This window comes from [Mycobacterium] manitobense (assembly GCF_025821665.1).
Classification (GTDB): Bacteria; Actinomycetota; Actinomycetes; order Mycobacteriales; family Mycobacteriaceae; genus Mycobacterium; species Mycobacterium arseniciresistens.
This window is the reverse complement of record NZ_JACKSJ010000079.1, coordinates 1-51,139: the sequence shown is the minus strand read 5'-3', so window position 1 is coordinate 51,139 and position 51,139 is coordinate 1. Positions and strand designations below refer to the sequence as shown.

Genomic DNA, 51,139 nt, shown 5'->3' with positions numbered 1-51,139 from the left:
CGAACCGCCCCATCTCGACACCCCCCAGACACCGCCCGCCCCCGGCCCCGCCGCGGGCGCCGAGCAGTTCACCCCGGTGGCCGCACCGCTGCCCGGGCCGCAGGGATGAGCCGCGACGCGAGCCGGCGCCGTCCCGCCCGGCCTGCCGCCAAACCCCGTAAGAAAGGTGCGGCCCCGTCGGCCGAACACTCGGCACGGGCCCGCCGTACACGGGAGACCTCGGTCGAAACAGGCTTGCGCAGTTCGTCCTTCACGTTCCGGCACCGTGGCGGCATGGCGGTGATCTTCGTACTGCTGCTCGTCGCGGGCGGACAGCTGTTCAGCCTGCAGGTGCCGCGGGCCGAGGGGCTGCGCGCGGAGGCCGCCGGCCAGCTCAAGGTGACCGATGTGGAGAAGGCGGTGCGCGGCAGCATCGTCGACCGCAACAGCGACAAGCTGGCCTTCACCATCGAGGCCCGGGCGCTGACATTTCAGCCGGTCAAGGTGCGCAAGGAACTCGAAGAGGCGTTCACGAAGAACGAGGCCGCGACCGTGGAGGCGCCGGACCCCCAACGCCGGCTGCGTGACATCGCCACCGAGGTCGCCGCCCGGCTCGGCAACAAGCCCGACATGAAGACGGTGCTCAAGAAGCTGCGCAGCAACGAGTCGTTCGTGTATCTGGCCCGCGCGGTCGACCCGTCCGTCGCCGATGCGATCACCACGAAATTCCCCGAGGTCGGCACGGAGCGCCAGGATCTGCGTCAGTATCCCGGCGGGTCGCTGGCGGCCAACATCGTCGGCGGCATCGACTGGGACGGCCACGGTCTGCTCGGACTCGAGGACTCACTGGACGCGGTGCTGGCAGGCACCGACGGCTCGATCACCTACGACCGCGGCTCCGACGGCGTGGTGATCCCCGGCAGCTACCGCAACCGGCACGACTCGGTCGACGGCTCGACGGTGATGCTCACCATCGACGACGACATCCAGTTCCACGTCCAGCAGCAGGTGCAGCAGGCCAAGGACGCCTCCGGCGCGAAGAACGTCTCCGCCGTGGTGCTGAACGCGAAAACCGGTGAGGTGCTCGCGATGTCGAACGACAACACGTTCGACCCGTCGCAGGACATCGGCCGCCAGGAGCACAAGCAGAACGGCAACCTTTCGGTCTCCTCGCCGTTCGAGCCCGGATCGGTGAACAAGATCGTGACCGCCGCGTCGGCGATCGAGTACGGGCTGACGAATCCCGACGAGGTCCTCCAGGTGCCGGGGTCCATCGACATGGGCGGTGTCACGGTGGGTGACGCGTGGAAGCACGGGGTGATGCCCTATACGACCACCGGCGTCTTCGGGAAGTCGTCGAACGTCGGGACGCTGATGCTGGCCCAGCGCGTCGGGCCGGAACGCTTCGCCGACATGCTGCGCCGGTTCGGGCTCGGCCAGCGCAGCGGCGTCGGCCTGCCCGGCGAGAGTGCGGGCCTGGTGCCGCCGATCGATCAGTGGTCGGGCAGCTCGTTCGCCAACCTGCCTATCGGCCAAGGCCTTTCGATGACCCTGCTGCAGATGACGGGCATGTACCAGACCATCGCCAACGACGGCGTCCGGATCCCGCCCCGCATCATCAAGGGCACCGTCGCAGCCGACGGCAGCCGCACGGACGAACCGCGCCCGGAGGGCATCAAGGTCGTCTCACCGGAGACGGCGCGCACCGTGCGGAACATGTTCCGCGCCGTCGTCCAGCGCGACCCGATGGGCACCCAGCAGGGCACCGGTCCCGCGGCCGCGGTGGAGGGTTATCAGATCGCGGGCAAGACCGGCACCGCCCAGCAGATCAACCCCGCGTGCGGCTGCTACTACAGCGACGTCTACTGGATCACCTTCGCCGGGATGGCGCCCGTCGACGACCCGCGCTACGTCGTCGGCGTGATGATGGACGCCCCGCACCGCGCAGCCGACGGCACGCCGGGATCGTCGGCCGCCCCGCTGTTCCACAACATCGCATCGTGGCTGCTGCAGCGCGACAACGTGCCCCTCTCGCCGGACCCCGGACCGCCGCTCACGCTGCAGGCGAGCTGACCTGTAGAAGCGCCGCCGGTGCCGGGATCGGTACTGTGTCATCGCCATGAACCTGCGTCCCAGCCATCCCGCCGGATACCCGCTCGGGCCGCTGGCCGAGCGGGTCACGGCGGTGCCGCGTGCGGACGGACCGGCGGCCGTGCCGGACATCCTGATCACCGGGGTCACCCTGCGCGGGCAGGACGCCCGCCCGGGTGACCTGTTCGCTGCGCTGCCCGGTTCCTCGTCGCACGGCGCCCGCTACGCCGGTGCTGCCGTCGGCGCCGGTGCGGCCGCAGTGCTCACCGATGCGGCAGGCGCCGACCTGATCGACACCGGAATCGATGTCCCGGTCCTGGTCCATCCCGACCCGCGCGCGGTGCTCGGCGACGTGGCGGCCACCGTGTACGGCAGGCCGTCGGAGCGCCTGCGGGTGATCGGGGTGACCGGCACCTCGGGCAAGACCACCACCACCTATCTGGTCGAGGCGGGCCTGCGCGCGGCGGAGCGGGTGGCGGGGCTGATCGGGACGGTCGGTGTGCGCATCGACGGCCTCGACCAGCCGAGCGCACTCACCACACCCGAGGCGCCCGATCTGCAGGCGCTGCTGGCGGTGATGGTGGAGCGCGGGGTCGACACGGTGGTGATGGAGGTGTCCAGCCACGCGCTCAGCCTGGGCCGGGTCGACGGGGTTCGGTTCGCCGTCGGCGGATTCACCAACCTGTCGCGCGACCATCTCGACTTCCATCCGACGATGGCCGACTACTTCGCCGCGAAGGCGCGGTTGTTCGACCCGGAGTCGGCGGCCTGTGCGGACCTGTCGGTGATCTGCGTCGACGACGACGCGGGCCGCGACATGGCGAGACTGGCCACCGCACCGGTGACGGTCAGCGCCATCGGCCGCGATGCCGACTGGCGGGCCGAGCAGATCCGCGCCGTCGGTCACGTCGCCCAGGAATTCGTCGCTGAGGACCCGGCGGGTGTGCACCACGGCCTGCGGATCGGGTTGCCCGGCCGCTACAACGTGACCAACTGCCTGCTGGCCACCGCGCTGCTGGAGGCCGTGGATGTGTCGCCCGAGCAGGCCGCGCCGGGTCTGCGCACCGCGGCGGTGCCCGGCCGGCTCGAACCGGTGGACCGCGGGCAGGACTTCCTCGCGCTGGTCGACTACGCGCACAAGCCCGGCGCGTTGCGCGCGGTGCTGGAGACACTGCGCCAGCACGCCGGCGGCGCACGGGTGGCCGTCGTCTTCGGCGCGGGTGGGAACCGTGACCCGGGCAAGCGGGCGCCGATGGGCCGGACGGCCGCCGAACTCGCCGATCTGGTCGTGGTCACCGACGACAACCCGCGCGACGAGGACCCGGCCGCGATCCGGGCGGCCATCGTCGCGGGCGCGCGCGAGGCCGGGACCGCGGCCGAGATCCTCGAGGTGGGGGACCGGCGCGGCGCCATCGACTGCGCGGTGGCATGGGCGCGGCCCGGCGACGTCGTGCTGATCGCGGGGAAGGGTCACGAAGCCGGCCAGACCAGCCAGGGCCGCACCCGGCCCTTCGACGACCGTCACGAACTGGCCGAGTCGCTGGCCGCATCGGGGCGGGGCGCATGATCGCGCTCAGCCTCGCCGAGATCGCCGGCATCGTCGGCGGCGAACTGGCCGACGTCACCCCCGAGGCCGCCGCGGCGACCCGGGTGACGGGCACCGTCGAGTTCGACTCGCGCGCCGTCACCCGGGGTGGGCTCTTCCTGGCGCTGCCGGGCGCCCGCGCGGACGGGCACGAATTCGCCGCGGCCGCTGTCGCCGCCGGTGCGGTCGCGGTATTGGCCGCGCGGCCGGTCGGGGTGCCCGCGATCGTCGTACCGCCCGCCGAGGGCGCCGATGCCGGTGCCGGGGTGCTCGAACACGACGTCGACGGCGCGGGCGCTGCGGTGCTGGCCGCGCTGGCCAGGCTCGCCGCGGCGGTGGCCGAACGACTGACCGCGGGTGGGCTGACCGTCGTCGGGATCACCGGCTCGTCGGGCAAGACCTCGACCAAGGATCTGGTGGCCGCGGTGCTGGCGCCGCTGGGCGAGGTGGTCGCCCCGCCCGGTTCGTTCAACAACGAGCTCGGCCATCCGTGGACGGTGCTGCGCGCCGACGGGTCGACCGACTTCCTGGTCCTGGAGATGTCGGCCCGCCATCCCGGCAACATCGCCGCTCTCGCCGCGATCGCCCGGCCGTCGATCGCGGTGGTGCTCAACGTCGGCACCGCCCACCTCGGCGAGTTCGGCTCGCGCGAGGCCATCGCCGCGACGAAAGGTGAACTGCCGGAATCGGTTCCGCCGTCCGGAGTGGTGATCCTCAATGTCGACGACGGTGCCGTCGCCGCGATGGCCGACCGGACCCGCGCGCGGGTGGTGCGGGTGTCGCAGGAGGCGGGCGCCTCGGCGGACGTCTGGGCCGACGGGATCGGTCTCGACGCGCTGGCGCGGCCGCAATTCACGCTGCACTCCGCCGCCGGTGAGGTCGACGTCGCGCTCGCGGTGCACGGCGAGCACCAGGTGTCGAACGCGCTGTGCGCGGCGGCGGTGGCCCTGGAATGCGGCGCCCGCCCCGAGCAGGTGGCCGCCGCGCTGGCCGGTGCCGGTCCGGCGTCGCGGCACCGCATGGAGGTGACCACCCGTGCCGACGGGGTGACCGTCGTCAACGACGCCTACAACGCCAATCCCGACTCCATGCAGGCGGGTCTCAAGGCGCTGGCCTGGATGGCCCGCGGCGAGGGGGAACGGCGGCGCAGCTGGGCGGTGCTCGGCGAGATGGCCGAGCTCGGGGAGGATGCGATAACCGAGCATGACCGCATCGGCCGGCTGGCCGTGCGCTTAGATGTGTCACGACTCATCGTCGTCGGAACCGGGAGGTCGCCGAGCGCCATGCATCACGGGGCGGTCATGGAGGGATCGTGGGGGTCGGAGGCCGCCCTGGTCGCCGACGCCGACGCGGCGCTGGCCGTGCTGCGCGCCGAATTGGCGCCCGGTGACGTGGTGCTGGTGAAGGCGTCGAACTCGGCCGGCCTCGGTGCGCTGGCGGACGCGCTGGCGGCAGACACCGGAATCGGTGATCGATGAGACAGATCCTCATCGCCGTCGGCATCGCGCTGACGGTGTCGATCCTGCTGACCCCCGCGCTGATCCGGCTATTCACCCAGCGCGGCCTCGGCCACGAGATCCGCGAGGACGGCCCGGCCAGCCACCGCAAGAAGCGCGGCACCCCCTCGATGGGCGGGGTGGCGATCCTGGCCGGCATCTGGGCGGGTTATCTGGGCACCCACCTCGTCGGCGTGGCGCTCGGCGGGGAGGGCCCCTCGGCGTCCGGTCTGCTGGTCCTCGGGCTGGCCACCGCCCTGGGCGTGGTCGGCTTCCTCGACGACCTCATCAAGCTCCGGCGCGCCCGCAACCTCGGCCTGAACAAGACCGCCAAGACGGTGGGCCAGCTGCTGGCGGCGGTGCTGTTCGGCGTGCTGGCGCTGCAGTTCCGCAACGCCGACGGGCTGACCCCGGGCGGCGCGGAGCTGTCGTACGTCCGCGAGATCGCCACCGTGACCCTGGCGCCCGCGGTCTTCGTGCTGTTCTGCGTGGTGATCGTCAGCGCGTGGTCGAACGCGGTCAACTTCACCGACGGCCTGGACGGCCTGGCGGCCGGCGCCATGGCGATGGTCACCGCGGCCTACGTGATCATCACCTTCTGGCAGTACCGCAACGCGTGCGCGACCAGTCCCGGTCTCGGCTGCTACAACGTCCGCGACCCGCTCGACCTGGCGCTGATCGCGGCGGCGACGGCGGGCGCCTGCATCGGCTTCCTGTGGTGGAACGCCGCGCCCGCCAAGATCTTCATGGGTGACACCGGCTCACTGGCGCTCGGCGGCGTCATCGCGGGCCTGTCGGTCACCAGCCGCACCGAGATCCTCGCGGTGGTGCTCGGTGCGCTGTTCGTCGCCGAGGTGACGTCGGTGGTCGTGCAGATCCTGGCGTTCCGCACGACCGGCAGGCGGGTGTTCCGGATGGCCCCGTTCCACCACCACTTCGAACTGGTCGGCTGGGCCGAGACGACGGTGATCATCCGGTTCTGGCTGTTGACGGCGATCGCCTGCGGCCTCGGTGTCGCGCTCTTCTACAGCGAGTGGCTCGCCGCCATCGGGGCGTGACGTGTCGCCGATAGCCCCCGGGGCGGCGGTTCTGGTCACCGGAGCCGGGATCACCGGGCGCGCGGTGCTGGCCGCGCTGGCGCCGCTTGGAGTGACGGCGACGCTGTGCGACGACAACGCGTCGGCGCTGGCCCCCTACGCCGGCGCGGGCACCCCGGTGACCGACCCGGCCTCGGCGGTGGCGCGCATCGCCGATTACGACCTGGTCGTGACGAGTCCCGGGTTTCCGCCCACCGCGCCGGTGATGGCCGCGGCGGCCGCCGCGGGTGTGCCGGTCTGGGGTGACGTGGAGCTGGCGTGGCGGCTCGACCAGTCGGGGCGTTACGGCCCGCCGCGACGCTGGCTGGCGGTGACGGGCACCAACGGCAAGACCACCACCACCTCCATGCTGCACGCCATGCTGGTGGCGGCCGGCCTGCGCAGCGCGTTGTGCGGCAACATCGGCGAGCCGGTGCTCGACGTGCTCGGACAGCCGTCCGACGTCCTGGCCGTCGAGCTGTCCAGCTTCCAGCTGCACTGGGCGCCGTCGCTGCGCCCCGAGGCCGGTGTCGTGCTCAACGTCGCCGAGGACCACCTGGACTGGCACGGGTCGCTGGCCGCATACGCCCGCGACAAGGCCAGGGTGCTCGACGGCCGGGTGGCCGTCGTCGGCCTGGACGACCCGGTGGCCGCCGGCCTGCTGGACGGCGCGACCGCGCCGGTGCGGGCCGGCTTCCGGCTCGGCGTGCCCGGCGAGGGCGAACTCGGGGTGCGCGACGGCATGCTGGTCGACAACGCGTTCGGCCGTGAGGTCGAGCTGGCGCGCACGGCCGACATCCCGGTGGCGGGGCCGGTCGGTGTCCTGGACGCGCTGGCCGCGGCGGCGCTGGCTCGGGCCGTCGGCGTGGACCCCGCCGCGGTGGCCGCTGCGCTGCGGGACTTCACGGTGGGCAGGCACCGGGCGGAGGTGGTGGCGGTGCGCGACGGCGTCACCTACGTCGACGACTCCAAGGCCACCAACCCCCATGCCGCCCGGGCGTCGATTGCGGCGTACCCGCGGGTGGTGTGGATCGCCGGCGGCCTGCTCAAGGGCGCATCGGTGCAGGAGCTCGTCCGTGAGGTGGCCGGACAGCTGGCCGGAGCGGTGCTGATCGGGCGTGACCGCGCGGTCGTCGCCGAGGCGTTATCGCGACACGCCCCGGATGTCCCCGTCGTCGAGCTTGTGACGAGGGAGGATTCTGGGGTGCATGGGACAACTGAGTCTGCTGTTAAGCATGTGACTCGTGTGGTCGAAGTGGCCGACCGGGCGATTTCCGAGGCGGTGATGGCCGCGGCGGTCGAGGCGGCGGGTGAGCTGGCACGGCCGGGCGACACCGTTTTGCTGGCGCCCGCGGGAGCCTCCTTCGATCAGTTCACCGGCTACGGCCACCGCGGTGACGCGTTCGCCGCCGCCGTGCGCGCCGGCACCCGGTAGCGGGCCGTGGGCAACCTGCTGGCCCGTCTGCGCTCGCGGGGCGCCGGGGCGGAGACGGCCGGTGCGGCGGTGACGCACGGACCACGGACCCGGTTCGGCGCCTGGCTCGGCCGGCCGATGACGTCGTTCCACCTGATCATCGCCGTCGCTGCGCTGCTCACCACGCTCGGTCTGACGATGGTGCTCTCGGCGTCGGGGGTGTACTCATACGACTCCGCCGGATCGCCCTGGTCGGTGTTCGCCAAGCAGGTGCTCTGGACCGCCGTCGGCCTCCTGGCGTTCTACGTCGCGCTGCGGATGCCGGTCGCCATGATGCGCCGGCTGGCGTTTCCCGCCTTCGCGCTGACGATCGTCCTGCTGATCCTGGTGCTCATCCCCGGTATCGGCAAGGTGGCCAACGGGTCTCGAGGCTGGTTCGTGGTGGCGGGCTTCTCCATGCAGCCGTCGGAGCTGGCCAAGATCGCCTTCGCCATCTGGGGCGCGCACCTGCTGGCTGCCCGCCGCCTGGAGCGGGCCTCACTGCGCGAGATGCTCATCCCGCTGGTGCCCGCGGCGGTGATCGCGCTCGCGCTGATCGTCGCGCAGCCCGACCTCGGGCAGACAGTGTCGCTGGGCATCATCCTGCTCGCGCTGCTCTGGTACGCGGGCCTGCCGCTGCGGGTGTTCCTCAGCTCGCTGCTCGCGGTCATGGTGTCGGCCGCGATCCTGGCGATGGCCGAGGGCTACCGATCGGCGCGGGTGCAGTCGTGGCTGGACCCCGCCGCGGATGCCCAGGGCTCCGGGTACCAGGCCCGCCAGGCGCGGTTCGCGCTGGCCAACGGCGGGGTGTTCGGCGACGGCCTCGGGCAGGGCAGCGCCAAGTGGAACTACCTGCCCAACGCCCACAACGACTTCATCTTCGCGATCATCGGCGAGGAGCTGGGCTTCATCGGCGCCGCGGGCACGCTGGGGTTGTTCGGCCTGTTCGCCTATACCGGGATGCGCATCGCGCGCCGCTCGGCCGACCCGTTCCTGCGGCTGCTCACCGCCACCGCCACCACCTGGGTGCTCGGCCAGGTGTTCATCAACGTCGGCTACGTGGTGGGGCTGCTGCCCGTCACCGGTCTGCAGCTGCCGCTCATCTCCGCCGGCGGGACCTCAACGGCGACAACGTTGTTGATGATGGGCGTGATGACCAATGCCGCGCGTCACGAGCCCGAGGCGGTGGCCGCACTACGGGCGGGCCGCGACGACCGGGTGAACCGCCTGCTGCGGCTGCCGCTGCCCGAACCGTATGTCCCCACGCGGCTGGAGGCGGTCCGCGACCGGTTGCGGACGCGGCCGGGCCGGCCGGCCAAGCCGGCGCCACGGGCCCCGGCACGCGATCGCAGGCGCAAACCCCCCGCCGATGACGGCCGGGCGCGGCGCGCAGGGCATCATGTAGGCGATCAACGGTCCGGCGGACAGTCCCGCCGGGAGACCAGGTCCGGTAAGCAGAACGCCGACCGCGCGAAGCGGACCGGCGAGGGCCGGACCGCACAACGCCAACAGGGCCGGCGGGCCCGCACACTGGAAGGTCAGCGTTACGGGTGAGCGGCAGTGGGATGTCCGTTCCGGCGGGGCAGGGAAGTAGCCACCGGCCGGTCTCGGTCGTCCTCGCCGGCGGCGGCACCGCCGGACACATCGAACCGGCGATGGCCGTGGCCGACGCGTTGACCGCACTGGACCCCACGATCCGCATCACCGCACTCGGCACCGCACGCGGCCTGGAAACGCGGCTGATCCCCGACCGCGGCTACGACCTCGAACTGATCACCCCGGCGCCGCTGCCACGCAAGCTCTCTGCAGACCTCGCCCGGCTGCCGCTGCGGGTCCGCCGGGCGGTGCGCGAGACCCGGGCGGTGCTCGACGGCGTGCATGCCGACGTCGTGGTCGGCTTCGGCGGCTACGTCGCGTTGCCTGCGTACCTCGCCGCGCGCGGCGGCGTGCGGCGCCGCACGGTGCCGGTCGTGGTGCACGAGGCCAACGCCAGCGCCGGGTGGGCGAACAAGGTGGGCGCCCGCTCGGCCCGCCGGGTGCTGGCCGCGGTGCCCGATCCCGGTCTCGGTGACGTCGAGGTCGTCGGCGTCCCGGTGCGTGCGGCGATCACGTCGCTGAACCGGGCCGCGCTGCGCGCCGAGGCACGCGCATACTTCGGCTTCGGCGAGCACGACCCGGTGCTGCTGGTCTTCGGCGGGTCCCAGGGCGCGCAGTCGCTCAACCGTGCGGTGTCCGGAGCCGCCGAAGCCCTTGCCGCGGCCGGTGTCTCGGTGCTGCACGCCTACGGCCGCAAGAACACCCTCGACGTCCGCGAGCCGACGGGTGGCGGCGCCCGGTATGTCGCAGTGCCGTACCTGGATCGGATGGACCTGGCCTACGCCGCTGCCGACCTGGCCATCTGCCGCTCCGGCGCGATGACCGTCGCGGAGGTCACCGCGGTCGGACTGCCCGCTGTCTACGTGCCGCTGCCGATCGGCAACGGCGAGCAGCGGCTCAACGCACTCCCGGTGGTCGGCGCGGGCGGCGGCCTGCTCGTCGACGACGCCGATCTGACACCGGCATTCGTGGCCGACACGGTCGCCGGCCTGCTCACCGACACCGGGCGGCTGCAGACGATGACCGCGGGCGCGGCGCTGGCGGGACACCGCGACGCCGCCACGCAGGTCGCCAGGGTGGCGCTCGAGGTGGCCGGCCGGTGAGCGGCGCGCCGCTGCCCGAGGAACTGCGCCGGGTGCACATGGTGGGCATCGGCGGCGCTGGGATGTCCGGGATCGCCCGCATCCTGCTCGACCGGGGCGGCCTGGTCTCGGGCTCCGACGCCAAGGAGTCGAGGGCGGTGGCCGCGCTTCGCGCCCGCGGCGCCTCGATCCGGATCGGACACGACGAGTCCTCGCTCGACCTGTTGCCGGGCGGGCCGACCGCCGTGGTCACCACGCACGCGGCGATCCCCAAGACGAACCCGGAACTCGTCGCGGCGCACCGGCGCGGGATCCCGGTGATCCTGCGGCCGGTGGTGCTGGCCAAGCTGATGGACGGGCACACCACGCTGATGGTGACCGGGACAGCCGGTAAGACCACCACCACGTCGATGCTCATCGTGGCCCTGCAGCACTGCGGGTTCGACCCGTCCTTCGCCGTCGGCGGCGACCTCGGCGAGGCGGGGACGAACGCGCATCACGGCAGCGGCGCCTACTTCGTCGCCGAAGCCGACGAGAGCGACGGATCGCTGGTGCAGTACCAGCCCGACATCGCCGTGGTGACCAACATCGAGGCCGACCACCTCGACTTCTTCGGCAGCGAAGAGGCCTACGTCGCGGTGTTCGACGCCTTCATGCAGCGGCTCAAGCCAGGGGGCGCGGTGGTGGTCTGCGTCGACGACGCCGGCGCCGCTGCCTTCGCCGAAAGGACTGCCGCGCAAGGCATCCGGGTGCTGCGCTACGGGAGCGGCGACCAGCCCGGCCTGGCCGGTGCGCTGCTGGACTGGTACCAGCAGGGCACCAGTGCGGTGGCCACCGTGCAGCTGGCGGGGGAGCGCAGCCCGCGCACGATGCGGCTGGCGGTGCCCGGCAGGCACATGGCGCTCAACGCGCTGGCCGCGTTGTTGGCGGCGATGCAGGCCGGGGCCGCGGCGGACGTCGTGCTTGAGGGCCTGGCCGAGTTCGAGGGCGTCCGGCGCCGCTTCGAGTTGGTCGGAACGGCCTCTGGGACCAGGGTCTTCGACGACTACGCCCATCACCCGACGAAGGTCGCGGCCGCTCTGACGGCGGCGCGCGGGCTGGCGGAGGAGTCGAACGGCCGCGTCGTCGTGGTCTTCCAGCCGCACCTGTATTCGCGCACCGAGGCCTTCGCGCAAGAGTTCGGCCGTGCTCTCGACGCCGCCGACGTGGTGTTCGTGCTCGACGTCTACGGCGCCCGCGAGCAGCCGCTGCCCGGCGTCAGCGGGGCGACGGTGGCCGAGCACGTGAGCGTGCCGGTGACCTATCTCCCGGACTTCTCGGCGGTGGCCGAGCGGGTGGCCGACACCGCCCGGCAGGGTGACGTGGTGCTCACGATGGGTGCCGGCGACGTGACCATGCTCGCACCGGAAATTCTGACTGCGCTGCGGGCGAAGGCCAATCGCATCGCCCCGCCGCCGCGAACGGAGCGGTGATGACCGAGCCGACGCAGGGCGACGGCCCGCCCGCCGAACCACCGGAGGTGCCGCAGGATCGGGCCGCCGACGCGCCCGACGACGCGAACCTCCCGCCCGCCGCGGAGGAGGACTTCGAGGGTCCGCGCCGGCGGGCCCGCCGCGAGCGCGAGGAGCGCCGCGCCGCGCAGGAACGGGCCACGGCCATCGAACAGGCCAGGCGCGAGGCCAGGCGCAAGGCCCTCGGGGCGCCCGTCGACACGCCGAAAACCCTTGGCCGGGGCACGGTTCGGGGCCTGAAGGTGCTGCTGTGGTCCGCACTGATCTCGGTGCTGGCGGTGTCACTGGGCCTGCTGCTGTACTTCACGCCGGTCATGTCGGCGCGCAGCATCGTGATCACCGGCATCGGAGCGGTGACGCAGGAGGAGGTGCTCGCCGCGGCCGCGGTGCCCGCGGGGACGCCGCTGCTGCAGGTCGACACCGACGCGGTGGCCGAGCGCGTCGCGACCATCCGCCGGGTGGCCGCCGCCCGGGTGCAGCGCGAGTACCCGTCCACGCTGCGGATCACGGTGGTGGAGCGGGTGCCGGTGGTGGTCAAGGACCTTCCGGACGGTCCGCATCTCTTCGACCGCGACGGCGTCGACTTCGCGACCGCGCCGCCGCCCCCGACGCTGCCCTACCTCGACGCCGAGAATCCCGGTCCCAGCGATCCGGCGACGCAGGCCGCGCTGGAAGTGATGACCGCGCTGCCGCCGGAGGTGGCCGGCCAGGTCGGGCGGATCGCGGCGCCGTCGGTCGCGGCGATCACTCTGACGCTGACCGACGGCCGGGTAGTGGTGTGGGGCACCAACGACCGCACCGAGGAGAAGGCGCTCAAACTGGCCGCCCTGCTCACTCAACCGGGCCAGACCTACGACGTCTCCAGTCCCGATTTGCCGACGGTCAAGTAACGCCCGCCGCAACGCCGCCGCACGGGGTCGATTGAAATTCGTCAGATGCGCACCGGCGCGCCTGCATGGTCAATGCCGGGGCCGGCCATACCGTTCTGTTTGCACGGCGCTACTTGACATAACTCTAAGCCTCACGTTGAGGTTGAGAGTTTGCCAAACCGGAGTCGGACCAGTCGTACAGGAAGGCGAACGATGACCCCCCCGCATAACTACCTCGCCGTCATCAAGGTCGTCGGCATCGGCGGCGGCGGCGTCAACGCCGTCAACCGGATGATCGAACAGGGCCTCAAGGGCGTCGAGTTCATCGCGATCAACACCGATGCGCAGGCGCTGCTGATGAGCGACGCCGACGTCAAGCTCGACGTCGGCCGCGACTCCACCCGAGGGCTGGGTGCGGGCGCCGACCCCGAGGTCGGCCGAAAAGCCGCCGAGGACGCCAAGGACGACATCGAGGAGCTGATCCGCGGCGCGGACATGGTCTTCGTCACCGCAGGAGAGGGCGGTGGCACCGGAACCGGTGGCGCACCCGTGGTGGCCAGCATCGCGCGCAAGATGGGCGCGTTGACGGTCGGCGTGGTGACGCGGCCGTTCTCCTTCGAGGGCAAGCGCCGCAGCAACCAGGCCGAGACGGGCATCGCCTCACTGCGCGAGAGCTGCGACACCCTGATCGTGATCCCGAACGACCGGCTGCTGCAGATGGGCGACGCCGCGGTGTCGCTGATGGACGCGTTCCGCAGTGCCGACGAGGTGCTGCTCAACGGCGTTCAGGGCATCACCGACCTGATCACCACGCCGGGCCTGATCAACGTCGACTTCGCCGACGTCAAGGGCGTGATGAGTGGTGCGGGCACCGCACTGATGGGCATCGGTTCGGCACGCGGCGACGGCCGTGCGCTCAAGGCCGCCGAGATCGCGATCAACTCACCGCTGCTCGAGGCGTCGATGGAGGGTGCGCAGGGCGTGCTGCTGTCGGTCGCCGGCGGCAGTGACCTCGGCCTGTTCGAGATCAACGAGGCCGCATCGCTGGTGCAGGATTCCGCGCATCCCGAGGCCAACATCATCTTCGGCACGGTGATCGACGACTCGCTCGGTGACGAGGTGCGGGTGACGGTGATCGCGGCGGGCTTCGACGCCGCCGGACCGAGCCGCAAGCCCGTGGTGGGCGCGGGTCAGGCGATCGCGCCGGGACGGGCGGGCAAGGTGACCTCACCGCTGTTCGATCCGGCCGATCCCGCGAGCGTGCCGCTGCACACCAACGGTGCGACGGTCAGAATCGGCGGCGACGACGGCGGCATCGCCGACGACGATGTCGACGTGCCGCCCTTCATGCGCCACTGAGCCGTTCACGTCCCGTGCCGTCCGGCGATACTGGTTCCGTGACCGTCCGGGTTCGGCGGGTGACCACCACCCGCGCCGGCGGCGTCTCGGCGCCGCCCTTCGACACCTTCAATCTCGGCGACCACGTCGGCGACGATCCCGGCGCCGTGGCGGCCAACCGCAGACGGCTCGCGTCGGCGACCGGCCTCGGCGCCGACCGGGTGGTGTGGATGAACCAGGTGCACGGCGACCGGGTGGTGGTCGTGGACGATCCGGCGCAGGCCGCAGCGGGTCCGATCGGAAATACCGACGCGCTGGTGACCGGAGTCCCGAGATTGGCTCTGGCCGTGGTCACCGCCGATTGCGTTCCGGCATTAATGGCCGACGCGCGCGCGGGTGTGGTCGCCGCCGTGCACGCCGGACGGGTCGGCGCCGCGAAGGGTGTCGTGCTGCGCACCGTCGAGGCGATGCGTGAACTCGGCGCCCGCATCGGGGACATCTCGGTGTTCCTCGGCCCGGCCGTCAGCGGAGCCAATTACGAGGTGCCCGCCGAGATGGCCGACGAGGTGGAGGCCCTGCTGCCGGGCAGTCGCACCACCACCGCCCGCGGCACCGTCGGCCTGGATCTGCGGGCCGGAATCGCAAGGCAGTTAACGGGTTTGGGTGTCACCGCCATCGACGTGGATCCGCGCTGCACGGTGGCGGACAAGAATCTCTTCAGTCACCGCCGTGGCGCCCCGACCGGCAGGCTGGCGTCGCTGGTGTGGATGGAGTGAGCGCCGTGACCACCGCAAGGGAGAGCGAATTGCAGGCGTCGCTCGCCGCGGTGCGCGCGCGGCTGGAGCGGGCCGCGGCGGACGCCGGGCGCAATGCCGGCGAAATCGAATTACTTCCGGTCACAAAATTCTTCCCGGCATCCGATGTATTGCTTTTGCATCGAATGGGCTGCACCGAATTCGGTGAATCCCGCGAACAGGAAGCGTCGGGAAAAGCGGCCGAAGTCGCCGCCGAATTGGGCGGGCAAGCCGTTCGCTGGCACATGGTCGGCCGCATCCAGCGCAACAAGGTGCGGGGGATCGCCGACTGGGCTCACAGCGCGCACTCCGTCGACGACCTCCGGGTGGCCGCCGGGCTGGACCGGGCCGTGGGCCGGGCGCTGGACGACGGCCGCCGCGCCGAACCGCTGCAGGTCTTCCTCCAGATCAGTCTCGACGGCGATGCCGGCCGCTCCGGTGTCGACGTGCGCAGGCCGGACCTCGTCGACGAACTGGCCGACGCCATCGACGCCGCGGCGGGCCTGCGGCTGGTCGGCCTGATGGGCATTCCGCCGCTCGACGCGGACCCCGCCGCGGCGTTCGCGAGGCTCGCGGCCGAGCGCGAGCGGATCCAGCAGCGGTATCCGCAGCGCATCGGGTTGTCCGCGGGGATGTCCGGCGACCTCGAAGTGGCGGTGCGACACGGTTCCACGTGTGTGCGTGTCGGAACCGGCCTTCTGGGACAACGACCGCTAACGTCACCATGAGTAGTCACACCAGTCACATCTTCATCACAGACACCAAGCTCCGGAGTCATCAGAAGGGTCGCGCGATGAGCACACTGCACAAGGTCAAGGCCTACTTCGGTATGGCGCCCATGGATGACTACGACGACGAGTACTACGAGGACGACGACCGCGGCGCGGCGCGTGCCTACGGTCCCCGCCGCCCACGTGACGAGCGATTCGACGAAGAGGGATACGGCCGCGGTTATGACGACCGGCCGCCCGCCCGCGAGTACGACGAGCCCCCCGGCTACCGCGCCGGCTACGACGAGCCGCGCTTCGAGCCGCGACTGCGCGGTCCGCGCGAGTTCGACCGGGCCGCCCCGAGGCTGGGTGCGCTGCGCGGGTCGACCCGCGGCGCGCTCGCGATGGACCCGCGCCGGATGGCCGAGTTGTTCGACGCGGGCAGCCCGCTGGCGAAGATCACCACGCTGCGGCCGAAGGACTACAGCGAGGCCCGCACCATCGGCGAGCGGTTCCGCGACGGCACGCCGGTGATCATGGACCTGGTGTCGATGGACAACGCCGATGCCAAGCGGCTGGTCGACTTCGCGGCCGGGCTCGCGTTCGCGCTGCGCGGCTCGTTCGACAAGGTCGCCACCAAGGTGTTCCTGCTGTCGCCGGCCGACATCGATGTCAGCGCCGAGGAACGCAGGCGCATCGCCGAGGTCGGCTTTCACGCCTATCAGTAGGTCGGCTCGTCGGTGGGTCCGCCGATCGGTAGGCCCTGCCTCCGACGGGTAGGCTGGCGTCGCGCCCGAGGCCGCTGACTGGCCGCGGGCGCTGACTCCTGTATCGAATGTCACACATCTGCCCGTAGTGAGGACGGCTGTCGTTGTCGCTCTTCTTCGAAATTCTCGGTTTCGCGCTGTTCGTCTTCTGGCTTCTGTTGATCGCCCGGGTCGTGGTCGAGTTCATTCGATCCTTCTCGCGCGACTGGCACCCCAAGGGCGTGACGGTGGTGATCCTCGAGGTGATCATGACGCTCACCGATCCGCCGGTGCGGCTGCTGCGACGCCTCATTCCCCAGCTCACGATAGGTGCGGTGCGCTTCGACCTGTCGATCATGGTGCTGCTGCTGGTGGCGTTCATCGGCATGCAGCTGGCGTTCGGCGCCGCGGCCTGACGCGGGCTCTCAGCGGGTCCTGGGCGGGGTGCCCGGACCGTTGGCGCGGTGTTTGCCGAGGTCTCCGAATTGCGTTGCAACATTGAAATTCGTTCTTAAAATTCGGCCTCGACTGCAACCGCCGGGTCTGGTGTGACAGGATGGACGCCAGTTGCGAACAGGTCAGGCTTTACACTTTGAGATCGGTTGACGGTCCAGACTCCAAGGGGGCAGACAATGCCGCTCACACCAGCCGACGTTCATAATGTCGCGTTCAGCAAGCCACCCATCGGCAAGCGCGGCTACAACGAGGACGAGGTCGATGCATTCCTCGATCTGGTTGAGAACGAGCTGACGCGACTCATCGAGGAGAACGCGGATCTGCGCCAGCGGGTCGCCGAACTCGATTCAGAACTCGCTTCCGCCCGCTCCGGCAACGGCGCGCAGTCGACGCAGTCGACTCAGGCGATCCCGCTCTACGAGCCGGAGCCCGAGCCGGCGCCTGCGCCGCCCCCGCAGCCCGTGTACGAGGCGCCGCCGGTCGTGCAGCAGGCCGCGCCCAACGAGGACCAGGCCATGAAGGCGGCCAAGGTGCTGAGCCTGGCGCAGGACACCGCCGACCGACTGACCAGCACGGCCAAGGCCGAGTCCGACAAGCTGCTGTCGGATGCGCGCGCCCAGGCCGATGCGATGGTCAGCGAGGCCCGCATCACCGCGGAGAACACCGTCACCGAGGCGCGCCAGCGCGCCGACGCGATGCTGGCCGACGCACAGACACGCTCCGAGACCCAGCTGCGGCAGGCTCAGGAGAAGGCCGACGCCCTGCAGGCCGACGCCGAGCGCAAGCACTCCGAGATCATGGGCACCATCAACCAGCAGCGCACGGTGCTCGAGGGGCGGCTGGAACAGCTGCGCACCTTCGAGCGCGAGTACCGGACCAGGCTGAAGACGTACCTGGAGTCACAGCTCGAAGAGCTCGGCCAGCGCGGATCGGCGGCGCCCGTCGACTCCAGCGCCAACAACGACGGCGGCGGCTTCAACCAGTTCAACCGGGGTAACAACTGATCCGCGATAGGTGATCGATGCTCATCATTGCGCTCGTCCTGGCCGTCGTCGGCCTCGCCGCACTGGTGACCGCGGTGGTCACCAGCAATGAGCTGATCGCCTGGGTCTGCATCGCCGCCAGTGTCATCGGGGTGGTGCTGCTCATCGTGGACGCCCTGCGTGAGCGCTCGCGGCGCGACGGTGGCGGCGGGGGATCCGACGACGAGCAGGAGACTGCCGACTTCGACGCCGAGTATCCCGACGAGACCGTGCCTGCCGACGACGTCTCCACGGATGTGCACGCGGACCGCGATCGCGAGACCGATCTGGACGCGGACACCACCGCGGTGCCGATCGACCAACGTGACGACGAGGTCGCCCGCGAGGATCGCCGCTAGACCGTCGGCGTGCCGAGCAGTTCTCGCACCTCGTCGTCGGTGACCTGATGGAAGTCGGCGAACACCTGGCCGACCGCCTCGAATCCCGGCGGCATCGCCGCGCACACCACGTCGTCGGCCTCCTGGCCGATGTTGCGACAGGCCGACGCGGGTCCGACGGGCACGGCCACCACGATCCGTGCCGGCCCGACACTGCGCACCGCCCGCACCGCGGCCAGCATGCTCGCCCCGGTCGCGATGCCGTCGTCGACGAGGATCACGGTCCTGCCCGCCACTTCCACCGGTGGCCGGCCACCGCGGTAGGCATGTTCGCGGCGAGCCAGTTCCGCCGTCTCCCGTTCGACCGCGGCCTGCAGATCCGCCTCACTGATGCCGAGGCTGCGCACCAGCCGGTCGTTCACGACGATGCCACCGCCGGTGGCGATGGCGCCCATCGCCAACTCCTCCCAGCGGGGCACGCCGAGCTTGCGGACGAGGAAGACGTCGAGCGGCGCCCGCAGCGCCGCTGCCACCTCCCAGCCGACCGGGACGCCGCCGCGCGCGAGACCGAGGACCAGCAGACCGCTCGTGTCGCGGTAACCCGAGAGTTCACGGGCCAGCACGCGCCCGGCCTCCGACCGGTCCCGGAAGGTGCGCCTGTCATCGCGGTGGGCGGCCCTGACACCCATCCCGACGGGGTACCCGTAACGCAAGCCGCCCACCGCGGCTATCCGTGACGCCCTCGGCTACGAATGAGGTTCGGGTCCCGACGCAAGGAGAAGCATGGGCATCGAGTTCGAGAGTGTCGTCGACCATCCGCTGGACGAGGTGTTCGCCTGGCACGGCAGGCCGGGCGCGATGTCCCGGCTGGTACCGCCCTTCGCACCGATGACGGTGGTCGCGGAGACCGACTCGCTGGCCGACGGTCGTGCGGTGCTGGGTCTGCCCGGCGGACTGCGATGGGTGGCACAGCACCAGGCCGACGAGTACGACCCACCGCACCGGTTCGTCGACGTGCTCTCCTCCGACGGTGCGGCGTCGTGGCCGCCGCGGGCGATCGGCTGGTGGCGGCACACGCACGACTTCGCCGCGGAGTCGCCGGAGTCGACGCGCGTGCACGACCGGGTGGACACGACGGTGCCCGGTCGGGCGTTGCGTTCGATGTTCGTCTACCGGCACCGGCAGCTCGCCGACGACCTGGCCGCGCACCGCGACGCCGTGGCGGCGGGCACCGGCGCACTCGTCGTGGCCGTCACCGGCGCATCCGGACTGGTCGGGGCGGCGCTGACCGCGCTGCTGACCTCCGGCGGGCACCGGGTCATCCGGCTCGTGCGCCGCGATCCACGCAGCTCCGACGAACGGCGCTGGGATCCCGAACGCCCGGCCCCCGGACTGCTGAGCGGCGTCGACGCTGTCGTGCACCTGGCCGGTGAGTCCATCGCCGGGCGCTTCACCGCCGCGCACCGGGCGGCGGTGCGCGGCAGCCGGATCGGGCCGACCCGCAGGCTCGCCGAGGCGGCGGGTACCGACGGTGGGCCGCGGGTGTTCGTCAGCGCATCGGCGATCGGCTACTACGGCTTCGACCGGGGCGACGAGGTGCTGACAGAGCAGGCCGCACAGGGCAGCGGCTTCCTGGCCGACGTGGTCGCCGAGTGGGAGGCCGCGACCGCGCCGGCCGCCGACGCGGGGCTGCGGGTGGTCGCCGTGCGGACCGGCATCGTGCAGGCCGCGGCGGGTGGCACGCTGCGGCTTATGCGGCCGCTGTTCGCCGCGGGCCTCGGTGGCCGGCTCGGCAGCGGGCAGCAGTGGCTGTCATGGATCGGCCTGGACGATCTGCTCGACGTCTACTACCGCGCGCTGTGGGACGGCCGGCTCGCCGGCCCGGTCAACGCGGTGGCGCCGGAGCCGGTGCGCAACGTCGACTACACCCGGGCGCTGGCGAAGGTGCTGCACCGGCCGGCGGTGCTGCCGGTGCCGTCACTGGGCCCGCGTGTGCTGCTGGGCGCGCAGGGTGCGCGCGAGCTGGCCGAGGCCGATCAGCGGGTGGCGCCGACCGTGCTGCAGTCTGTGGGGCACAGGTTCCGTCAGCCGCTCGTGGCCGACGCGCTGGCCCATCAGCTCGGACACGGCTGACGCGCCACCCGGTCCAGGAAGCCCCGCACCAGCAGCCTGATCCGGCGCGCGGCGTCGTCGCGCATCTCGGCTGTGCGGGCGAGCAGTTCGTCGTGTCGCAGGCCCGCACCCACGACTTCTCCGTCGCGGTCGTCGGCCAGCCAGCCGGCGAGCAGGCCGGCGTCCAGCTCGGGGTGGAACTGCAACGCCAGTGTGCGGCCGAGGACGAACGCCTGCGACGCCTGCGCGGTGCGGGCGAGTTCGGTGGCGCCCGGAGGCAGCGTCCACCGGTCGAAGTGCCACTGGAACCAGGGCCCGGGCGGCACCACCCCGGTGTCGTCGGTCTCGATCTGGTACCAGCCGATCTCGGGTGCCGTCGACCGGGCGACGGCACCGCCGAAGGTCTGCGCCAGCAGTTGACCGCCGAAGCACACGCCGAGCAGCGCCACCCCGGCGGCCGCGGCGTCACGCATCATCTGCATCTCGGCGTCCACCCAGGTGCGGCGCAGCGCCTCGTCGTAGACCGGCCAGCGCGCGCCGAGCGGCACGACGACGTCGTAGCCGGTCGGATCGGGGAAGGTCACGTCGACCGCCGGGGTGTCCACCCGGTCGGCGGGCACCACCTCGAACGTGTCGATGTCGAAGCCGCTGTCGGCGAACGCCTCGCCGAGGAGGCCCTCGGTCGCCAGATGCTCGTTGTAGAGGAACAACACCTTCGACGCCACGGCAGTCATTATCTCGGCGGCGGCATGGGCGGCGCATCCTCGGGGGCCAGTTCGGCGCCGATCCGGCGGAACAGCGCCTCGGCCTCGTTGGCGTAGTCGCCCTGGTCGTCGAACGCCTCCGGCGCGTAGGTCACCGCGACGGCTACGGCCAGCTTGCGTTCCGGAAGGTAGGCCTCCACCGCCGACGAGCCGGACAGCAACGGGTTCTGCAGCAACCACTCTCCGGAGATCACCACGCCGAGGCCGTAGGTGTAGCCGATGCCCTCTGCGGTGCGGGCGAGGTCGCCGATGGTGGAGGTCTGCACGGCTCCGTGGGTGATGGTCCACGACGGGTTCCAGAACGTCGACTCCTCGTAGAACGGGGTGCCGGCGGGCACACCGAGTGCGGCCCGGCGCTCGGAGCTGAACGCGTGCAGCACCGGGTCGGGGATCTCCGCCGTCAGCGAAGCGGTGGTGCCGGTGAGGCCGAGTGGCTGTAACACATTGTCGGCCAACAGTTCCGGCATACCCCTGCCGGTCGCCTTCTCCAGCGCCATGCCGAGCAGCACGTAGTTGGTGTGGGCGTAGTTCCAGTTGGTGCCCGGTTCGTAGAGCAGCGGCTCGTCGACGGCGTAGCGCAGCAGTTCGTCGGTGGTCCAGGCGCGGAACGGGTTGTCGTAGGCGGCCGCGGTGAAGGCGTCGTTGCCGATGACGTAGTCGCGGTAGCCCGACGTCATCTGGGCGAGCTGGCCGAGTGTGACCGCCTCGGCGTGCGGGACCGCGGGCAACCATGTCGACAGCCTGTCCTCGAGCCGCACCGTGCCGCGGTCGACGAGGATGAGCAACAGTGTGGCGACGTAGGAGATGGCCACGGCGCCGTTGCGGAAGTGCATCTGAGCAGTGGCAGGCACGCCGGTCATGGACTCGCCGAAGGCGTCGGTGACGATCTCTCTGCCGTCCTCGGTCACCCGCACCAGCACCGCCTTGAGGTGGGCCGAGGCGATGGCGTCACGCACGATGGTCCGGATCGCCGCCGCCCTGGAATCCTCTGCGGGCTGCGGAGTCTGGTCGGGCTCGGGTGCGCAGCCCGCGAGCACGGTCAGCGCACACAGGACGGCGAGCGTGCGACGGGCGTGGGTCATGACTGATCCTGGCAGAGTCGGCGAGCCCGGGCGGCGTACTTTGGCGGGCAAGTGGGCATTCCCCCGAGGTGAACGACCTCTCCGAGTGGTTCCTGACGACCGCCGAGCGGAACAACCCCCACTCGGATCTGCCCGCCTGGTGCGCGGGCAGCCTGGTGGAGCCGCTCGTCCACGGCGCGACCTACTTCGACCACCTCGTCACCGAGGTGGAGGCGCTCGGCGAGGGCGACCACGTGTTCTTCACCGACTGGCGCGGTGATCCCGACCAGCTGCTGCGTGACGGCGGTCCGACCATCCGCGAGCTGTTCTGTCACGCCGCCGAGCGCGGCGTCGTCGTCAAGGGGCTGGTGTGGCGGTCGCATATGGACTGGATGCAGTACAGCGAGGAGGAGAACCAGCACCTCGGCGAGGCGATCGAGGCGGCAGGCGGGGAGGTGCTGCTCGACCAGCGGGTGCGCATCGGCGGGTCGCACCACCAGAAGCTGGTGGTCATCCGGCATCCCGGCGAGCCCGAGCGCGACGTCGCCTTCGCCGGCGGCATCGACCTGTGCCATTCCCGCCGCGACGACCGGTCGCACCACGGCGACCCGCAGGCGGTGCAGATGGCGGCCCAGTACGGCGAGCACCCGCCATGGCACGACGTGCAACTGCGGTTGCAGGGCCCCGTGGTGGGCGCGCTGGACGCCACGTTCCGGGAGCGGTGGCACGACCCGGCGCCGCTGGACACCCTGTCACCGGTGGCGTGGGTGATGGACAAGCTGCGCGGCGCCGATCTGAAGCCCGACCCGCTGCCCGAACAGCCGCCGGACCCGCCGCCGTGCGGTCCGCACGCCGTCCAGGTGCTCCGCACGTACCCCGACGCGCACTTCGCTTTCGACTTCGCACCGCGCGGTGAGTTCACCGTGGCCCGCGGCTACACCAAGGCGATCGCGAAGGCCCGTCGCCTGATCTACCTCGAGGACCAGTACCTGTGGTCGCGACAAGTCGCCGACCTGTTCGCCGCCGCCCTGAGTGCCAATCCCGATCTACACCTCATCGCCGTCGTGCCGAGGCACCCCGACGTCGACGGCAAGCTGGCGCTGCCGCCCAACCAGATCGGCCGCCGCGAGGCGATCGATGCGTGCAAGGCCGCCAGCCCAGACCGGGTGCATGTCTTCGACATCGAGAACCACCAGGGCACACCGGTGTACGTGCACGCCAAGGTGTGCGTCATCGACGACGTGTGGGCCTGCGTGGGCAGCGACAACTTCAACCGCCGGTCGTGGACGCACGACAGCGAACTGTCGTGCGCCGTGCTCGACGACACCCGCGACGAGCGGGAGCCCACCGACCCGGCGGGCAGCGGTGACGGCGCCCGCGTGTTCGCCAGGGAACTGCGGCTGGAGCTGATGCGCGAACACCTCGACCGCGACGGTGACGACCGACTCATCGACCCCGCCGACGCCGTACGCGAATTCGTCGCGGCTGCAGAGGCTCTCGACGCGTGGTACGACGGTGGGCAGCGCGGTCCGCGGCCACCGGGCCGGGTGCGCAGCCACCGCGCCGAGAAGCTCGGCCGGCTGACCCGGCTGTGGGCCGGTCCGGCGTACCGGATGTTCTACGACCCCGACGGCCGGTCCTACCGCGCCCGCTTGAAGGGGCGGTACTGAGTCAAGCGCCTTCGGTGTCCGCGTCGGCGAGTCCGGCGAGCACCGCCGGCAGCGGCCCCTCGTGCAGGACCCCGAGTCGTTGGGTCGCGCGGGTCAGCGCGACGTAGAGTTCGGCAGCGCCGCGCGGGCCTTCGGCGAGGATCCGCTCCGGCGCGACCACGAGGACGGCGTCGAATTCGAGGCCCTTGGTCTCCGACGGCGGCACCGTGCCCGGCACGCCGGGCGGGCCGATCACCACGCTGGTGCCCTCGCGCGCGGCCTCGTCCCGCTCGAAATCGCCGATGGCCTCGGCGAGGTCGGTGTCGCCGACACGACGGGACCAGGGTCGGAAGCCGTTGGCGCGCACCGAATCCGGTGGCCGCACGCCCGGTGCGAACTCGGCGAGCAGCGCGGCGGCGACGGCCATGATCTCGGCGGGCGTGCGGTAGTTCACCGACAGCGAGCGGTACACCCATCGGCCCGGCACATGCGGATCGAGCATCTCCGCCCACGATGTCGCCCCTGCCGCCGAGCGACGCTGGGCGAGGTCGCCGACCACCGTGAACGACCGGGCCGGGCAACGCCGCATCAGCACCCGCCAGTCCATCTCGGACAGTTCCTGCGCTTCGTCGACGACGACGTGGCCGTAGGTCCAGTCGCGGTCGGCGGCAGCGCGTTCGGCGACGTCTCGGATGTCGCGTTGTTCGAAGCGCTGCGCAAGGTCCTCGGCGCCGATCACGTCGCTCGCGAGCAGATGGTCTTCGTCGTCCATCATGTCCTCGCGCGCGAGCATCATGTCCAGAACCCCTGCGGCATAGTCTGCTTCGGCCTGTCGCTCTTTCTCCGCGGCCTGGTCGGCCGCCCGGTCGCGGCCCAGCAGGTCGACCAGTTCGTCGAGCAGCGGCACGTCCGAGACGGTCCAGGCGCCGCCGTCGGCGCGCCGGAGCAGTCGGTCGGCGCCGGCCGCGTCCAGCCGCTCGGGGGATTCGTACAGCGACTTCAGCAGTGCCTCAGGGGTCAACAGCGGCCACAATGCGTCGAGCGCGGCGATGAACTGCGCGTTGTCCCTGAGCTCGCGGAGTAGGCCCTTCCGCATCTCTTCCCACGCGCCGCGGTCGTCACGGGTGAGCCACCCTCGCCCGATGCGGGCGATCGCCCGTTCGGTGAGCACGTACTCGACGATCTCGCGGAATTTCGTTCGCGCCTCGTTGTGCGGCAGACCGGTCGACCGGGCTTCCTCCCGAGCCCACTCGGCGGTCTCGGCGTCGATGCGCACCGTGACGTCGGTGAGTCCGATGGTCAGCGGTTCGCCGGGGACGCGCTGCCGGTCGGCGACGGCCGCGGCCAGCACGTCGAGGATCGCCAGAGAACCCTTGAGCCGGGCCACGTCCGGGGCGTCCTCCGCGGTCACCCGCAACCCGGGCACGAAATCGCCGGGGGTCGTGAACACCACGTCCGATTCGCCGAGGGACGGCAGCACACGGCCGATGTGCTCGAGGAACGCCGGACTCGGCCCGACGACGAGGATGCCGTGGCGCTCCATGCGCTTGCGCTGGGTGTAGAGCAGGTAGGCGACTCGGTGCAGCGCCACGACCGTCTTGCCGGTGCCGGGACCGCCCTCGATCACCGTCACTCCCGGATGGTCGAGCCGGATGATCGCGTCCTGCTCGGCCTGGATCGTGGCGACGATGTCGCGCATGCCCTCGCCGCGCGGCGCGTTGACGGCGGCGAGCAGCGCGGCGTCGCCGCGTTCCTCACCGATCTGGCCGAAGATCTCGTCGGTGAAGTCGAGCAGCTGCCGGCCGCGAGTGTGGAACTGCCTGCGGCGGCGCATGCCTTCCGGATGCGCGCCGGTGGCCGTGTAGAAGGCCCGCGCCGCGGGGGCGCGCCAGTCCAGCAGCTTGGTCTCGTACCCGTTGTCCTCGTCGAGGAGCCCGATGCGGCCGATGTAGCAGCGTTCGCCCGACACGGAGTCCAGGCGGCCGAAGCACAGGCCGTGGTCGGCCACATCCAGGCGCGCCATCTGCTTGGCGAGCGCATGCACCTCCGCGTCGCGCGCCACCAGCGTCCCGCCGTCCATCTTGTCGATGGGACCGCGTAGCGCCTCCTGGTAGCGGCGTTTGGCCCGGTCGCGTTCCGTGTCCAGGCGGGCGTACAGGTCGGCGACATAGTCGCGCTCGGCCTGCAGTTCGTCGTCGTACGCCAGATCCCTCACTACCTCTGCTGTCTCCTTCGTCGAACTCGTGGAGCAGCGAGTGTGCGCCATGACCCCGGCCTTGCGGCAAGCCCCCCGGTGCCGGATACCCTGAGAAGGGCAGGGACGTTCGTCCCGCCTTCTGTCTCCCAGTCGAGACACTCACAGTAGTCGCCTTCGCGAGCCCGGCTTGTCAGACCGTTTCAGTACACTCGAACACATGTTCGAGTCGGCGTCGACGGGTGAGGTGGTCGCGGTGATCACCGATGCCTATCGGGAGGAGTCGAGGCTGGTGGGGCGGCGGTTGGCGGCGATCGCGGAGCTGCTGAGCCGGCGCACCTGGGAGGCTGAAGCCGAGGACCCGGACTGCGGCTACATGATCGTCACCGGGCTGCAGCGCACCAGTGCGGAGGTGGCCGCGGCGATGAATCTGTCGGCGGCGGCGGCCAGTGTGATGGTGTCGCAGGCCGATGCGTTGGACAGCCGGCTGCCGAAGGTGGCCGCGGTGCTGGCTCGCGGTGACATCGACTGGCGCACCGTGCAGATCATCGTGTCGCGCAGTGAGCTGGTCAGTGATCGCAGGATCATCGCGGCCCTGGATTCGCAGTTGGCCGAGCGGGTGTCGCGGTGGCAGTCCTGGTCGCGTAAGCGGGTGATCGATGCGGTGGACGCCGCGGTGCGCACATTGGATCGCGATGCGGTCAAGGAGCGGGAGCGCGCCGAAGACCGCCGGCACATGGACGTGATCGCGGTGGGTGACGGTACGGCCAAGGTCGACGGTGTGGTGGACGCCGAGACTGCGGTGATCTTCGACCGGACGTTGGGCGAGCTCGCGACCGGGGTGTGCCGCGAGGATCCGCGGACCCTCGCTCAGCGCCGCGCGGACGCGGTGGCCGCGATGGCGCAGGGACGGCCACTGGCCTGCCGGTGTGCGGCGTGTGCCCCCCGCCCGGTGACACCCGCTGCGGGTGAGCCGGCTCCCGCGCCGGCCGACGACACAGGTGACAAGACCACCGCCGACAACGCGGCTGACACGAGGGACGTCCAGACCGCCGCTGACACCGGGGAGGTCGAGGCGTGTGCCGCGCCCTCGGCGCCCTCGCCGCCTCCACCCCCGCCGCCCGCGCCGTCGGGCAAGTTCGTGATCAACGTGATCGCCGATCAATCCACTGTGGTGGGTACCGGTAACCGGCCGGGCTATCTGGAGGGTTTCGGGGTGATCGACGCCGATCTGGTGCGCCAATTGGCTCAGGGAGCGACGCTGCGGCCGCTGAACCCGCCGGTCGTCACCGCCGAGCAGGCGTTGCGGTACCAGCCGACCGCGGCGGTGGAACGCTTCGTGCGGATGCGGGACCTGACTTGTCGCTTCCCCGGCTGTGACCGGCCCGCCCAACGCTGCGACATCGACCACACCATTGCGTTCAACCATGTCGACCCGCGGGCGGGCGGCAAGACCGTGCCCGAGAACCTCAAATGCCTGTGCCGTCAACATCATCGAGCCAAGACGTTCGTGCAGGGATGGCGTGACCTGCAGTTGCCCGACGGCACGGTGGTGTGGACGACTCCCGACGGGCGCCAGCTGCGCACCGTGCCCGGGGGCGTCGAGTTGTTCCCCGCACTGGCCGGTCGTCCGTGCGCGGCACCCGCACCCGCGCGCTGTAACCCCTTACGTAGACGCGCAACCCGCATCGAGCGCCGCCGCGCCAAGAACCGCGCACTGCGCCCGATCAATCAAGCCCACCGCACCCTGGAGCGGGCCCGCCGCCGCGAGATCGAAGCCCGCAAGGACCGCAACCGCCACCGCACCATGCTGATGCTGTTCAAAGGCGGCCGACCCACCAAAGGCCCGTTCATGCGCTGGGTCAACGAACCCTACGAATCGGAAGTGCTGCCACCGGACTGGCGACCCCCGCCCGACCCACCACCGCAACCCGACGAACCGCCGTTCTGACTATCTGCCAGAGCGGTAGCGGCCGTCGAGGAGCGAGTTTGCTCGGTGATGGGATCGCGTCGTACCGGCCAAGTCGCGGCGTTTCGCTGCGCTGCCATCGACTCCATGCCACGCCCAACTGATGAGCGGCGCCACACTTCGCCAAGATCACTTACATGCAAAGGAGATCAACCGTGGCCGGTCATTGCTACTGAGGAATCAGCAAGCATAGAATGCGGCCACAGATAAGCGGCTGAGCACCTCGTGACGGGGACCTGTGCGCGGCGGGGATATGGGGACTTTTTCATGGGGCAGCACAGCGCGGTCAATGCCGCGACTCACCGGACGATCTTCACCGGGCAGGCGGCGGGGGCCGCGAACTACGTAGGTCGTGTCGGTGCGCTCGCGGTGGCGTTGGGGATCGGTGCCGCAGCGGCCGGAGGCGGAGTCGCGAGTGCCGACGACTCCACCGGAACCGATTCTCAAAGCAGCAGCGGCGCCAAACAAGCTGCGGCTGACGACAAGTCAACCGATGAGTCCGCTGACGGCGCCAAGGCGGGCCGGGCATCCGACGGCGTGAAGCTGACCAAGCCCCGCTCTCCGAGGCTGCCGAGGTTGCAGCAGAGCGATGGTGGGCGCGGTACCGCCGCCGCACGCCGGGCCGCTCGGTCCGACGACACGAAAATCAGCACCGCGACGGCGGACCGGACCGGCAGCGCCGACGGGGCCACGAAGAGTGAGCAGGCCGCAGAAGCGGGGGAGCGCGCGCCGTTCTCCGAACGACTCTCCGCGGCGATTCGCGCTCTGGTGCCCGCTGAGATCTCCAGACCGGCCGATCCCTTCGACGGCTCCAGCCCGACCTCCGGGGGAGACGACACGAAGGTCGACTCACGGACCCGTGCGCCCGCCCGGCCTCAGAACACCCGCACGCTGTCCGACCGGGTCCGCACCGTGGTCCAGGACAGTGCCACTGCCGAGCAGGCCGGCAGAACTCCCGTCGACGCGCCCACGGCCCCCGGCCCTGCCGCATCCGTCTCTGCCGCAGGCCTGACCGTGCAACGCGTCGTCACCGAATCGGTCGCTTTCACAACCGAAATCACGACACCTCGCTCCGTTGCGCCGCCGGCGCGGCAGGTCGCCACGGCGGTCTCGAGCCTGCTCGCCGCGGTCGGCCTCACCTCTCCTGCCGGCGCACGCACCGGCGACCTACCGGCAGCGCCGAACCTGGCGATGCTGGGCGTGCTGCAGATGCTGCGCCGCGAGACCGAGAACGCGCTGCTGACGAACGCATCCACGGTCGCGCCGAACACCGTGGCACCGCGAAGCCTCGTCACCGCAGCCGCCGCGACCACAGTGGTGACACCCCAACCCGGTGACTACGTCCCGACCGCCCACGGGAACATCGGCACCTGGATGCTGAAGTCCAACGGGCAGATCGCCAACTATGGCGGAGCGACCGACGGTGGCCGGCCACTGCTGGAGCCCGTCAACGTCATCATCATCGACGACACGTCCACCACCCCCCAGGAGTCCACCCGCAGACTCAACCGGGCGCTGGCCGTCTCCGGCTACCCGGTCGAGACCCCGCACAGCACCGGCTACAAGGGCCTCATCAGCGGGCAGACCTACGGGCAGCAGCCCAGCGGGTTCCTGCAGGCCTACGGAAACGGTGGGTCCCCGAACGTCCACGGCCGGATGTTCGGACCCGCCCCCGACGCCGACGGCCAAGGCTATGTCTGGACCGGCGCGTTCAGCACCCAGGGCACCACGCACGGCTACCTGTCCTTCGACTCGGCACGTGACGATCTCGCGCAGTCGCTCATCGACAGCGGCGCCGCGGAGCAGGTCGACGTCGTCGACATGGGCAACGGCGGGATCACCGGCGACCACGACGGCACGGCCATCGTCCTCCGGTTGAAGGACACGCTGCCCAACACCGCACCCGTCGCCACCGTGACGAAGAACGCACCGAGCACGACGACCGGCACGGTCACGGGCAAGGTGACGGCGGTCGACGCCGAGAAGGACAAGTTCACCTACGCGGGCTCGACCACCGACCAGGGCACCGTCACGGTGACGTCGACGGGGTCGTGGACGTACACGCCCACTGCCGCCGCCCGCCACGCCGCCGCCAAGACCGGCGCACCGGATGCCGCCAAGACCGACACCTTCACCATCACCGTCACCGACGAGTACGGCGGCGTGGATGTCGAACAGGTCACCGTGAACATCGTTCCGAAGAACACTGCGCCGTCGTCGGTCAGGGCCACCGTGAACAAGGCGGACCCGGTGGGCGGAACGGCCACCGGCAAGGTCGCGGTCACCGACGCCGACGGCGACACGATCACCTACACCGCAAGCCAGCCCGCGAACGGGTCGGTGGTCTTCGCCCCGGACGGGACATTCGTCTACACCCCGACCGACGCCGCGCGGGAGCGGGCGCGGGCCACCTCGATCACCGACACCGACAAGTTCACCGTAACCGTCGACGACGGACACGGCGGCATCAAGACGGTCACCGTGACCACGGCGATCGCTCCGAGGGACTCGGCCCCGATCGCGAACGAACCGACCATCGGTGCTCCCGCAACGGGCACCGGCGCCATCAAGGGATCGGTCACGGCCTCGGACCCCGACGGCGACACCTTCACCTTCTCCGGACCCACCAGGACCACCTACGGCACCGTGTACGTGACGAGGAGTGGCACCTGGACCTACACGCCGTCGGCGGCCGGACGCCGTGCCGCCGCGACGACGCCAGGGTTGACCGACACCTTCGAGGTCACGGTGACCGACAAGTACGGGGCCGCTACCAAGGTCCCGATCACGGTGTCGGTTCTGCCGACCGCCGTCTAGCCGCGGGCGCGGTAGCGGCGCTCCGGTCGGCCGACGCCGTACTGCAGCCGGAGTTCGAGTGCGCCGGTGCTCAGGTAGTGCTCGAGGTACCGGCGCGCGCTGACCCGCGAGATCCCGATCAGCTCGGCACATTCGGCCGCCGACACCTCACCGGCGTCGCGGACGGCGTCGAGCACCAGCCTGCCGGTCTCGACGCCCAGCCCCTTGGGCAGTGCCTCGGCCGAGGTCGCCGGCCGGCCGAAGAGCGCGTCGATCAGCGACTGGTCGGCGCCGCGGTCGGATTCGAGGGCATCGGCCCGTGCGGCGAACGCCTCGAGCTTGGCCCGCAGCTGCGCGAACTCGAACGGCTTGATCAGGTAGTCGGCGGCCCCGCCGTCCAATGCGCCACTGACAGTGTCCAGTTCGCGCGCGGCGGTGATCATGATGACGCCCACCCGGTCACCTGCCGAGCGCAACTGGTGCAGCACCTCCAGCCCCGTCATGTCGGGCAGGTACACGTCGAGCAGGATCAGGTGCGGTCTCAGGTCGCGTGCGGCGACGAGCGCCTCGCCTCCCGTGCGCGCAACGCCGACGGCCCGGAATCCGTCCACCCGGTCGACGAACCGGCGGTGGATGTCGGCCACCATGAAGTCGTCGTCGACCACCAGCACGTCACGCACGGGCCAGCACCCCCGGCAGCCTGGCGACGAACGTCGCCCCGCCGCCCGGCCGATCGGTCACCTCGACACTGCCGCCGTGCTGCGCGGTCACCAGCCGCACCAGCGCCAGGCCGATGCCGCGACCACCGGGCACATCCGATTTCGACGTCACGCCGCGAGCGAAGATCGCCTCCCGGAGATGTTCGGGTACACCGGGACCCGAATCCGACACCGACACCTCCAGCCCGGTGGAGTCTGCGATCGCCACCACCACCCGCGCCACACCCGAACCCACCGACACGTCCACTGCGTTGTCGATGAGGTTGCCCAACAACGTGATCACGTCGGTGGCCAACGCCGGGTCGAGCGCGCCGAGGTGCGAGTCCGGGTCGATGTGCAACGCCACTCCGCTCTCGGCGGCCAGCGTGGTCTTGGCGATCAGCAGCGCCGCCACCGCCGGATCGGAGATGCGCCGGGTCACCGCGTCGCTGATCTCGGCGCGCCTGCGGGTGAGGTCGCCGACCAGGTCGCGCACGGCGTCGTATTCACCGAGCTGAACCAGGCCGGAGATGGTGTGCAACTGGTTGGCGAACTCGTGGGTCTGGGCCCTCAAGGTGTCGGTCACGCTCTTGTGCGACGACAGCTGTGCCTGCAGTGCGGCCAGTTCGGTGCTGTCGCGCATCGTGGTCACCGTACCGATCCGCCGGCCGGCACTGGTGGTCGCGCGCCGGTTCAGGGCCAGCACCCGGGTCCGGGTGGCGATCACCACGTCACGGCGATCCTCGCCGGAGAGCAGGAACTCCACCACCGCCGGATCCAGCCCCACCTCGTCCACGCGGCGACCGACCGCCGTGCCCGCCACGCCGAGCAGTTCCTGTGCGCTGTCGTTCAGCAGCGTGATGCCGCCCTCGTTGTTGACCGCCACCACGCCCTCACGGATGCTGTGCAGCAACGCTTCCCGATGGTCGGCCAGCCCGGCGATCTCGGCGACCTCGAGGCCGCCGGTGTGCCGTTTGATACGCCGCGACAGCAGCCACGACGCGAGCATGCCCAACGCCGCGCCGATACCGAGGTAGAACAACAGCCGTTCGCCGGCTCCGCTCACCAGCCCCCACACCGACGGGTAGGGCTCACTCACCGATGCGATCGCCAGCACCTCACCGCTGCTGGACAGCAGCGGTACCTGACCGATGAGGTTGTGCACCCCGTCGATGTCACCGTCGCCGAACCACGCCCGTCCCTCGTCGGCCCGGGTCAGCCCGAGATCTGTCTGGCGGCCCACCCGGGACGGGTCAGATGACGCCCGCACCACCCCGGCCGGGTCGATGATCTCGGCCAGCCCGGCGCCCGACAGCGCGACGGCGCGGTCGACCTCCGGCGCGAGGGTCTGTGCGGCCGCGGGATCGTCGTAGCGGTCGCGCACCACCGGTGTCGACGCCACGTTCTCGGCCACGGCGATCAACCGCTGCCCCCGCACGTCGCGGAACTCCCGCGTCGACTCCGCTACGGAGAAGCCGGCCACCGCCAGCAGCACCACCGCGACCACCAGCAGCTGGAATGCCAGGAACTGTCCGGCGAGGCTGCGCCCGGACAGCGCCCGGATGACCGGCGCCCACCGCGAGTGGTCCGTGTTCTTAATGACCAAATCTTCCTTTGCGTTCGAATCAGTGACGCACATCACTGACGGGGTCCAGTATTGCTGAGCATCACACCGCTGCCGATTGGGGACGACTGTGCAGAGAATCCTGGCCGCACTACCGAGGGCGCTGGGCCTCGCGCTCACCGCGCTCCTGGTGCTGACGGCCTGTGGCGTCACGCGCGGCGACGGGAACGAGGAGTTCCACCGGCTCCGGATGATGGTCCCCAACAGCCCCGGCGGCGGCTATGACCTGACCGCGCGCACCGCGGTGAAGATCATGGAGGACGACGACATCACCGGGCGCATCGAGGTGTTCAACGTGATCGGCGCCGGCGGCACCGTCGCGATGGCCCGGCTGATGAACGAGAAGGGCAACAACGACCTCATGATGACCATGGGGCTCGGTGTCGTCGGCGCCACGTACACCAACGGCTCGAAGATCAAGGCGTCCGACGCGACGGCGCTGGCCAAGCTGATCGAGGACCCCGGCGCGATCTTCGTGCCCGCCGATTCGCCGTTCAAGACGATCCAGGACTTCGTCGCGGCATGGAAGAAGGATCCGTCGAAGGTCACCATCGGCGGCGGATCCTCGCCGGGCGGACCGGATCACCTGTTCCCGATGGAGACCGCCGAGGCCGTCGGCGTCGACCCCAAGTCGGTCAACTTCGTGACCTACGACGGCGGCGGTGACCTACTGACGGCGCTGCTGGGCAACAAGATCACCGCGGGCACGTCGAGCCCGGGTGAGCTCATCGACCAGATCGAGGCCGGCCAGTTGCGGGTGCTCGCGGTGTCGAGCGACGAGCGCGTCGAAGGCATCGACGCACCGACACTCAAGGAGTCCGGCATCGACCTGACCTTCGCCAACTGGCGCGGAGTCCTTGCTCCGCCAGGCATTTCCGACGATGCCAAGCAGAAGATGATCAAGGTGCTCGAGGAGTTGCACGCCTCACAGGGCTGGAAGGACGCCCTGGTGAAGAACGGCTGGACCGACGCGTTCGTGACCGGGCCTGCGTTCGAGCAGTTCCTCGTGGACCAGGACAACCGGGTCTCCTCGACCCTGACCGAACTGGGGCTGCTGTGACCACCACCGAGAGGCCGGAACCGCCGGCCCAGGAACCACCGGACCGGGAACCGGTCCTCGACGAGAAGCGGATCGACAAGGCGCAGTACCTCGTCTGCGCGGTGCTCGTCGCGGTGGGCGCCTTCCTCATCTACGGCGCGCTGGCGCTGGAGCCCGGATTCGCCAAGGTCGACCCGGTCGGCCCCAAGGCCTTCCCGATGGTCATCGGCATCGTGCTGATCGTGCTCGCCGTCATCCTCGCGGTGGCGATACCGCGCGGATCGGTCGGTGAGGCCGATGCCGGTGAGGACGTCGACCCGGACGCGCCCAGCGACTGGCGCACCGTCGGGATGCTCGTCGGCGTGTTCGTCGCCGTCATCCTGCTGGTCGAACCGCTCGGCTGGGTGATCACCAGCACGCTGCTGTTCGCCGGTGCGGCAACGATTCTCGGCAACCGGCACTACGTGCGCAATCTCGCCATCGGGGTGGTGCTCGCGCTCGTGAGCTTCTACGCCTTCTATTCCGGGCTCGGGATCCCGCTGCCCGCAGGCATTCTGGACGGGATCCTGTAGATGAACAACTTCGACTGGCTGCTCCAGGGATTCGCCGAGGCGGCGACCCCGATGAACCTGCTGTACGCGGTCATCGGCGTGCTGCTGGGCACCGCGGTGGGCGTGCTGCCCGGCATCGGGCCCGCGATGACGGTCGCGCTGCTGCTTCCCGTCACCTACAACGTCAGCCCCAGCGCGGCGTTCATCATGTTCGCCGGCATCTTCTACGGCGGCATGTACGGCGGTTCCACCACCTCGATCCTGCTGAACACCCCGGGCGAATCGTCCTCGGTGATCACCGCGATCGAGGGCAACAAGATGGCCAAGGCGGGGCGCGCCGCACAGGCCCTGGCGACCGCGGCCATCGGGTCGTTCGTCGCGGGCGCGATCGGCACCGCCCTGCTGGCGACCTTCGCACCGCCGATCTCGCGGTTCGCGGTGTCGCTGGGGGCCCCGTCCTATCTGGCCATCATGATCTTCGCGCTCGTCGCGGTCACCGCGGTGCTCGGCGCCTCCAAACTGCGCGGCGCCATCTCGCTGTTCCTGGGTCTCGGGATCGGCGTGGTCGGCATCGACTTCCTCACCGGCCAGCCGCGCGCGACGTTCGGGCTGCCACAGCTCTCCGACGGCATCGACATCGTCGTCATCGCGGTGGCCATCTTCGCGGTCGGCGAGGCGCTGTGGGTCGCCGCACACCTCCGGCGCCGCCCCGCCGAGGTGATCCCGGTGGGCCGTCCCTGGATGGGACGTGACGACTTCCGGCGGTCGTGGAAGCCGTGGCTGCGCGGCACCGCCTACGGATTCCCATTCGGCGCACTGCCCGCCGGCGGCGCCGAGCTGCCGACGTTCCTGTCCTACATCACCGAGAAGCGGCTCTCGAATCACAAGGAGGAGTTCGGCAAGGGCGCCATCGAAGGTGTCGCCGGGCCGGAGGCCGCCAACAACGCCTCGGCCGCGGGCACGCTGGTGCCGATGCTGTCGCTCGGTCTGCCCACCAACGCCACCGCGGCCGTCATGCTGACCGCCTTCGTGTCGTACGGGATCCAGCCCGGCCCGACGCTCTTCGACAAGGAGCCGTTGCTGATCTGGACGCTGATCGCCAGCCTCTTCATCGGCAACCTGCTGCTGCTGCTGATCAACCTGCCGCTGGCGCCGCTGTGGGCGAAGCTGCTGCGCACACCCCGGCCCTACCTGTACGCCGGCATCCTGTTCTTCGCGACGCTCGGTGCGCTTGCGGTGAACGTGCAGCCGCTCGACCTGGCGCTGCTGCTGGTGTTCGGCCTGCTCGGCCTGATGATGCGGCGCTTCGGCCTGCCCGTGCTGCCGCTGATCATCGGGGTGATCCTCGGGCCGCGCGTGGAACGTCAACTCCGTCAGAGTCTTCAGCTCGGCGGCGGCGACTGGTCGAGCCTGTTCACCGAGCCGGTGGCGATCATCACCTACATCCTGATGGCGATCCTGCTCGTCATGCCGCTGATCCTGAAGTTGATGCACCGCAGTGAGGAGTCCCTGTTGATCGTCGAGGACGACGCGGACCAGAAGGCGAAGGCGGCCCAGTCATGACCGACGAGCGCTTGCGCGCGGGGGCACCTCCCGCCCGAAGGGCAGGGGGAGAGAATCAATGATCGTGGTTGGATACTCGGCCGACGAGTTCGGCCGCGCCGCACTCGAACACGGCATCACCGAGGCCAAGCGCCGAGACACCGGCCTGCTGGTGATCAACGCCACCTCCGGCGAGTCCTACGTCGACAAGCGCTTCGCCCAGGAGAGCGAGGTGCACGACGTCGAGGCGAGGCTGACCGACTGCGGGGTGCCGTTCGAGCTCAGCCAGCCCGTCGGTGTGGACGCCGCCGAGGAACTGGTCCGTGCGATGGACCGCGACGAGGCCGAACTGCTCGTCATCGGGCTCCGGCACCGCAACCCGGTGGGCAAGCTGCTGATGGGCAGTGTGGCGCAACGGGTCCTGCTGGAGTGCCCGAAGCCGGTGCTGGCGGTCAAGCCCGCGGAAGGCTGAGCCGTCACCACTGTGCCAGGACCTTGTCTCCGATCAGATCGGCGATCCTCACCGCCGAGTCCGCGGGGTCGGCGCTGCACGTGTTGACGTCGATGATGACGTTGTTGCGCAGGGCCAACGCCCGGCCGCACCCCCAACCCGGTGCGGCGGCTTCCTGCTGAACGACGTTGGTGCTCAGGATGTCGTCGTCGGTCCTGAGTTCTCCGACATCCCAGCGTGACCCGCTCTGGGTGTGCACGTAGTGGTGGCAGTTCGGCCACTGGTCGACCGATGTCTCGAAGAAGGCGGCGGCCTTCTCGAGGTAGGGGAACTGCACCACTGCCTGCTTGAGGTAGTGGGTGAAATCGTCACCGTTGTTGAGGCTCTGATCGCGTATGGCCTGGAAGTCGCTGCCCGCGTACACCAGCGCCTCCGCGGCGCCGTCGATGGCGAGACACTCCGCGGGTGCCATGATCGCGCTGTTGTCGGACATCGCGGTCTGAGATTCGGTGACCATCATGCCGGGCGATCCCATCGCGGCGGCCGCCTCCTCCGGTGTGAGAAGCAGTCCCGCCAACTCACGCTCGACGAGGGGACGCGGAATGGCGAAACGGGCGCTCGTCGGCGCGGCGGACGTGGCATTGCTCGTCGTGGTGCATCCGGCGACGAGCAGGCAGATGCCCAAGAGCACCGTGCATACCTTCGAATGACGCATACATGCATGGTGAGGCAGGGCAGGCGGCAACGAAGCGATGTGGACCGCGAGCCATGGTCACGATGCACCGCAAACCTGATAACGAAATCGTGTACCGTCTCCGCCCGGACAGCTGCCCGCGAGCCGGACTAGACGAGATCCATCTCGGCCGGCCCCGCGCCCCCGATGGCCTGCGAGATGAAGCTCTTGGTGGTCAACGGCCCGCCGAACTGCTGCAGCAGTCCGCCGCCGTCGTTGCGGCCCAGATCGAGCGCCTCGAATCCGAGGTCGGAGATCAGCTCGGCCACAGTGGCGTTCGCCTCCGGGTGGTTGCCGGACACGAACAGCACGCGGCGGCCGCCGTGGCCGTCGCCGGGTTCGCGCGCCAGCACCTTGGCCCAGGTGTGGCCGAAGGCCTTGACCACCCTGGCACCGGTGGCCCACTCCTCGACGACGTCGGACGACGCCCGCCCGCCGAGGTCGGCGGGGGAGAAGTCGCGGTAGTCGATGGCATTGGTGGCGTCGACGATGATGCGGTCCTGCCAATCCGGCACCGAGCCGACCAGTCCCTGCACCGCCTCGAACGGGACGGCGAGGATGACGACGTCGGCCGCCAGCGCGTCGGACACCTCGGACGGGATGACGTTCGGTCCGATCGCGTCCGCGACGCCGCGGACCGCCTCGATGCCGCGTGAGGCGGCCAGTCCGACGTCGGTGCCGGTACGGGCGAAATGCCCTGCGACGGCCGTGCCGATGTTTCCCGCTCCGATGATCGCGTAACTCATGACGTGCTCCTTCAGCCTGGCCGGATTGCGTGATATGTCACCGAACTGTGCCGGCCGGCCGGGTATTCCCGCGGGGATCAGAGCGTGATGCGGATGGTTCCGTCGACGGCCTCGACGGGGAAGCTGCGCACCGACATGTCGGCGCCGGCGGCCTCGCGCCCGTCGCAGAGATCGAAGGTGTGCCCGTGCAGCGGGCAGACCACGACGCGGTCGTCGGCGAGTCCGTCGGCCAGCGGTCCGCCGCGGTGCGGGCACACCGCGCCGATCGCCCGCAGCGTGCCGTCGCGCAGCCGGAACACCGCGATCTGCTCGCCGCGCACCGAGTACGTGCGTCCCTCGCCGACCGGTACCTCGTCCAGCGAGCCGATGTCGACGCTCATCGCAGTCCTCGGCTCTTCGCGCAAGCGCTCATCGCAGTCCTCGGCTCTTCACGCAAGCGCTCATCGCAGTCCTCGGCTCTTCGCGCAAGCGCTCATCGCACCGGCACCAGGGGAAGCGGCAGCAGCGGCAGCGACGGCCGGAACTGTCCTTCGGTCACCGGGTCCTGTCCGTCCCGCCACGGGTCGCGGTAGGCGTCCACCGACTTCTGCATCCTCTCGTCCAGTCCCGCCGCGATGCCCTCGGCGTCGTCCACCACCACCGCCCGCAGGTGCTCGATGCCCACCCTCGGCACGAACGCGTAGGTGCGCTCCAGCCAGTTCGCGTTCTCCCGGTAGTACTGCAGGAAGCGTCCGGTCAGGGTGATCACCGTCTGCGGGTCGTCGACGGTCGCCAGCAGGTCGCCCTTGCGGATGTGCGCACCCGCCGCCCCGCCGACGTAAATCTCCCACCGGCCGCCGTCCACCGCCACCACGCCGAGGTCCTTGCACAACGCCTCCGCGCAGTTGCGCGGGCATCCGGTGACGGCCAGTTTCATCTTCGCGGGGCTCGCCAGACCCTGGAAGCGCTCCTCGATCGCGATGCCCAGCGCCGTCGAGTCGCCCAGCCCGAAGCGGCAGAAGTCGCTGCCGACACAGGTTTTGACGGTCCGGAAGCTCTTGCCGTACGCGTAGCCCGACGGCATGTCGAGATCCGCCCACACCGCGGGCAGATCCTCCTTGCGTATCCCGAGCAGGTCGATGCGCTGGCCACCGGTCAGCTTGATCATCGGAATCGCGTACTTCTCCGCGACGTCGGCGATCGTGCGCAGCTGCGCGACGTCGGTCACGCCGCCCTTCATCTGCGGCACCACCGAGAACGTGCCGTCGCGCTGAATGTTGGCGTGCACCCGGTCGTTGATGAACCGGGCGTCGCGCTCGTCGACGTACTCGTCGGCCCACATCGTCTCCAGCAGCGACGCCAGCGCCATCTTCGACCCCGCGTCCTCGCGCCCGTCGGGCGCCAGCGCGGCGAACACCGAAGACACCGAATGGAGTTCGAGCTCGCGGATGTGGCGCATCAGCGTCGGCTTGTCGTAGGGCACCCCGGGCACGTACCACGACGCCGACGGGTCCTCACTGACCGCGCCGCCTGCCGCCCATTCGACGACCTGGCCCACCAGCTCCTTACACGAGCCGCAGCCCTTGCCCGCCTTCGTCTTCGCCATCACGCCCGAAACCGACGTCTCGCCGCCGCGGACACAGCCGACCAGCGCGCCCTTGCTGACCCCGTTGCAGTTGCAGATCTGGGCGTCGTCGGCGAGCTCGGCGACGCCCACCGCGACGTCGGGGGTGCCGATGTCGAACATCAGCGACACCCGCTCGTCGGGGAGCGGCAACCCGCTGTCGAAGGCCTGGGTGAGGAACGACACCTTGCTGACGTCGCCGAGAAGGGTGGCGCCCACCAGCTTCCCGTCCCGGATGACGATCGTCTTGTAGACCCCGTGCCGGGGCTCGGAGTACTGGACGAATTCGTCGTCGGGCTGCTCCGGCGCCTTGAGGCCCATCGACGCCACGTCGACGCCGGCCACCTTGAGCTTGGTCGCGGTGCGCGACCCGTGGTACGCCGCCGCCGGGTTCGACCCGGTCAGCTGGTCGGCCAGCACCCCGGCCTGCTCCCACAGCGGAGCCACCAGCCCGTACACCTGGCCGCGGTGCTGGGCGCACTCGCCGACGACGTAGATGTGCCCGTCGTCGACCGAGCGCATGTGATCGTCGACAACGATCGCGCGTTCGACGGTCAGCCCGGCCCGTTGCGCCAGGCCGACATTGGGCCGGATGCCCGCCGCGATCACCAGCATGTCGCAGTCGATGGTCGACCCGTCGGAGAACACGATCCCGGACAGTCTGGCGGAGTCGTCGGTGAGCACCTCGGTGGTGCGCTTCTCGGTGTGCACGGTGATGCCGAGTGCCTCCACCGACCGCCGAAGGATGGCGCCCGCCGTGACGTCGAGTTGCGCGTTCATCAGCACCGGGCCCGCATGCACGACATCCACTGCCAGACCACGGTTCTGCAGCCCGCGAGCGGCCTCGAGACCCAGTAGGCCGCCGCCGATCACCACGGCCCTGGTGCGGTGCTGCGCCTCGTCGATCATGCCCATGCAGTCGTCGAGGGTGCGGAACCCGAACACCCCGTCGGTCAGCGTCGTGTCGTCGGCCCACAGCCCCGCCATGGGTGGGAAGAACGACCGGCTGCCGGTGGCGAGCACCAGATCGTCGTAGTGCAACACGGTGCCGTCGTCGGCGTACACCAGGCGGGCGAACCGGTCGATGCGGACCACCCGCACCCCGGCCCGGAGTTCGATGCCGTTGTCGGCGTACCAGTCCAGCGCGTTGAGGTAGATCTCCCCGGCGTCGGCCTCGACGTCCTGGCTGCCCGCCAGCACGTTCGACAGCAGGATCCGGTTGTAGTTGCCGTACGGTTCGTCGCCGAAGACGGTGATGTCGAACATCTCACCGCCACCCCTGGCGAGGATCTCCTCGATGGCGCGCACGCCCGCCATGCCGTTGCCGACCACCACCAGCCTGCGCATCAGACCTCCACCAGTCCGAGGTCGACGACGACGGTGCCCGAACAGCCCGCAGGCGCGGCGACGAACAGTTCGAGCACGGTGTCACCGAGCAGGTCCTCGACCACCCGCAGCGCGACATGGGTGGCGCCCTTGGCGGCGATGGGGAAGTACCGCATCGGCGCACCATCGCGCATCAGCACCACGGTGACCATCTCGTCGCTGGAGTTGCCGCCGCGGAAGTACACCGGCTGGGTCACCGACCCGGCGGGCACCGTGTATCGCAGGGCTTCGTCGATCGGCGCGGGCTTGGTGAGGCCGTTGCCCTCGAACTCGAAGGCGCCCTGCATGAATCGGGGAATGCTGCCGTCGCTCATGCTCCATGACTAGGCGGCGATTGTTTCGTGGTGGTTTCGTCGCGGAGTCGGCCGTGGATCTCGTTGTGCACAGCAGCCCGCAGCGCGGGTGTGAGCGCGAGTTGACACAGCCGACACCGGGGGGCAACGGCCGCGGAACGGCCCGGCAGTAGACAGATGGCATGAGCCGCGACATCGCACACTGGGACGCCGAGGACGTCGAGGCGTGGAACTCGGGCGGGAACAAGATCGCCAAGCGCAACCTGATCTGGTCGATCTTCGCCGAGCATGTCGGCTTCTCGATCTGGTCGATCTGGTCGGTGATGGTGCTGTTCATGCCGCAGGACGTCTACGGCATCGACCCGGCGGGCAAGTTCTACCTGGTGGCGATGCCGACCCTGATCGGCGCCTTCATGCGCATCCCGTACACCATCGCGCCCGCCCGGTTCGGCGGCCGCAACTGGACGATCGTCAGTGCGCTGCTGCTGCTGATCCCGACGCTCATGACGTGGTACGTGATGAAGAATCCGGGCACGTCCTACACCACGTTCATGGTGGTGGCCGCGTTCGCGGGCTTCGGCGGCGGCAACTTCGCCTCGTCGATGACCAACATCAACGCCTTCTACCCGCAGCGGCTCAAGGGCTGGGCGCTGGGCCTGAACGCCGGCGGCGGCAACATCGGCGTCCCCGTGATCCAGCTGGTCGGACTGCTCGTGATCGCCACCGTCGGCAACACCGCTCCCGAAATCGTCTGTGCCACCTACCTCGTGCTGATCGCCGCGGCCGCGGTCGGCGCCGCGCTGTTCATGGACAACCTCGGCAACCAGCGGTCCAACCTCGGTGCGCTCGCCGAAGCGCTGCGCTACCAGCACTCCTGGGTGATGAGCTTCCTCTACATCGGCACGTTCGGGTCGTTCATCGGATTCTCGTTCGCCTTCGGGCAGGTGCTGCAGATCAACTACCTCGCCGGCGGCGACACCGCGGCGCAGGCCTCGCTGCACGCCGCGCAGATCTCGTTCATCGGGCCGCTTCTCGGCTCCATCTCGCGGCCGTTCGGCGGCAAGCTCGCCGACCGGATCGGCGGCGGACGGATCACGCTGTACACCTTCGTCGCGATGACGTTCGCCGCCGGGATCCTGGTGACCACCGGCATGATCGACGACGGCACGGCCGGCGCGCCGACCGGCGGGCAGATGGCGTGCTACGTGGCCGGCTTCATCATGCTGTTCATCCTGTCCGGGATCGGCAACGGTTCGACGTACAAGATGATCCCGTCGATCTTCGAGGCGAAGGCCCAGGGCCACGACGAGTGGAGCCCGGCGGAGAAGGCGGCCTGGTCGCGCAGCATGTCCGGTGCGCTGATCGGGTTCGCCGGAGCGGTCGGTGCCCTCGGCGGTGTGTTCATCAACATCGTGCTGCGCGCGTCCTACGTCGGCGACGCGAAGTCGGCCACCAACGCGTTCTGGGTGTTCATGGGCTTCTACGTGGTCTGCGCGATCGTGACCTGGGTCGTCTTCTTGCGGATGCAGACGGCCAAGGCGGGTGGCGGAGAACACATCGGCCGCGTTCCCGCCCCGGCATCGACGGGCTGACCAGCGCAGATGCGGCTCACCAAGGCCGCGTGACGGCGGTGAGCACCAGTTTTCCTCCCGATAACGTCACCGGAAACGAACCGGAACAGGACCCGCACACCATTGGGGTCATGGCGGTGACCAGGACGGCATGCTCGTACTGCGGCGTCGGCTGCGGCATCGAGGTGCAGACCGACGGTGACGCCGACCACCCGGTGATCGCCCGCGTGTCGGGGGACAAGCTGCACCCGACCAACGCGGGCCGGTTGTGCACCAAGGGCGCCACCCACGCCGAGATGATGCGGGCCGACGAGGGGCGGCTGAAGTCGGGGCTGCTGCGGCCGGGGCGCGACGACGAACCGGTGCCGGTGCCCGTGGACGACGCGATCGCCGAAGCCGGCCGGCGGTTGCGGGCCATCGTCGACAAGTACGGACCGGACGCGGTCGCACTGTACGTCTCCGGGCAGATGTCACTCGAATCCCAGTATCTGGCAACCAAACTCGCTAAGGGCTTCCTGCGAACCAAGTACCTGGAGTCGAACTCGCGGCTCTGCATGGCCAGCGCGGGCACCGGCTACAAGCAGTCCCTCGGCTCCGACGGCCCACCCGGGTCGTACACCGACTTCGACCTGACGAACCTGTTCTTCGTCATCGGGTCCAACATGGCCGACTGTCACCCGATCCTCTACCTGCGCATGGCCGACCGGCTCAAGGCGGGCGCCAAGCTGATCGTCGTCGATCCCCGGCGCACCACCACCGCCGAGAAAGCGGACCTGTTCCTGCAGATCAAGCCGGGCACCGACCTCGCGCTGCTCAACGGCCTGCTGCACCTGCTGGTGGAGAGCGGCGACATCGACGAGCAGTTCATCGCCGAGCACACCGAGGGCTGGGAGCAGATGCGCCCGTTCCTGGCGGACTATCCGCCCGCGCGGGTGTCGGAGATCACCGGGATCGGCGAGTCGGACCTCCGGTTGGCCGCCGCGATGATCGCCGAGGCCGGCGACTGGATGACCTGCTGGGCGGTGGGAATGAACCAGAGCACCCACGGCACCTGGAACACCAACGCGATCTGCAATCTGCACCTGGCGACCGGCGCGATCTGCCGCCCCGGCACCGGGCCGATGTCGCTGACCGGTCAGCCCAACGCCATGGGCGGGCGTGAGATGGGCTACATGGGCCCCGGCCTGCCCGGCCAGCGGTCGGTGGTCTCCGCCGACGACCGGGCGTTCGTCGAACAGAAGTGGGGTCTGCCGCCGGACACCATCCGCAGCGAGTTCGGGCCGGGCGCGGTCGACATGTTCGAACGGCTCGCCGCGGGCGAGATCAAGGCGTGCTGGATCATCTGCACCAATCCGGTGGCCACCATGCCGAACCGCAAGACCACGATCGCGGGACTCGAGGCCGCCGAACTGGTGATCACCCAGGACACCTACCGGGACAACGCGACCAACCGCTACGCCGACATCGTGCTGCCCGCCACGCTGTGGGCCGAATCGGACGCGGTGATGATCAACTCCGACCGCACGATGACGCTGCTGCAGCAGTCGATCCCGCCGGCCGGACAGGCCCGCCCGGACTGGCAGCTGATCTGCGACATCGCCGCCCAGCTCGGCTTCGGCGAGCACTTCGACTACCGCAGCAGTGCCGAGATCATCGACGAGATCACCGGATTCACCAATCTGCGGACGGGCTACGACCTGCGCGGCGTCAGCTACGACCGGCTCCGCCAGACACCGCTGCAGTGGCCGGTGCCGCCGCACGGGTTGCCCGGCGGCGACACCGACCGGCACCCGATCCGCTACCTCAACGACGGTGTCAGCCAGCACCTCCTCGTCGACGAGGACGGCGCCACGCCCCGGCTGGCGTTCGCGACGCCGTCCCGGCGGGCGGTGTTCTTCCCACGACCGCACGTCGACGCCGACGAACTGCCCGACACCGACTACCCGATCGTGCTGAACACCGGTCGGCTGCAACACCAGTGGCACACCATGACCAAGACCGGCAAGGTGGACAAGCTCAACAAGCTCAACAGTGGCCCGTTCGTCGAGATCCATCCCGTCGACGCGGTGGCCCTCGAGATCACCGACGGGACGTCGGTGGAACTCGCCTCCCGGCGCGGCCGTGCCGTGCTGCCCGCGGTGGTGACCGACCGGGTGCGACCCGGCAGCTGCTTCGTGCCGTTCCACTGGAACGACGAACACGGCGAGTACCTGACCATCAACGCCCTGACCAACGACGCCGTCGACCCCGAGTCGCTGCAACCGGAGTTCAAGGTGTGCGCGATCAGCATGCGCCCGGTGAAGCCGGTCGGCACCCCGGCCGGCCATCCGCTCGTCGCCGAACAGGGCATCGGGCGAACCCGCAAGCCGACCCTGACCGACGACGAGAAGCTCTACCTCGCCGCATTTCTCGGTGCGCTGGGTGATCACCCCAGCGGAGTTCCGGTGCTGCCCGCGCACGCCCCGGTGCGCGCCGACGTACGGCTGTGGATCGACGGTGTGCTGGCCGGGCGCTACTCCCGGGTCGGTGCCGCGCCCGCCGCGGCCGAGGCCGCACCCGCCGGGGGAGGACCGCTGGTGCTGTGGGCGTCGCAGACCGGCAACGCCGAGGAGGTGGCGGGCCGGGTCGCCGCGAAACTCGCTGCCGCGCAGCTACGCAACATGGACGACGTGGCGGTCACCGATCTCACGACGGCCCGCGACGTGCTGGTGGTCACCAGCACCTTCGGCGACGGCGGCCCGCCGGACAACGGCGCGGACTTCTGGAGCCGCCTGGAGTCGGCGCAGGCCCCCGCCCTCGACGGTGTCCGCTTCGCCGTGCTGGGGATCGGGGACCGGGCGTACGACGACTTCTGCGGGCATGCCCGCTCGCTGGACGACCGGCTGGCCGCGCTCGGCGCCACCAGGCTGCGCAGCCGCGCGGAATGCGAAGCGTACGACGAGGAACCGATGCAGAACTGGACCGAGGACGTCGTCGCCCTGCTCGGTGCTGGGTCCACACCGACCGGCGCGGCCCGCGGCGGCACCACGACGATCACCCGGCCTGCCACCGTCGCCGAGCCGTTCACCCGCGCCAAGCCCGTGCAGGCACCGCTGAGCCGCAACGTGGTGCTCAACGGCCCGTCCTCGGCGAAAGAGGTGCGGCTGTTCGGATTCGACATCTCGCAGTTCGGTGTCGGCTACGGCGTCGGAGATTCGCTCGGGGTGTTCGCCCGCAACGATCCCGCGGTGGTCGACGGGTGGTTGTCGGCCACCGGCCTGCGCGGGGAGCAGGTGGTCGAGGTGGACGGCGCCGAACAGCCTCTGCGCGACGCGCTGGCCACCTGTTACGACATCCGCAAGGTCACGCCAAACCTGCTGCGGTTCGTCGCCGAGAACAGCCGTGACGCGCGGCCGCTGCGGGCGCCGAAGGACAAGCTCGACAAGCGGCTCGCCACCCGCGACGGGCTGGACATCGTCCGCGAGTTCGCGGTGCACGCCGACCCGGCGCAGTGGCAGGAGGTGCTGGTCCGCCTGACGCCGCGCAACTACTCCATCTCGTCGAGCCCGTTGGTCAGCCCGAACGAGGTGCAGCTGACGGTGTCCGTGGTGCGCTACCACGGCACCGACGGCGGCCGCCGCGGCGGCGTGTGCTCGACATTCCTCGCCGACCGCGCCGCCGACGCGCCGGTGCCGGTGTTCCTGCAGCGCTCACCGCACTTCCGCCCGCCGGAGGATGCGGACACCCCGATGATCATGGTCGGCCCCGGCACCGGCATCGCACCGTTCCGGGGGTTCCTGCAGGAGCGCCGCGCGCTCGGCCACACCGGGCGCAACTGGCTGTTCTTCGGCGACCAGCACCGCGAGACCGACTTCTACTACCGCGACGACCTCGAGCACATGGTCAGCGACGGCTTCCTGGAGTTGGACCTGGCGTTCTCCCGGGACCAGAAGGACAGGGTGTACGTCCAGCACCGGATGCTCGAGCGCGGCGCCGAGGTGTGGCGGCGGCTGCAGGACGGTGCGCACTTCTACGTCTGCGGCGACGCCACGCGGATGGCGCGCGACGTCGACGATGCCCTGACCGCGATCATCCGCAAGCACGGCGGGATGACGAATGAACAGGCCCACGACTACAAGCGTGAGCTGGTGGCGTCGAAACGCTACGTCCGCGACGTGTACTGAGAGTTCTGGTGTCCGAGGGGGGACTTGAACCCCCACGCCCGTTAATAGGGCACTAGCACCTCAAGCTAGCGCGTCTGCCATTCCGCCACTCGGACCGTCAGTGAGCGACTAAGGCTAACGGATGGCGTGGCCCGGACCCAAACCCGAGGCCGGGCCGGGTGGTACGAATGGTGACTGTGACTTCAGCCCCGGACGCATCCCACGAGGTCGTCGAACTCGTCAGCGCGTTGATCCGGTTCGACACCTCCAACACCGGCGACCCCGCCACCACCAAGGGCGAGGAGGAATGCGCCCGCTGGGTGGGGCAGAAGCTCGAGGAGGTCGGCTACAAGACCGAGTACGTCGAGGCGGGCGCACCCGGCCGGGGCAATGTGTTCGCCCGGCTGCCCGGCGCCGACCGGTCGAGGGGCGCGCTGATGATCCACGGCCACCTCGACGTGGTGCCCGCCGAACCCGCGGACTGGAGCGTGCACCCGTTCTCCGGGGCGATCGAGGACGGCTACGTGTGGGGCCGCGGCGCGGTCGACATGAAGGACATGTGCGGCATGATGATCGCCGTCGCCCGGCACTTCAAGCGTGCGGGCATCGTGCCGCCCCGCGATCTGGTGTTCGCGTTCGTCTCCGACGAGGAGCACGGCGGCACCTACGGCGCCCAGTGGCTCATCCAGCACCGGCCCGATCTATTCGAGGGCGTCACCGAGGCCATCGGCGAGGTGGGCGGGTTCTCGCTGACCGTGCCGCGCCGCGACGGCGGTGAGCGCAGGCTCTACCTCATCGAGACCGCGGAGAAGGGCCTGTCGTGGATGCGGCTGTCGGCACGCGCGCGCGCAGGCCACGGCTCGATGGTGCACGACGACAACGCGGTCACGCTGATCGCCGAGGCGGTGGCGCGGCTGGGCCGCCACCGGTTCCCGCTGGTGCTCACCGACACCGTCGAGCAGTTCCTGAGCGCGGTCGCCGAGGAAACCGGGTACACGTTCGACGTGGACTCGCCGGATCTCGAGGGTTCGATCGCCAAACTGGGTGGAATCGCCCGGATCGTCGGCGCGACGCTGCGCGACACCGCCAATCCGACGATGCTCAAGGCCGGCTACAAGGCGAACGTCATCCCGGCGACCGCCGAGGCGGTGGTGGACTGCCGCGTGCTGCCCGGCCGCAAGGAGGCGTTCGAGCGGGAGGTCGACGAGCTGATCGGCCCGCACGTCACCCGCACCTGGGAGCGCGATCTCGACTCCTACGAGACGAGTTTCGACGGTGACCTGGTCGACGCGATGAATGCCGCGCTGCTCACCCTCGACCCGGACGCCCGCACGGTGCCGTACATGCTCTCCGGCGGTACCGACGCGAAAGCGTTCGCCAAGTTGGGGATTCGCTGCTTCGGCTTCGCGCCGTTGCGGCTGCCGCCGGATCTCGATTTCTCGGCGTTGTTCCACGGTGTCGACGAGCGGGTGCCCGTCGACGCGCTCGAATTCGGCGCCCGGGTGCTCGAACACTTCCTCGAGCACTGCTGAGCCGGGTTCCGTCCCGTTTCCGTCATCGAAAGGACATCATGGCCTTCCCGTACGACCCCTACGAGTTCCTGCCGAAGCTGCCCACCTTCACGCTGACCTCGGAGTCGGTGACCGACGGCGAACCGCTGTCCAACGATCAGGTCAGCGGCATCATGGGCGCAGGCGGCTCGGACGTCTCGCCGCAGCTGAGCTGGTCGGGCTTCCCTGAGGAGACCCGCAGCTTCGCCGTGACGATGTACGACCCCGACGCGCCGACCGGTTCGGGGTTCTGGCACTGGGCGGTGTTCAACCTGCCCGCGACCGTCACCGACCTCCCCGAAGGCGTCGGCGACGGCAGCAGCAAGGGCTTCCCCGGTGACGCGGTCACGCTGTCCAACGACGCCGGCCTGCAGCGGTTCATCGGTGCGGCACCGCCCCCCGGGCACGGCCCGCACCGGTACATCATCGCGGTGCACGCCGTGGACGTCGAAAAGCTCGAGGTGCCCGCCGAGGCCACGCCGGCCTACCTCGGTTTCAATCTCTTCTCCCACGCGATCGCCCGCGCCCTGATCACCGGAACCCACGAACAGAAGTGATGTCAGTCGGCCGCCGTGCCGACCGCCTCGGCCAGTGACGCGAACCCGCCGTCATGCAGGCGGCGGGCCAGGCCGTCGTGGATGTGCTTGGCCCACAGGCCGCCGCCGTAGATGAAGCCGGTGTAGCCCTGCAGAAGTGAGGCGCCCGCGGTGATGCGGTCCCACGCGTCGTCGGCGGTCTCGATGCCGCCGACGCTCACCAGCACCAGGCGGTCGCCGACGCGCCGGTACAGCCGGCGCAGCACCTCGGCCGAACGCTGCGCGACCGGCGGCCCGGACACGCCGCCTGCGCCCAGGTCGGTCGCGCCGGGAGTGTGCAGCTGCTCCCGCGACACCGTCGTGTTCGTCGCGACGATGCCCGCAAGGCCGAGTTCGACTGCGAGATCGGCGATCTGGTCGATGTCGCCGTCTTCGAGGTCGGGCGCGATCTTCACCAGCACCGGAGCCGTCGTCTGGGCACGGACCGCGGCGAGGATGGGCCGCAGCGAGTCGACCGCCTGCAGGTCGCGCAGCCCCGGGGTGTTGGGGGAGCTGACGTTGACGACGACGAACGCGGCCACCGGCCCGACGTGCCGGGCACTCTCGGTGTAGTCGGCGACGGCGTCCTCGGCCGCGGTGGCCTTCGTCTTGCCGATGTTGACGCCGACGGGGGCGGCGGGTCGCGCCCGCGCCAGCCGCTGCGCCAGCTCGGCCGCACCGGAGTTGTTGAAGCCCATCCGGTTGAGCAGTGCGCGGTCCTCGGGCAACCGGAACAGCCGCGGCTGCGGGTTGCCGGGTTGCGGGTGCGCGGTCACGGTGCCCACCTCGGCGTAGCCGAAGCCCAGCGCGGGCCAGGTGCGCACACCGCGGCCGTCCTTGTCGAAGCCGGCGGCCAGGCCGAGCGGGCCGGGGAACCGCACCCCGAACACCGTGGTGGCCAACACCGGGTCGCGCGGAGCGAGCCAGCGCGTCAGCGCGGCGCGCAACGGGGCCACCGCCGTGACGGCGCGCAGCAGGCCGAACACCCAGGTGTGCACGCGTTCGGCAGACACCGAGAACAGCAGCCGGCGGACTGCGCGGTAGATCACCCGGTCACTGTCCCGGCTGATCGGTGATGCCCGCGGTCTTCTTGCGGCGCAGCAACACCCGTCGGCTGCCGTCGGTGTAGGCCCGCACCCGGGTCAGTTCCCAGCCGCGGTATTCGGCTTCGATGGACAGCCGGATCGACGCGGTCAGCCGGGTGACGTCGGGTGGCAGCCGCAACGGCACCCACTCGTAGTCGTCGGAGAGGTCGCCCTCCCAGCCCTGCGGCATCCGGCCGCGGTGCATGGCACTCACGGCCCGCCCGCCGCCGCGTTCGCGATCACCTGGACACCGTCTCCCGCACCGGACACGACATACAGCGTGCCCGACGCGTCGTCGAAGGCCAGGGAGTCGGGTTGCCGCACGGTCCGATATCGCACCTTTTCCACCGGGATGCCAGTTGCCAGATCGTATCCAATGACCGTGTTGGTGGCAGTCTGCGACACCCAGGACAGCGTCGGTGAGGCGGCCAGCCCGTAGGGCGCCCCGCGCACCGGGTAGCGCTGGCGCAGGATCAGCGGGTCGGTGCCGAACACCAGCAGCCCGTCGCCGCGGGTGTCGGCCACCAGCACCCGCCCCGCCGGGTCGACGGCCATCGTGGTGGCGCCCTCACCGGCGCGCAGCGCGTGCCGGGCGTCGGTGCCGGACGCGTCGACGGTGGTCACCGACGTCTGCCCGCGGTCGAGGACCACCATGGTGTCGCCCTGTGCCGCAAGGGCGTCGACGCGGGCGAAGATCTTCAGTTCCGCGGCCACCGCGGCGGTGTCGCCGTCCGCGGGCGCCAGGGTGACCACCGCGCCGTCGGCGGTGCCGAGTGCCAGCCGGCCGTCGGCGCGGCGGCGGGCGCCAGGGTGACCACCGCGCCGTCGGCGGTGCCGAGTGCCAGCCGGCCGTCGGCGCGGCG

Annotated in this window: 42 protein-coding genes and 1 tRNA gene; 28 read left to right on the top strand and 15 right to left on the bottom strand. The window is 70.4% G+C overall.

Annotation, left to right across the window (positions count from 1 at the left end):
• The first annotated feature begins 105 nt into the window (after positions 1 to 105).
• The 16 genes from H7I41_RS10490 (at position 106) to H7I41_RS10415 (ending at position 18,163) form a co-directional block, all read left to right on the top strand.
• Positions 106 to 2,052, top strand: coding sequence for a peptidoglycan D,D-transpeptidase FtsI family protein (locus tag H7I41_RS10490; RefSeq protein WP_264012513.1), 1,947 nt, complete (start codon positions 106 to 108; stop codon positions 2,050 to 2,052).
• A 46-nt stretch (positions 2,053 to 2,098) separates the two neighbouring features.
• The gene (locus H7I41_RS10485; protein WP_264012512.1) at positions 2,099 to 3,637 is read left to right on the top strand and encodes a UDP-N-acetylmuramoyl-L-alanyl-D-glutamate--2,6-diaminopimelate ligase; all 1,539 of its coding nucleotides are present in this window, start codon (positions 2,099 to 2,101) and stop codon (positions 3,635 to 3,637) included.
• Positions 3,634 to 5,133: a UDP-N-acetylmuramoyl-tripeptide--D-alanyl-D-alanine ligase gene (locus tag H7I41_RS10480; RefSeq protein WP_264012511.1), complete on the top strand. Its 1,500-nt coding sequence runs from the start codon at positions 3,634 to 3,636 to the stop codon at positions 5,131 to 5,133. Before H7I41_RS10485 ends, H7I41_RS10480 begins: the two co-directional genes overlap by 4 nt.
• Complete coding sequence (gene mraY, locus H7I41_RS10475; RefSeq protein ID WP_264012510.1) at positions 5,130 to 6,209, top strand: phospho-N-acetylmuramoyl-pentapeptide-transferase; 1,080 nt, start codon at positions 5,130 to 5,132, stop codon at positions 6,207 to 6,209. Before H7I41_RS10480 ends, mraY begins: the two co-directional genes overlap by 4 nt.
• A gap of 1 nt (position 6,210) precedes the next feature.
• Positions 6,211 to 7,662: a UDP-N-acetylmuramoyl-L-alanine--D-glutamate ligase gene (murD, locus tag H7I41_RS10470; RefSeq protein ID WP_264012509.1), complete on the top strand. Its 1,452-nt coding sequence runs from the start codon at positions 6,211 to 6,213 to the stop codon at positions 7,660 to 7,662.
• 6 nt (positions 7,663 to 7,668) lie between these two features.
• A complete protein-coding gene (gene ftsW, locus H7I41_RS10465) occupies positions 7,669 to 9,234 on the top strand; it encodes a putative lipid II flippase FtsW (RefSeq protein ID WP_372503723.1) in 1,566 nt (521 codons plus the stop codon).
• Positions 9,235 to 9,245: 11 nt separating this feature from the next.
• Complete coding sequence (murG, locus tag H7I41_RS10460; RefSeq protein ID WP_264012517.1) at positions 9,246 to 10,379, top strand: undecaprenyldiphospho-muramoylpentapeptide beta-N-acetylglucosaminyltransferase; 1,134 nt, start codon at positions 9,246 to 9,248, stop codon at positions 10,377 to 10,379.
• Positions 10,376 to 11,830 carry a UDP-N-acetylmuramate--L-alanine ligase gene (gene murC, locus H7I41_RS10455; RefSeq protein WP_264012508.1) on the top strand — a complete coding sequence of 485 codons (1,455 nt, stop codon included), beginning with the start codon at positions 10,376 to 10,378 and terminating at the stop codon, positions 11,828 to 11,830. Before murG ends, murC begins: the two co-directional genes overlap by 4 nt.
• Positions 11,830 to 12,759, top strand: a complete 930-nt coding sequence (locus H7I41_RS10450; RefSeq protein WP_264012507.1) for a cell division protein FtsQ/DivIB — start codon at positions 11,830 to 11,832, stop codon at positions 12,757 to 12,759. Before murC ends, H7I41_RS10450 begins: the two co-directional genes overlap by 1 nt.
• A 192-nt stretch (positions 12,760 to 12,951) precedes the next feature.
• A complete protein-coding gene (gene ftsZ / locus H7I41_RS10445; protein WP_264012506.1) occupies positions 12,952 to 14,097 on the top strand; it encodes a cell division protein FtsZ in 1,146 nt (381 codons plus the stop codon).
• A gap of 38 nt (positions 14,098 to 14,135) precedes the next feature.
• Complete coding sequence (gene pgeF, locus H7I41_RS10440) at positions 14,136 to 14,852, top strand: peptidoglycan editing factor PgeF (RefSeq protein ID WP_264012505.1); 717 nt, start codon at positions 14,136 to 14,138, stop codon at positions 14,850 to 14,852.
• Between the two features lie 5 nt (positions 14,853 to 14,857).
• On the top strand, positions 14,858 to 15,598 hold the full coding sequence (locus H7I41_RS10435) for a YggS family pyridoxal phosphate-dependent enzyme (protein WP_308214603.1): 741 nt from the start codon (positions 14,858 to 14,860) through the stop codon (positions 15,596 to 15,598).
• 65 nt (positions 15,599 to 15,663) lie between these two features.
• Positions 15,664 to 16,308 carry a cell division protein SepF gene (locus H7I41_RS10430; RefSeq protein ID WP_264012503.1) on the top strand — a complete coding sequence of 215 codons (645 nt, stop codon included), beginning with the start codon at positions 15,664 to 15,666 and terminating at the stop codon, positions 16,306 to 16,308.
• 143 nt (positions 16,309 to 16,451) lie between these two features.
• Positions 16,452 to 16,742 carry a YggT family protein gene (locus H7I41_RS10425; RefSeq protein ID WP_264012502.1) on the top strand — a complete coding sequence of 97 codons (291 nt, stop codon included), beginning with the start codon at positions 16,452 to 16,454 and terminating at the stop codon, positions 16,740 to 16,742.
• A 216-nt stretch (positions 16,743 to 16,958) separates the two neighbouring features.
• Positions 16,959 to 17,786, top strand: a complete 828-nt coding sequence (wag31, locus tag H7I41_RS10420) for a DivIVA-like cell division protein Wag31 (RefSeq protein ID WP_264012501.1) — start codon at positions 16,959 to 16,961, stop codon at positions 17,784 to 17,786.
• 17 nt (positions 17,787 to 17,803) lie between these two features.
• Positions 17,804 to 18,163 carry a DUF308 domain-containing protein gene (locus tag H7I41_RS10415; RefSeq protein WP_264012500.1) on the top strand — a complete coding sequence of 120 codons (360 nt, stop codon included), beginning with the start codon at positions 17,804 to 17,806 and terminating at the stop codon, positions 18,161 to 18,163.
• Here H7I41_RS10415 and H7I41_RS10410 read toward each other — a convergent pair.
• Positions 18,160 to 18,831, bottom strand: a complete 672-nt coding sequence (locus H7I41_RS10410) for a phosphoribosyltransferase (RefSeq protein WP_264012499.1) — start codon at positions 18,829 to 18,831, stop codon at positions 18,160 to 18,162. The genes H7I41_RS10415 and H7I41_RS10410 overlap by 4 nt on opposite strands.
• 94 nt (positions 18,832 to 18,925) lie before the next feature.
• On the opposite strand from H7I41_RS10410, the gene H7I41_RS10405 reads away from it, so the two are divergent.
• Positions 18,926 to 20,275 carry a TIGR01777 family oxidoreductase gene (locus tag H7I41_RS10405; protein ID WP_264012498.1) on the top strand — a complete coding sequence of 450 codons (1,350 nt, stop codon included), beginning with the start codon at positions 18,926 to 18,928 and terminating at the stop codon, positions 20,273 to 20,275.
• Here H7I41_RS10405 and H7I41_RS10400 read toward each other — a convergent pair.
• The gene (locus H7I41_RS10400; RefSeq protein WP_264012497.1) at positions 20,257 to 20,988 is read right to left on the bottom strand and encodes a type 1 glutamine amidotransferase; all 732 of its coding nucleotides are present in this window, start codon (positions 20,986 to 20,988) and stop codon (positions 20,257 to 20,259) included. The genes H7I41_RS10405 and H7I41_RS10400 overlap by 19 nt on opposite strands.
• Positions 20,988 to 22,100 (bottom strand): serine hydrolase domain-containing protein, encoded by a 1,113-nt coding sequence (locus H7I41_RS10395; RefSeq protein ID WP_264012496.1) that lies wholly within the window; start codon positions 22,098 to 22,100, stop codon positions 20,988 to 20,990. Before H7I41_RS10395 ends, H7I41_RS10400 begins: the two co-directional genes overlap by 1 nt.
• A 68-nt stretch (positions 22,101 to 22,168) precedes the next feature.
• Here H7I41_RS10395 and H7I41_RS10390 point away from each other — a divergent pair, with 68 nt between their 5' ends.
• Entirely contained in the window at positions 22,169 to 23,749 is a 1,581-nt protein-coding gene (locus H7I41_RS10390) for a phospholipase D-like domain-containing protein (protein WP_264012495.1), read from the top strand.
• Position 23,750: 1 nt separating this feature from the next.
• Here H7I41_RS10390 and helR read toward each other — a convergent pair whose 3' ends face one another.
• The gene (gene helR, locus H7I41_RS10385; RefSeq protein WP_264012494.1) at positions 23,751 to 25,943 is read right to left on the bottom strand and encodes an RNA polymerase recycling motor ATPase HelR; all 2,193 of its coding nucleotides are present in this window, start codon (positions 25,941 to 25,943) and stop codon (positions 23,751 to 23,753) included.
• Positions 25,944 to 26,142: 199 nt separating this feature from the next.
• Here helR and H7I41_RS10380 point away from each other — a divergent pair, with 199 nt between their 5' ends.
• Both H7I41_RS10380 and H7I41_RS10375 read left to right on the top strand, forming a co-directional pair.
• Positions 26,143 to 27,873: an HNH endonuclease signature motif containing protein gene (locus H7I41_RS10380; protein ID WP_264012493.1), complete on the top strand. Its 1,731-nt coding sequence runs from the start codon at positions 26,143 to 26,145 to the stop codon at positions 27,871 to 27,873.
• Between the two features lie 285 nt (positions 27,874 to 28,158).
• Complete coding sequence (locus H7I41_RS10375; RefSeq protein ID WP_264012492.1) at positions 28,159 to 30,708, top strand: cadherin-like domain-containing protein; 2,550 nt, start codon at positions 28,159 to 28,161, stop codon at positions 30,706 to 30,708.
• Here the strand turns inward: H7I41_RS10375 and H7I41_RS10370 are convergent.
• Positions 30,705 to 31,367, bottom strand: a complete 663-nt coding sequence (locus tag H7I41_RS10370; protein WP_264012491.1) for a response regulator — start codon at positions 31,365 to 31,367, stop codon at positions 30,705 to 30,707. The two genes, H7I41_RS10375 and H7I41_RS10370, sit on opposite strands and share 4 nt — an antisense overlap.
• A complete protein-coding gene (locus H7I41_RS10365) occupies positions 31,360 to 33,024 on the bottom strand; it encodes a sensor histidine kinase (protein WP_264012490.1) in 1,665 nt (554 codons plus the stop codon). Before H7I41_RS10365 ends, H7I41_RS10370 begins: the two co-directional genes overlap by 8 nt.
• Before the next feature lie 55 nt (positions 33,025 to 33,079).
• Between H7I41_RS10365 and H7I41_RS10360 the strand changes: the two genes are divergently transcribed.
• Genes H7I41_RS10360 through H7I41_RS10345 form a run of 4 tightly spaced genes read left to right on the top strand, consistent with a single transcriptional unit; the run spans position 33,080 to position 36,613 of the window.
• Positions 33,080 to 34,069, top strand: a complete 990-nt coding sequence (locus tag H7I41_RS10360) for a Bug family tripartite tricarboxylate transporter substrate binding protein (protein ID WP_264012489.1) — start codon at positions 33,080 to 33,082, stop codon at positions 34,067 to 34,069.
• Positions 34,066 to 34,620, top strand: a complete 555-nt coding sequence (locus H7I41_RS10355) for a tripartite tricarboxylate transporter TctB family protein (protein WP_372503722.1) — start codon at positions 34,066 to 34,068, stop codon at positions 34,618 to 34,620. The genes H7I41_RS10360 and H7I41_RS10355 overlap by 4 nt, the downstream gene beginning before the upstream one ends.
• A complete protein-coding gene (locus H7I41_RS10350; RefSeq protein WP_264012488.1) occupies positions 34,621 to 36,162 on the top strand; it encodes a tripartite tricarboxylate transporter permease in 1,542 nt (513 codons plus the stop codon).
• A gap of 58 nt (positions 36,163 to 36,220) precedes the next feature.
• A complete protein-coding gene (locus H7I41_RS10345; protein WP_264012487.1) occupies positions 36,221 to 36,613 on the top strand; it encodes a universal stress protein in 393 nt (130 codons plus the stop codon).
• 4 nt (positions 36,614 to 36,617) lie between these two features.
• On the opposite strand, the gene H7I41_RS10340 is transcribed toward H7I41_RS10345, so the two are convergent.
• The 5 genes from H7I41_RS10340 to H7I41_RS10320 all read right to left on the bottom strand — a co-directional run bounded on the left by H7I41_RS10340 (position 36,618) and on the right by H7I41_RS10320 (position 41,374).
• On the bottom strand, positions 36,618 to 37,307 hold the full coding sequence (locus tag H7I41_RS10340; RefSeq protein ID WP_264012486.1) for a sensor domain-containing protein: 690 nt from the start codon (positions 37,305 to 37,307) through the stop codon (positions 36,618 to 36,620).
• A gap of 128 nt (positions 37,308 to 37,435) precedes the next feature.
• A complete protein-coding gene (locus H7I41_RS10335) occupies positions 37,436 to 38,071 on the bottom strand; it encodes an NADPH-dependent F420 reductase (RefSeq protein WP_264012485.1) in 636 nt (211 codons plus the stop codon).
• A gap of 77 nt (positions 38,072 to 38,148) precedes the next feature.
• On the bottom strand, positions 38,149 to 38,451 hold the full coding sequence (locus H7I41_RS10330) for a Rieske (2Fe-2S) protein (protein WP_264012484.1): 303 nt from the start codon (positions 38,449 to 38,451) through the stop codon (positions 38,149 to 38,151).
• A 92-nt stretch (positions 38,452 to 38,543) separates the two neighbouring features.
• Complete coding sequence (gene nirB, locus H7I41_RS10325; RefSeq protein ID WP_264012483.1) at positions 38,544 to 41,021, bottom strand: nitrite reductase large subunit NirB; 2,478 nt, start codon at positions 41,019 to 41,021, stop codon at positions 38,544 to 38,546.
• Complete coding sequence (locus H7I41_RS10320; protein ID WP_264012482.1) at positions 41,021 to 41,374, bottom strand: molybdopterin oxidoreductase; 354 nt, start codon at positions 41,372 to 41,374, stop codon at positions 41,021 to 41,023. Before H7I41_RS10320 ends, nirB begins: the two co-directional genes overlap by 1 nt.
• A gap of 161 nt (positions 41,375 to 41,535) precedes the next feature.
• Between H7I41_RS10320 and H7I41_RS10315 the strand changes: the two genes are divergently transcribed.
• Positions 41,536 to 42,945, top strand: a complete 1,410-nt coding sequence (locus H7I41_RS10315) for a nitrate/nitrite transporter (protein ID WP_264012481.1) — start codon at positions 41,536 to 41,538, stop codon at positions 42,943 to 42,945.
• 110 nt (positions 42,946 to 43,055) lie between these two features.
• Positions 43,056 to 47,087 carry a bifunctional nitrate reductase/sulfite reductase flavoprotein subunit alpha gene (locus H7I41_RS10310; RefSeq protein WP_264012480.1) on the top strand — a complete coding sequence of 1,344 codons (4,032 nt, stop codon included), beginning with the start codon at positions 43,056 to 43,058 and terminating at the stop codon, positions 47,085 to 47,087.
• Positions 47,088 to 47,093: 6 nt separating this feature from the next.
• On the opposite strand, the gene H7I41_RS10305 is transcribed toward H7I41_RS10310, so the two are convergent.
• A tRNA-Leu gene (locus H7I41_RS10305) sits at positions 47,094 to 47,182 on the bottom strand.
• A 72-nt stretch (positions 47,183 to 47,254) separates the two neighbouring features.
• On the opposite strand from H7I41_RS10305, the gene H7I41_RS10300 reads away from it, so the two are divergent.
• The gene (locus H7I41_RS10300; RefSeq protein ID WP_264012479.1) at positions 47,255 to 48,598 is read left to right on the top strand and encodes a M20/M25/M40 family metallo-hydrolase; all 1,344 of its coding nucleotides are present in this window, start codon (positions 47,255 to 47,257) and stop codon (positions 48,596 to 48,598) included.
• A gap of 38 nt (positions 48,599 to 48,636) precedes the next feature.
• Positions 48,637 to 49,173, top strand: a complete 537-nt coding sequence (locus H7I41_RS10295; protein WP_264012478.1) for a YbhB/YbcL family Raf kinase inhibitor-like protein — start codon at positions 48,637 to 48,639, stop codon at positions 49,171 to 49,173.
• 2 nt (positions 49,174 to 49,175) lie between these two features.
• Here the strand turns inward: H7I41_RS10295 and H7I41_RS10290 are convergent, their stop codons facing one another.
• The 3 genes from H7I41_RS10290 to H7I41_RS10280 form a co-directional block, all read right to left on the bottom strand.
• Entirely contained in the window at positions 49,176 to 50,237 is a 1,062-nt protein-coding gene (locus H7I41_RS10290; protein WP_264012515.1) for a quinone-dependent dihydroorotate dehydrogenase, read from the bottom strand.
• 7 nt (positions 50,238 to 50,244) lie between these two features.
• A complete protein-coding gene (locus H7I41_RS10285; protein WP_264012514.1) occupies positions 50,245 to 50,481 on the bottom strand; it encodes a DUF5703 family protein in 237 nt (78 codons plus the stop codon).
• Positions 50,482 to 50,486: 5 nt separating this feature from the next.
• Positions 50,487 to 51,139: YncE family protein (locus H7I41_RS10280; protein WP_372503721.1), on the bottom strand; the 653-nt coding region annotated here is incomplete at its 5' end.

What these genes read in the sequence shown, in the direction of transcription:
- H7I41_RS10430 (WP_264012503.1), top strand. Translation starts at nt 15,664, where the DNA reads ATGAGCACACTGCACAAGGTCAAGGCCTACTTCGGTATGGCGCCCATG.
- H7I41_RS10395 (WP_264012496.1), bottom strand. Translation starts at nt 22,100, where the DNA reads ATGACCCACGCCCGTCGCACGCTCGCCGTCCTGTGTGCGCTGACCGTG.
- H7I41_RS10490 (WP_264012513.1), top strand. Translation starts at nt 106, where the DNA reads ATGAGCCGCGACGCGAGCCGGCGCCGTCCCGCCCGGCCTGCCGCCAAA.
- H7I41_RS10375 (WP_264012492.1), top strand. Translation starts at nt 28,159, where the DNA reads ATGGGGCAGCACAGCGCGGTCAATGCCGCGACTCACCGGACGATCTTC.
- mraY (WP_264012510.1), top strand. Translation starts at nt 5,130, where the DNA reads ATGAGACAGATCCTCATCGCCGTCGGCATCGCGCTGACGGTGTCGATC.
- H7I41_RS10285 (WP_264012514.1), bottom strand. Translation starts at nt 50,481, where the DNA reads ATGCACCGCGGCCGGATGCCGCAGGGCTGGGAGGGCGACCTCTCCGAC.
- H7I41_RS10340 (WP_264012486.1), bottom strand. Translation starts at nt 37,307, where the DNA reads ATGCGTCATTCGAAGGTATGCACGGTGCTCTTGGGCATCTGCCTGCTC.
- H7I41_RS10365 (WP_264012490.1), bottom strand. Translation starts at nt 33,024, where the DNA reads ATGTGCGTCACTGATTCGAACGCAAAGGAAGATTTGGTCATTAAGAAC.
- ftsZ (WP_264012506.1), top strand. Translation starts at nt 12,952, where the DNA reads ATGACCCCCCCGCATAACTACCTCGCCGTCATCAAGGTCGTCGGCATC.
- nirB (WP_264012483.1), bottom strand. Translation starts at nt 41,021, where the DNA reads ATGCGCAGGCTGGTGGTGGTCGGCAACGGCATGGCGGGCGTGCGCGCC.
- wag31 (WP_264012501.1), top strand. Translation starts at nt 16,959, where the DNA reads ATGCCGCTCACACCAGCCGACGTTCATAATGTCGCGTTCAGCAAGCCA.
- H7I41_RS10345 (WP_264012487.1), top strand. Translation starts at nt 36,221, where the DNA reads ATGATCGTGGTTGGATACTCGGCCGACGAGTTCGGCCGCGCCGCACTC.
- H7I41_RS10450 (WP_264012507.1), top strand. Translation starts at nt 11,830, where the DNA reads ATGACCGAGCCGACGCAGGGCGACGGCCCGCCCGCCGAACCACCGGAG.
- H7I41_RS10315 (WP_264012481.1), top strand. Translation starts at nt 41,536, where the DNA reads ATGAGCCGCGACATCGCACACTGGGACGCCGAGGACGTCGAGGCGTGG.
- H7I41_RS10405 (WP_264012498.1), top strand. Translation starts at nt 18,926, where the DNA reads ATGGGCATCGAGTTCGAGAGTGTCGTCGACCATCCGCTGGACGAGGTG.
- H7I41_RS10350 (WP_264012488.1), top strand. Translation starts at nt 34,621, where the DNA reads ATGAACAACTTCGACTGGCTGCTCCAGGGATTCGCCGAGGCGGCGACC.
- murG (WP_264012517.1), top strand. Translation starts at nt 9,246, where the DNA reads ATGTCCGTTCCGGCGGGGCAGGGAAGTAGCCACCGGCCGGTCTCGGTC.
- H7I41_RS10330 (WP_264012484.1), bottom strand. Translation starts at nt 38,451, where the DNA reads ATGAGCGTCGACATCGGCTCGCTGGACGAGGTACCGGTCGGCGAGGGA.
- H7I41_RS10410 (WP_264012499.1), bottom strand. Translation starts at nt 18,831, where the DNA reads ATGGGTGTCAGGGCCGCCCACCGCGATGACAGGCGCACCTTCCGGGAC.
- H7I41_RS10480 (WP_264012511.1), top strand. Translation starts at nt 3,634, where the DNA reads ATGATCGCGCTCAGCCTCGCCGAGATCGCCGGCATCGTCGGCGGCGAA.
- H7I41_RS10300 (WP_264012479.1), top strand. Translation starts at nt 47,255, where the DNA reads ATGGTGACTGTGACTTCAGCCCCGGACGCATCCCACGAGGTCGTCGAA.
- H7I41_RS10295 (WP_264012478.1), top strand. Translation starts at nt 48,637, where the DNA reads ATGGCCTTCCCGTACGACCCCTACGAGTTCCTGCCGAAGCTGCCCACC.
- H7I41_RS10380 (WP_264012493.1), top strand. Translation starts at nt 26,143, where the DNA reads ATGTTCGAGTCGGCGTCGACGGGTGAGGTGGTCGCGGTGATCACCGAT.
- H7I41_RS10415 (WP_264012500.1), top strand. Translation starts at nt 17,804, where the DNA reads ATGCTCATCATTGCGCTCGTCCTGGCCGTCGTCGGCCTCGCCGCACTG.
- H7I41_RS10320 (WP_264012482.1), bottom strand. Translation starts at nt 41,374, where the DNA reads ATGAGCGACGGCAGCATTCCCCGATTCATGCAGGGCGCCTTCGAGTTC.
- H7I41_RS10485 (WP_264012512.1), top strand. Translation starts at nt 2,099, where the DNA reads ATGAACCTGCGTCCCAGCCATCCCGCCGGATACCCGCTCGGGCCGCTG.
- H7I41_RS10335 (WP_264012485.1), bottom strand. Translation starts at nt 38,071, where the DNA reads ATGAGTTACGCGATCATCGGAGCGGGAAACATCGGCACGGCCGTCGCA.
- H7I41_RS10310 (WP_264012480.1), top strand. Translation starts at nt 43,056, where the DNA reads ATGGCGGTGACCAGGACGGCATGCTCGTACTGCGGCGTCGGCTGCGGC.
- H7I41_RS10400 (WP_264012497.1), bottom strand. Translation starts at nt 20,988, where the DNA reads ATGACTGCCGTGGCGTCGAAGGTGTTGTTCCTCTACAACGAGCATCTG.